General features: G+C 67.9%; 46 protein-coding genes and 1 riboswitch (1 of these 47 running past the window's edge). Of the genes, 24 read left to right on the plus strand and 22 right to left on the minus strand.

Features of this window, described 5'->3' with window-relative positions:
• Positions 1-165 precede the first annotated feature (165 nt).
• Positions 166-1,758 carry an inorganic phosphate transporter gene (locus SB771_RS31960; protein WP_175658693.1) on the minus strand — a complete coding sequence of 531 codons (1,593 nt, stop codon included), beginning with the start codon at positions 1,756-1,758 and terminating at the stop codon, positions 166-168.
• A 138-nt stretch (positions 1,759-1,896) separates the two neighbouring features.
• Positions 1,897-2,484, minus strand: a complete 588-nt coding sequence (locus tag SB771_RS31965; RefSeq protein ID WP_175658694.1) for a histidine phosphatase family protein — start codon at positions 2,482-2,484, stop codon at positions 1,897-1,899.
• A gap of 43 nt (positions 2,485-2,527) precedes the next feature.
• Positions 2,528-2,670: riboswitch (cobalamin riboswitch) on the plus strand.
• A gap of 33 nt (positions 2,671-2,703) precedes the next feature.
• Here SB771_RS31965 and SB771_RS31970 point away from each other — a divergent pair.
• Both SB771_RS31970 and SB771_RS31975 read left to right on the plus strand, forming a co-directional pair.
• On the plus strand, positions 2,704-2,913 hold the full coding sequence (locus SB771_RS31970) for a CbtB domain-containing protein (RefSeq protein WP_175658695.1): 210 nt from the start codon (positions 2,704-2,706) through the stop codon (positions 2,911-2,913).
• A gap of 13 nt (positions 2,914-2,926) precedes the next feature.
• Complete coding sequence (locus SB771_RS31975; protein ID WP_105830219.1) at positions 2,927-3,646, plus strand: CbtA family protein; 720 nt, start codon at positions 2,927-2,929, stop codon at positions 3,644-3,646.
• Between the two features lie 22 nt (positions 3,647-3,668).
• Here SB771_RS31975 and SB771_RS31980 read toward each other — a convergent pair whose 3' ends face one another.
• Entirely contained in the window at positions 3,669-4,577 is a 909-nt protein-coding gene (locus SB771_RS31980) for a LysR family transcriptional regulator (RefSeq protein ID WP_175658696.1), read from the minus strand.
• Positions 4,578-4,705: 128 nt separating this feature from the next.
• Here SB771_RS31980 and metE point away from each other — a divergent pair, with 128 nt between their 5' ends.
• Entirely contained in the window at positions 4,706-7,000 is a 2,295-nt protein-coding gene (gene metE / locus SB771_RS31985; protein WP_175658697.1) for a 5-methyltetrahydropteroyltriglutamate--homocysteine S-methyltransferase, read from the plus strand.
• A 79-nt stretch (positions 7,001-7,079) separates the two neighbouring features.
• Here the strand turns inward: metE and SB771_RS31990 are convergent, their stop codons facing one another.
• The 4 genes from SB771_RS31990 to speB form a co-directional block, all read right to left on the minus strand.
• The gene (locus tag SB771_RS31990) at positions 7,080-7,877 is read right to left on the minus strand and encodes a carbon-nitrogen hydrolase family protein (RefSeq protein WP_175658698.1); all 798 of its coding nucleotides are present in this window, start codon (positions 7,875-7,877) and stop codon (positions 7,080-7,082) included.
• Positions 7,874-9,373, minus strand: a complete 1,500-nt coding sequence (locus tag SB771_RS31995) for a purine-cytosine permease family protein (RefSeq protein WP_175658699.1) — start codon at positions 9,371-9,373, stop codon at positions 7,874-7,876. The genes SB771_RS31990 and SB771_RS31995 overlap by 4 nt, the downstream gene beginning before the upstream one ends.
• A 130-nt stretch (positions 9,374-9,503) precedes the next feature.
• Positions 9,504-10,820 (minus strand): MFS transporter, encoded by a 1,317-nt coding sequence (locus SB771_RS32000; RefSeq protein ID WP_175658700.1) that lies wholly within the window; start codon positions 10,818-10,820, stop codon positions 9,504-9,506.
• Between the two features lie 54 nt (positions 10,821-10,874).
• Complete coding sequence (speB, locus tag SB771_RS32005) at positions 10,875-11,831, minus strand: agmatinase (RefSeq protein ID WP_006752372.1); 957 nt, start codon at positions 11,829-11,831, stop codon at positions 10,875-10,877.
• Positions 11,832-11,967: 136 nt separating this feature from the next.
• On the opposite strand from speB, the gene SB771_RS32010 reads away from it, so the two are divergent.
• On the plus strand, positions 11,968-12,879 hold the full coding sequence (locus SB771_RS32010; RefSeq protein WP_175658701.1) for a LysR family transcriptional regulator: 912 nt from the start codon (positions 11,968-11,970) through the stop codon (positions 12,877-12,879).
• A 125-nt stretch (positions 12,880-13,004) separates the two neighbouring features.
• Here SB771_RS32010 and SB771_RS32015 read toward each other — a convergent pair whose 3' ends face one another.
• Positions 13,005-13,469, minus strand: a complete 465-nt coding sequence (locus SB771_RS32015; protein WP_006752374.1) for an Lrp/AsnC family transcriptional regulator — start codon at positions 13,467-13,469, stop codon at positions 13,005-13,007.
• Positions 13,470-13,603: 134 nt separating this feature from the next.
• Between SB771_RS32015 and SB771_RS32020 the strand changes: the two genes are divergently transcribed.
• From SB771_RS32020 to SB771_RS32030, 3 genes are all read left to right on the plus strand, one after another.
• The gene (locus SB771_RS32020; protein WP_175654217.1) at positions 13,604-14,227 is read left to right on the plus strand and encodes a LysE family translocator; all 624 of its coding nucleotides are present in this window, start codon (positions 13,604-13,606) and stop codon (positions 14,225-14,227) included.
• Positions 14,228-14,499: 272 nt separating this feature from the next.
• Complete coding sequence (locus SB771_RS32025; protein ID WP_175658702.1) at positions 14,500-16,089, plus strand: protease pro-enzyme activation domain-containing protein; 1,590 nt, start codon at positions 14,500-14,502, stop codon at positions 16,087-16,089.
• Positions 16,090-16,162: 73 nt separating this feature from the next.
• Positions 16,163-17,839: a S10 family peptidase gene (locus SB771_RS32030; RefSeq protein WP_175658703.1), complete on the plus strand. Its 1,677-nt coding sequence runs from the start codon at positions 16,163-16,165 to the stop codon at positions 17,837-17,839.
• Between the two features lie 72 nt (positions 17,840-17,911).
• Here the strand turns inward: SB771_RS32030 and nadE are convergent, their stop codons facing one another.
• The 3 genes from nadE to SB771_RS32045 form a co-directional block, all read right to left on the minus strand.
• Entirely contained in the window at positions 17,912-18,760 is an 849-nt protein-coding gene (nadE, locus tag SB771_RS32035) for an ammonia-dependent NAD(+) synthetase (RefSeq protein ID WP_175658704.1), read from the minus strand.
• Positions 18,761-19,000: 240 nt separating this feature from the next.
• A complete protein-coding gene (locus SB771_RS32040) occupies positions 19,001-19,852 on the minus strand; it encodes a DMT family transporter (protein WP_175658705.1) in 852 nt (283 codons plus the stop codon).
• Between the two features lie 447 nt (positions 19,853-20,299).
• The gene (locus tag SB771_RS32045; protein WP_006752380.1) at positions 20,300-20,485 is read right to left on the minus strand and encodes a hypothetical protein; all 186 of its coding nucleotides are present in this window, start codon (positions 20,483-20,485) and stop codon (positions 20,300-20,302) included.
• A 205-nt stretch (positions 20,486-20,690) separates the two neighbouring features.
• Between SB771_RS32045 and SB771_RS32050 the strand changes: the two genes are divergently transcribed.
• Together SB771_RS32050 and SB771_RS32055 are read left to right on the plus strand one after the other, a co-directional pair.
• A complete protein-coding gene (locus SB771_RS32050; protein ID WP_175658706.1) occupies positions 20,691-21,449 on the plus strand; it encodes a DeoR/GlpR family DNA-binding transcription regulator in 759 nt (252 codons plus the stop codon).
• A gap of 103 nt (positions 21,450-21,552) precedes the next feature.
• Positions 21,553-23,334, plus strand: a complete 1,782-nt coding sequence (locus SB771_RS32055; protein WP_175658707.1) for a phospholipase D-like domain-containing protein — start codon at positions 21,553-21,555, stop codon at positions 23,332-23,334.
• Between the two features lie 129 nt (positions 23,335-23,463).
• Here the strand turns inward: SB771_RS32055 and SB771_RS32060 are convergent, their stop codons facing one another.
• The 3 genes from SB771_RS32060 to SB771_RS32070 all read right to left on the minus strand — a co-directional run bounded on the left by SB771_RS32060 (position 23,464) and on the right by SB771_RS32070 (position 27,258).
• Positions 23,464-24,138, minus strand: a complete 675-nt coding sequence (locus SB771_RS32060) for a TetR family transcriptional regulator (RefSeq protein ID WP_012366853.1) — start codon at positions 24,136-24,138, stop codon at positions 23,464-23,466.
• Between the two features lie 118 nt (positions 24,139-24,256).
• On the minus strand, positions 24,257-25,525 hold the full coding sequence (locus tag SB771_RS32065; RefSeq protein WP_175658708.1) for an NAD(P)/FAD-dependent oxidoreductase: 1,269 nt from the start codon (positions 25,523-25,525) through the stop codon (positions 24,257-24,259).
• Positions 25,526-25,677: 152 nt separating this feature from the next.
• Positions 25,678-27,258, minus strand: a complete 1,581-nt coding sequence (locus SB771_RS32070; protein WP_175658709.1) for an amino acid permease — start codon at positions 27,256-27,258, stop codon at positions 25,678-25,680.
• A 634-nt stretch (positions 27,259-27,892) separates the two neighbouring features.
• Between SB771_RS32070 and SB771_RS32075 the strand changes: the two genes are divergently transcribed.
• Positions 27,893-29,404: an aldehyde dehydrogenase family protein gene (locus SB771_RS32075; protein WP_126226063.1), complete on the plus strand. Its 1,512-nt coding sequence runs from the start codon at positions 27,893-27,895 to the stop codon at positions 29,402-29,404.
• 97 nt (positions 29,405-29,501) lie between these two features.
• On the opposite strand, the gene SB771_RS32080 is transcribed toward SB771_RS32075, so the two are convergent.
• On the minus strand, positions 29,502-32,000 hold the full coding sequence (locus SB771_RS32080) for a DUF3772 domain-containing protein (protein WP_175658710.1): 2,499 nt from the start codon (positions 31,998-32,000) through the stop codon (positions 29,502-29,504).
• Positions 32,001-32,465: 465 nt separating this feature from the next.
• On the opposite strand from SB771_RS32080, the gene SB771_RS32085 reads away from it, so the two are divergent.
• The 4 genes from SB771_RS32085 (at position 32,466) to SB771_RS32100 (ending at position 38,017) form a co-directional block, all read left to right on the plus strand.
• Positions 32,466-33,893: an MFS transporter gene (locus SB771_RS32085; RefSeq protein WP_175658711.1), complete on the plus strand. Its 1,428-nt coding sequence runs from the start codon at positions 32,466-32,468 to the stop codon at positions 33,891-33,893.
• Positions 33,894-34,260: 367 nt separating this feature from the next.
• A complete protein-coding gene (locus SB771_RS32090) occupies positions 34,261-35,679 on the plus strand; it encodes a hypothetical protein (protein WP_410721239.1) in 1,419 nt (472 codons plus the stop codon).
• A 162-nt stretch (positions 35,680-35,841) separates the two neighbouring features.
• Positions 35,842-36,954 carry a porin gene (locus tag SB771_RS32095; protein WP_175658713.1) on the plus strand — a complete coding sequence of 371 codons (1,113 nt, stop codon included), beginning with the start codon at positions 35,842-35,844 and terminating at the stop codon, positions 36,952-36,954.
• 10 nt (positions 36,955-36,964) lie between these two features.
• On the plus strand, positions 36,965-38,017 hold the full coding sequence (locus SB771_RS32100) for a nucleoside hydrolase (RefSeq protein WP_175658714.1): 1,053 nt from the start codon (positions 36,965-36,967) through the stop codon (positions 38,015-38,017).
• Between the two features lie 42 nt (positions 38,018-38,059).
• Here SB771_RS32100 and SB771_RS32105 read toward each other — a convergent pair whose 3' ends face one another.
• Positions 38,060-38,971, minus strand: coding sequence for a LysR family transcriptional regulator (locus tag SB771_RS32105; RefSeq protein ID WP_011659585.1), 912 nt, complete (start codon positions 38,969-38,971; stop codon positions 38,060-38,062).
• A gap of 93 nt (positions 38,972-39,064) precedes the next feature.
• Here SB771_RS32105 and SB771_RS32110 point away from each other — a divergent pair, with 93 nt between their 5' ends.
• From SB771_RS32110 to SB771_RS32125, 4 genes are all read left to right on the plus strand, one after another.
• Entirely contained in the window at positions 39,065-40,414 is a 1,350-nt protein-coding gene (locus SB771_RS32110) for an NCS2 family permease (protein WP_175658715.1), read from the plus strand.
• A 46-nt stretch (positions 40,415-40,460) separates the two neighbouring features.
• Positions 40,461-41,561: an adenosine deaminase gene (add, locus tag SB771_RS32115; RefSeq protein WP_175658716.1), complete on the plus strand. Its 1,101-nt coding sequence runs from the start codon at positions 40,461-40,463 to the stop codon at positions 41,559-41,561.
• Positions 41,562-41,815: 254 nt separating this feature from the next.
• Positions 41,816-42,262: a hypothetical protein gene (locus SB771_RS32120; protein ID WP_244096876.1), complete on the plus strand. Its 447-nt coding sequence runs from the start codon at positions 41,816-41,818 to the stop codon at positions 42,260-42,262.
• An 80-nt stretch (positions 42,263-42,342) separates the two neighbouring features.
• Entirely contained in the window at positions 42,343-44,253 is a 1,911-nt protein-coding gene (locus SB771_RS32125; protein WP_175658717.1) for a WG repeat-containing protein, read from the plus strand.
• 21 nt (positions 44,254-44,274) lie between these two features.
• On the opposite strand, the gene SB771_RS32130 is transcribed toward SB771_RS32125, so the two are convergent.
• Both SB771_RS32130 and SB771_RS32135 read right to left on the minus strand, forming a co-directional pair.
• The gene (locus tag SB771_RS32130) at positions 44,275-46,473 is read right to left on the minus strand and encodes a penicillin-binding protein 1A (RefSeq protein ID WP_175658718.1); all 2,199 of its coding nucleotides are present in this window, start codon (positions 46,471-46,473) and stop codon (positions 44,275-44,277) included.
• 96 nt (positions 46,474-46,569) lie between these two features.
• On the minus strand, positions 46,570-48,120 hold the full coding sequence (locus SB771_RS32135) for a PLP-dependent aminotransferase family protein (protein WP_175658719.1): 1,551 nt from the start codon (positions 48,118-48,120) through the stop codon (positions 46,570-46,572).
• Between the two features lie 128 nt (positions 48,121-48,248).
• On the opposite strand from SB771_RS32135, the gene SB771_RS32140 reads away from it, so the two are divergent.
• Positions 48,249-48,887, plus strand: a complete 639-nt coding sequence (locus tag SB771_RS32140; protein ID WP_175658720.1) for an FMN-binding negative transcriptional regulator — start codon at positions 48,249-48,251, stop codon at positions 48,885-48,887.
• 49 nt (positions 48,888-48,936) lie between these two features.
• Here SB771_RS32140 and SB771_RS32145 read toward each other — a convergent pair whose 3' ends face one another.
• A complete protein-coding gene (locus SB771_RS32145; RefSeq protein WP_175658721.1) occupies positions 48,937-49,530 on the minus strand; it encodes a thioredoxin family protein in 594 nt (197 codons plus the stop codon).
• 228 nt (positions 49,531-49,758) lie between these two features.
• Here SB771_RS32145 and SB771_RS32150 point away from each other — a divergent pair, with 228 nt between their 5' ends.
• Positions 49,759-50,499, plus strand: a complete 741-nt coding sequence (locus SB771_RS32150) for a response regulator (RefSeq protein ID WP_175658722.1) — start codon at positions 49,759-49,761, stop codon at positions 50,497-50,499.
• The gene (locus SB771_RS32155; protein WP_012366834.1) at positions 50,496-51,818 is read left to right on the plus strand and encodes an ATP-binding protein; all 1,323 of its coding nucleotides are present in this window, start codon (positions 50,496-50,498) and stop codon (positions 51,816-51,818) included. The genes SB771_RS32150 and SB771_RS32155 overlap by 4 nt, the downstream gene beginning before the upstream one ends.
• A gap of 248 nt (positions 51,819-52,066) precedes the next feature.
• Here the strand turns inward: SB771_RS32155 and SB771_RS32160 are convergent, their stop codons facing one another.
• A complete protein-coding gene (locus SB771_RS32160; protein WP_175658723.1) occupies positions 52,067-52,801 on the minus strand; it encodes a metallophosphoesterase family protein in 735 nt (244 codons plus the stop codon).
• Between the two features lie 116 nt (positions 52,802-52,917).
• A complete protein-coding gene (locus SB771_RS32165; protein ID WP_175658724.1) occupies positions 52,918-53,454 on the minus strand; it encodes a GNAT family N-acetyltransferase in 537 nt (178 codons plus the stop codon).
• Between the two features lie 30 nt (positions 53,455-53,484).
• Here SB771_RS32165 and SB771_RS32170 point away from each other — a divergent pair, with 30 nt between their 5' ends.
• From SB771_RS32170 to SB771_RS32180, 3 genes are all read left to right on the plus strand, one after another.
• Complete coding sequence (locus SB771_RS32170) at positions 53,485-53,898, plus strand: hypothetical protein (RefSeq protein ID WP_175658725.1); 414 nt, start codon at positions 53,485-53,487, stop codon at positions 53,896-53,898.
• A 35-nt stretch (positions 53,899-53,933) separates the two neighbouring features.
• Positions 53,934-55,127, plus strand: a complete 1,194-nt coding sequence (locus SB771_RS32175) for a porin (RefSeq protein WP_175658726.1) — start codon at positions 53,934-53,936, stop codon at positions 55,125-55,127.
• A gap of 519 nt (positions 55,128-55,646) precedes the next feature.
• Positions 55,647-57,569 carry an SMP-30/gluconolactonase/LRE family protein gene (locus SB771_RS32180; protein WP_175658727.1) on the plus strand — a complete coding sequence of 641 codons (1,923 nt, stop codon included), beginning with the start codon at positions 55,647-55,649 and terminating at the stop codon, positions 57,567-57,569.
• Positions 57,570-57,594: 25 nt separating this feature from the next.
• Here the strand turns inward: SB771_RS32180 and SB771_RS32185 are convergent, their stop codons facing one another.
• Positions 57,595-57,671 carry the 3' portion of a c-type cytochrome gene (locus SB771_RS32185; protein ID WP_175658728.1) on the minus strand. 853 nt of this gene lie beyond the right edge of the window, so the window shows 77 of its 930 coding nt (coding positions 854-930); the start codon falls outside the window, past its right edge — the gene reads right to left on this strand; the stop codon is at positions 57,595-57,597.

The following is a 57,671-nucleotide window of genomic DNA, read 5'->3' on the forward strand; positions in this document are numbered from 1 at the left end:
CGCTGCTTTACCCGGAACGATTCAACATCGGAGTCTGAATCTCAACCCGCCTCACACACTAAATTCCGGATACCTCCAGAGTGTGAGGCGAACAGACGCAGCACCACCCGAACCAAATCCTCCCCGGCGAGCGACCAATTCCCCAGCCGCTCGCCGCCCGTCCGCTCAGGCGATCGACCTGAACAGCCAGTAAAGTCCAGCCGCGAGTGCGATCGACGCCGGCAGCGTCAGCACCCACGCGAGCACGAGGCTGCGCACCGTACTCCACTGCAATCCGGACCCGTTCGCCGCCATCGTGCCCGCGACGCCCGACGACAGCACGTGCGTCGTCGACACGGGCAGCCCGTACACGTCGGCCGCGCCGATCGTCAGCATCGCGACGAGTTCGGCCGACGCACCCTGTCCGTACGTCAGATGCTGCTTGCCAATTTTCTCGCCGACGGTCACGACGATCCGCTTCCAGCCGACCATCGTTCCGAGACCCAGCGCGATCGCAACGGCCACTTTCACCCAGGTCGGAATGAACTTGGTCGCGTGATCGAGCTGCTTGCGATAGTTGTCGATCGCGAGCTTGTCATCGACGGCGAACGCGGGCCGACCCGCCTTCTCGATCAGGCGAATCGCTTCGGATACCAGATACATCGTGTTGCGCACGTTGTCGACGTCGCCCTGCGGCACGGCCGCCATCGAGCCCGACGAGCCGACCGAGGCCGCGAGCGACGTGGACAGTTGCTGCACGGCCGGCAGCACGGCAGGCGTCATCTCGCGGTGCTGCACGAAGTGCTCGACGTCGGCGCGCGGATTCGCGGACGGCGCGACGCCATTCGAATATTTCGCGAAGGTCGCGGCAGCCTGGTTCGCGACGGCGACGAAGGTCTGCGATTCAGCCGCCGTGACCGCCTTGTTCAGCGCATACGCGGTCGGCATCGTGCCGATCAGGATCAGCATGATGAGGCCCATCCCCTTCTGCCCATCGTTCGACCCGTGCGCGAACGACACGCCGGTACACGTGAGGATCAGCAGGCAGCGGATCCAGAACGGAGGCGGCTGATCCTTCGGCGGCTCCTTGTACAGCTCCGGAATCCGCACGACGGCCTTCAGCACGAGCAGCAGCAGCGACGCGCACAGGAACCCGACGATCGGCGACAACAGCAGCGACTTGCCGACGCCGAGCGCCTGGCCCCAGTCCACGCCGCTCGTGCCCGACGGCCCGTGCATCAGCTGGTTCATCAGCCCGACGCCGATGATCGATCCGATCAGCGTATGCGAGCTCGACGACGGCAACCCGAAGTACCAGGTCGCCAGGTTCCAGACGATCGCGGCGATCAGCAGCGCGAACACCATCGCGAAACCCGACCCGCTGCCGACCTGCAGGATCAGCTCGACCGGCAGCAGCTGCAGGATGCCGAAGGCGACGGCCCCGCTGGAAACCATCACGCCGAGGAAGTTCCACATGCCGGACCAGATCACCGCGACGTTCGGCGTCAGCGAGTGGGTGTAGATCACGGTCGCGACCGCATTCGCGGTGTCGTGGAAACCGTTGACGAATTCGAAGCCGAGCGCGATCACCAGCGCGGCGCCGAGCATCAGGTACGGGAACAGCGACCCTTCGCGCACGGGCGACAGATCGGCGATCAGGTGGGTGGCGATATAGACGGCGCCGGCCGCGAGTACCAGCAGAAAAACGGCATAGCCGACCTGTCGGGTACGTTCGGTGGAGCCGGAGTGATTCGCGGCGGACGAAGCAGGCTGATTCATGGCGGCATCTCGTAGGTAACCGCAGCCGATCCTAGCTTTCGCTACCAGTCAGTTTGATGACAGTCGGGAGGACGAACCATTTTCTTACAGGGATGTAAGAAAATGCGCCGTCATTCTCCATATAGTGAGCAGGCGGGCTTACGCATCGGCATCGCGTCGAACGTCGTCCGTGATCGACGTCCAGCCATCTCGCGACGCGGCGAATATCGTGCACGACAGCGGCGCGACGTCGATGCGGGTCGCCGCCTTCGCGTCCATCCGGCGTACGTGCGCGATGGCCGCCCGCACGATCGCCGCATGCGTGATCGCGACGATATCGCGGTTACGTGGCAGTGCGTTCAACCATGCGCCGACGCGGCGTGCGACGTCTTCGAACGATTCACCGCCGTGCGGCGACGCGGACGGATCGTCAATCCAGGCGCCGAGTTCGTCCGGCAGGTCGCGGGCGAGGTCGTGCAGCCGCTTGCCGTGCCAGTGGCCGTAGTCGACATCGCGCAGCGCGTCGTCGATGCCCGCGCGCAGCCCGAGCGCGTCGGCGGTCTGCTGCGCACAACGTGCGGGGCTGCACAGCACGATCGCGCCGGGTGCGCCGGCGAACCGCTCGCGCAGCGCGGCAGCCTCGGCGAGCCCGGGTGCATCGAGCGGATCGTCGGCGGGAAACGCGCCGATGCGCATCGCGCGGGTCGGCGCATGCGCGATCAGGCGCAGCGAGGCAGGTTGGGTCATGTCGATGGCCGGAAAGTTCGGAACGGCCGCGCCCGTGATGCGTGGGCCTTTAACACGCGAACGTTCGCGCGTACAATTCGCCCGATACGAAGGGCGGAAGCCGGTGCAAGCCCGGCGCGGTCGCGCCACTGTAACTGCGGATCTTCAATCCCGGAAGCCAGACCTGCCTTCGTATTCCATCCAACATTTGTCGGGGCGCGATTCCCCTGAGGTGCATTCATGAGCGAAGCAGTGCTGAAGCCGGTCGTCGTGCCGGCGCCCATTCCCGTCCGCGAGCTGTTGCCGTGGGCCATCTTCGTCGGCCTGATCCTGTTGCTCGCGCTCTATTTCGTCGGTGCGGAACAGGGGGCGGCGTCGCTCGTGCCGGGCATGTACGTGCACGAGTTCGTTCACGACGGCCGCCATCTGCTCGGCTTTCCCTGCCACTGACGCGGAGTACACGATGGTCGGAAAGCTGCTCATGCGCGGGATGCTCGCAGGCATCGTCGCGGGCCTCCTCACGTTCGGTTTCGCCAGAATCGTCGGCGAACCGCAAGTCGATCAGGCGATCTCCTTCGGAGAAAAAGTCGACGCCGCCAACGGCGAAGCCCCGGAGCCCGAACTGGTCAGCCGCCACACGCAGGCCGGTGTCGGCCTGCTGACGGGCGTCGTGACTTACGGCGCGGCATTCGGCGGGCTGTTCTCGCTGGTCTTCGCGTTTGCATACGGGCGAGGCAGCCGCCTCCCGGCGCGGCCGCTCGCGGCATGGCTCGCGGCGGCGGCGTTCGTCGCGCTCGTGATCGTGCCGAGCATCAAATACCCGGCCAATCCGCCGGCGGTCGGCGACCACGACACGATCGGCTATCGCACGGGCCTGTTCTTCCTGATGATCGCGATCTCGGTCGCGACGATGGCGTTCTCGGTCAGCGTGCGTCGTCATCTGCTGGCGAAGCTCGGCCCGTGGAACGCATCGATCGTCGCGGGCCTCGCGTTCGTCGCGATCATCGCGGCCGTGCAGATCGGGCTGCCGTCGATCGATGAAGTGCCGGCCGAATTCCCGGCCGCGGTGCTGTGGAAGTTCCGCGTCGCCGCGATCGGCATGCAGGCGATCATGTGGACGACGATCGGCCTGCTGTTCGGCGCATGGGTCGAACGCGGCGAACGCACCATGCGCGCCGCCTGACGCGCATCGCATCGGGGCGCGCCTAGCGCAGCATGCGCGGCGCGCTCCACGTCGATTCGCGCGCGAGCGCGACGAATGCGGCCAGATAGTCGATCGACGCGTCCGCCTCGCGGATGCCCAGGAAGATCTGTTTCGCGATGCCCTTCTTGCCGAGCTTGACCGGCACGACCGGCATCCGGTCCGCGTATTCATCGGCAAGCCATCTCGGCAGCGCGGCCACGCCGCGCCCGCTCGCCACCATCTGCAGCATGATGTCGGTCGTCTCGATCGACTTGTGGCGCCGCGGCACGATGCCGGCCGGCGTCAGGAACTGGTTGTAGATGTCGAGCCGGTCGGTCTCGACCGGGTACGTGATCAGTACCTCGTCGGTCAGCTGCTCGGGCGTCACGTAGTCGGCGTTCGCGAACCGGTGCGCATCCGCGACCACCAGCACCTGCTCGTAATCGAACACGGGATCGAAGCGCAGCCCCGGCTTGTTCAGCGGGTCGGGCGTCACGAGCACGTCGATGTCATGGCCGAACAGCGCGCCGATGCCGCCGAACTGGAAGCGCTGCTTCACGTCCACGTCGACGTCCGGCCAGCGCGACAGGTACGCCGACACGACCTTCAGCAGCCACTGGTAGCACGGATGGCATTCCATCCCGATGCGCAGCGTGCCGCGCTCGCCCTTTGCATACTGCTTCATCCGCTCCTCGGCGAGCTCGAACTGCGGCAGCAGCCGGTTCGCCAGCTTCAGCAGATATTGCCCGCCCTGCGTCAGCCGCAGGCCGCGGCCCTCCCGATCCCAGATCGGCGTGCCGAGCTGCTGCTCGATTTTCCGGACGGTATGGCTGAGCGCCGATTGCGTGAGGTGCAGCGCATTGGCGGCGGCGGTCAGCGAGCCCTGGCGCTCGACTTCACGGATCACGACGAGATGGAATCGTTCCAGCATGGATATCGCTCACCCCACAAACACATGAACAAATTTAATGGATGAATGAAATAATGCCATTTTATTTCATGGGATGAAATCCCTATGATGGCTGCCGGATCTTCAATTTCTCTCTGGACGGCAGCTTCATGGTTACGACACACAACCTCGGTTTTCCGCGCATCGGCGCGCAGCGCGAACTCAAGTTCGGCCTCGAACGCTACTGGAAGGGCGAATCGTCGCGCGACGTGCTGAAGGCACTCGGCGCCGAGCTGCGCGCGCGTCACTGGAACGCCCAGCGCGACCTCGATCTCGCGCCGATCGGCGATTTCTCGTTCTACGACCAGGTGCTCGACATGAGCTTTACGCTCGGCAACCTGCCGAAGCGCGTGCAGGGCTACCACGGCGACGTGCTCGACAACTATTTCCGCGTCGCGCGCGGCCGTTCGGCGCAAGCGGTGGACGCGCATGCCGCGTGCTGCGGCGGCGTTTCCGCCGGCGAAATGACGAAGTGGTTCGACACGAACTACCACTACATCGTCCCGGAATTCCACGCGGACACGAACTTCTCGCTTGATCCGTCGTGCCTGCTTCAGCAACTGGCTGAAGCCCGGGCGCTGGGCGTCGCCGGGAAGCCGGTGATCCTCGGCCCCGTCACGTACCTGTGGCTCGGCAAGGCGAAGGACGATTCGGATCGCCTCGCGCTGCTGCCGAAGCTGCTGCCGGTGTACGGCGCGCTGCTCGACACGCTGACCGCGCAGGGCGTCGAATGGGTGCAGATCGACGAACCGATCCTCGTCACCGAGCTCGACGCCGAATGGCGTCAGGCATTGCGCACCGCGTACGCGGCGCTGGAAACGCGCCGTATCAAGCTGCTGCTCGCCACGTACTTCGGCACGCTTGGGGACAACCTGACGCTCGCGGCGTCGCTGTCGGTCGACGGCCTGCATGTCGACGCGATCAACGCCCGCGACGAAGTCGACGCGCTCGTGCGCGAACTGCCGGCCGACCGCGTGCTGTCGGTGGGCGCGATCAACGGCCGCAACATCTGGAAGACGGACCTGAACGCGACGCTCGGCTGGCTCGAGCCGCTCGCGAAGCAACTGGGCGATCGCCTGTGGATCGCGCCGTCGTGCTCGCTGCTGCACGTGCCGGTCGATCTCGCGAGCGAAGAGAAGCTCGACGCGGAGATCCGTTCGTGGCTCGCGTTCGCGCTGCAGAAGCTCGACGAACTAAAGGTGCTCGCGACGGCGCTGAATGAAGGCCGCGACAAGGTGGCCGACGCGCTTGCCGCCAACGCCGCCGCGATCGACTCGCGCCGCCGTTCGCCGCGCGTGAACAACCCGGCGGTGAAGGCCGCGCTCGCGCGCATCGACGCGCAGCTCGGCAACCGCGCGAGCCCCTATACGCAGCGCGCGCCGAAGCAGTTGGCACGCCTGAACCTGCCGGCCTTCCCGACGACGACGATCGGCTCGTTCCCGCAGACCGCCGAGATCCGCCACGCGCGCAGCCAGTTCAAGGCCGGCGCGCTGGATGAAGCCGGCTACCGCGCGGCGATGCAGGCCGAGATCGCGCGCAGCGTGCGCGAACAGGAATCGCTCGAACTCGACGTGCTCGTGCATGGCGAAGCCGAGCGCAACGACATGGTCGAATACTTCGGCGAGCAGCTCGACGGCTACGCATTCAGCCAGTTCGGCTGGGTGCAGTCGTACGGTTCGCGCTGCGTGAAGCCGCCGATCCTGTTCGGCGACATCAGCCGTCCGAAGGCGATGACGGTCGAATGGATCACGTACGCGCAGTCGCTGACGAACAAGCCGATGAAGGGCATGCTGACCGGCCCGGTGACGATCCTGAACTGGTCGTTCGTGCGCGACGACCAGCCGCGCTCGGTGTCGTGCTACCAGCTTGCGCTCGCGATCCGCGACGAAGTGCTCGATCTCGAGAAGGCCGGCGTGCGCGTGATCCAGATCGACGAGGCCGCGCTGCGTGAAGGGCTGCCGCTGCGCCGCGCGCAATGGGGCGAGTACCTGAAGTGGGCGGTCGAATCGTTCCGCATCACCGCGAACGGCGTGCAGGACGACACGCAGATCCACACGCACATGTGCTATTCGGAGTTCAACGACATCATCGCGTCGATTGCCGACATGGACGCGGACGTGATCACGATCGAGACGTCGCGCTCGGACATGGAACTGCTCGACGCGTTCGACAACTTCAGGTATCCGAACGAGATCGGGCCGGGCGTGTACGACATCCATTCGCCGAACATCCCGACGCAGGATCACATCGTCGGCCTGATGAGGAAGGCGGCCGAGCGGATTCCGGCGGAACGCCTGTGGGTGAACCCGGACTGCGGGCTGAAGACGCGCCAGTGGGCGGAAGTGATTCCGGCGCTGACGAACATGGTCGCCGCCGCGAAGACGCTGCGCAATCAGGTGCAGTGACGCGCAGCCCGCCGCGCGCCCGCCGTCGCCACGATGCGGGATCGTCGCGGGCCATTCCCCACCCGCCGGGCCGTTCGCGTCAATCGCGCCGCGTCGCCGCGCCGAGCGGCACCGCGGCGAGGTCGACGTAGCGGAACGCCGCGCGTGCATCGCGAATCGCCGCGGGATCGAGCGTGACGTCGACGATCGCCTCCCGATCGCCGGGCGCGACCGCGACGCACGTGCCGTCGGGGGCTGCGACGAGACTCGTGCCGCTGAACGTGTAGCGGTCGCCGGCGCCGACGCGGTTCGCCATCGCGACGTAGAGCTGGTTTTCCAGCGCGCGCACCGGGATCATCCGGCGATGCACGTCGCCGTACGGGTTCATCATGCCGTCGAGTATCACGATCAGTTCGGCCCCGGCATGCGCGAGCGCGCGCGCCGTTTCCGGAAACTCGAGATCGAAGCAGATCAGCAGGCCGACCTGTATCCCATGCCACGTGCAGACCGGAAACGCGTCGCCGGCCTCGAACACGCCGAGGTCGGATTCGTACAGATGTGTCTTCCGGTAGCGCAACAGCACGTCGCCGTTCGCATCGATCAGCAGCGCGGTGTTGAAGAAGCGCGAGCCGTCGCGTTCCGGGAAGCCGAACGCGACGGCGACCGCCGCATCGCGTGCGGCATCGCGTACCGCGGTGACGGACGGCCCGTCGAGCGGCTCGGCCAGCCGAGCGACGTCGTCGGGCGTCGGAAAGCCGCTGGAGTAAGTTTCGGAGAACACGAGGAGGTCGGTTGCGCCGCGTGCTGCGGTGATGATCGCGAGCGCTTTTGCGAGATTGCCGGCCACGTCGCCGTCGCGCAGTGCCGACTGGACGATGCGAATGCGCGGACCGTTCATCGTGCGTCTCCCTGCGCCGCGGTGGGGGCCGGCGCGTCGGGCGCGGGTGTTCGGGCGATCACGCGCCGCTCGTGGTCGAGGTCGAGCGAGCGCGACAGCAGCCCGTAGACGCCGCCGGCGACGACCAGCCCGACGAGCCACGCGAGATCGACGCCGCCGAGCATCCGCGCGAACGGGCCGACGAATACCTCGCGGTTCGCTTCGGCGTCGAACACGTAGAAGAACGGCACCATCGCCGCGAAGCCAATCAGGTACGACAGGATGCCGCGCGATTGCCACGCACCGTACAGGCCGCGCGGCGTGAAGAAGTGCGCGATCGCGTAGCGGCCGCGGCGCACGAAGAAATAGTCGACGAGGTTTACCGCGGTCCACGGCACGAGGAAGTAGAGCATCAGCGTGAGGAACGTCTGCAGCAGCGCGATGCCGTTGCCACGGATCGCGAACACGCAGCCGAGCACAAATGCGCTGATCGCGACGATCGACACGACGCGCGCGCGCCGGGTCGGCCTGATCGGCACGAGCGAATCGACGCCGGTGAGCACGGTCAGCATCGCGCTGTACGCATTGAGCGCGATGATCGGCAGGAAGCCGGCGATCGACACGATCGCGATCAGCTTGCCGAGGCCGGGTGCGAGCGACGTGCCGACGTCGTTCATCGCGACCAGCGCATCGGCCGCGTGCAGCGTCTGCGCGAGCCATGCGCCGAGCCCGATCATCCACGCGCCCGACAGCGACGCGCCGGCGAAGATCACCGCGATCAACTTCGCGCGGCTCGTGTGTTTCGGCAGGTAGCGCGAATAATCGGACACGTAGGGCGCATACGAGATGTTGTAGCTCGCGGCGATCGCGAACTGCGTCGCGAACGCGATCCAGCTGAAGCCCGGCGCGGCGGCGGTGCCCGCCTGCGCGGGCGCCGCGTGGCCGAACGCGAGCGCGAGCGTGACGAGTGCATAGAGCGGCAGCGTCGCGACCAGCGCCCACTTGAAGGTGCGGTGCATCAGGTCGTGGCCGTAGATCGCGAGCAGCGCGCCGATCGACACGGCCGCGACGGCGACGAATCCGCCGTCGATCCCGAACACGTTATGCACGCCGTCGACAATCAGCGACACGTTCACGACGTTGAAGCCGACGAACACGAACAACGTCGCGAGCAGCGCGACGATCACGCCGCGATACCCGAACTGCGCGCGCGACTGGATCATCTGCGGCAGGCCCATCTCCGGGCCCTGCGAACCGTGGAACGCCATGAAGAGCGTGCCGAACATGATGCCGAGCGCGCCGGCGAGCGTGGTCCAGCCGGCCGACAGCCCCATGCCGGGCCCGACGAAGCCGATCGAGATCGTGAAGAAATGGAAGTTGCCGAGGAACCAGAACGGGCCCTGGCTCGCGAGTTTCGCGTGGCGTTCGGTTTCGGGGATGTAGTCGATCGAGCGATGCTCGATCTTGAGACCGGCCGGTTCGGCGCGGTCGAGCGCGAGGGTGTCGGGGCGGTTCATGACGGGTGTCTCCTGGCGCACGGCTGCGAGGCCGGGGCGCGCGCAAGCCTGCCGCGACAGCGTCGCAGCAGGCCCTGAATGATCGTGTAGGGGGGAGGGCGGCCCGGGAGGCCGCCCGTCGGGTGGTGCGTCAGGCGGTGCGAGCGCCGCGCGGCAGCGCTTCACGCGGCGCGCCCGCATCGTCGATGCTGACGCGGCGCGAGATCAGCCACACGCACAGCGACGACAGCACGGCGGCACTCGTGTACTGGATCGCGAGCGGCCACCATTGCGGCGCGACGTTCTGCGCGATCAGCGTGGCGACGAGCGGTGTTAAACCGCCGGCGAGCGCGCCGCACACCTGGTACGCGATCGAGATCGCCGTGTAGCGGATGCGCGCGATGAAGATGCCGCTGACGAACCCGGCGACCACCGAGTAGTAGCCCGATTCCGCGAGCGTCGCGAGGCCGACGCCGACGGTGATCGACAGCGGCGTGCCCATGTGCACGAGCGGCAGCATCACGAACGGCACGATCGCGGCCCAGGCGCCGGTGATCAGCAGCACGCGCGTCGTGCCGAAGCGCTGCGCGAGGAACGCGGCGGCGAGCTGCACGACGAACTGCAGCACGGCGACGATGGTCATGCAATGCAGCACCATCGACCGGTCGAGCGACAGGAACTGCGTCGCGTAGCTGATCATGAAGATGTTGCTGAAATACACGCCGGCGATCCCGTATACGTTCGCGCCGATCGCGAGCAGCAGCAGCGGCCAGTACGTGAGCGCTTCGCGCACCGGGTTCTGCGCGGTGTTGCCGCTCTTCCTGACTTCCTCGAACTCGGGCGACTCCGACACGCTCGCGCGGATCACGAAGCCGACCACCAGCAGCACGGAACTCGCGAGGAACGGCACGCGCCAGCCCCAGCTCATCATGTCTTCCCTGGACAGCGTGCTGATCGCGCCGAACGCGAGCATCGACAGAATCAGGCCGCTCGCGCTGCCGAGCTGCGCGAACGACGCGAAGAACGTGCGCTTGCCTTCGGGCGCATGCTCGCCGGCGAGCAGTACCGCGCCGCCCCATTCGCCGCCGACCGCGATGCCTTGCAGCACGCGCATCAGCACGAGCAGGATCGGTGCGATCACGCCGGCCTGCGCATGGGTCGGCAGCAGGCCGATCGCGACCGTCGACACGGCCATCAGCATCAGCGTCGCGAGCAGCGAACGCTTGCGGCCGAAGCGGTCGCCGAGATAGCCGAACATCACGCCGCCGAGCGGCCGCGCGAAGAAGCCGACCGCGAACGAGCCGAATGACGCGAGCAGGCTGACGAAGCGGTTTTCACCGGGAAAGAACAGCGGCCCGAACACGATGGCGGCGGCGGTCGCGTAGCTGTAGAAGTCGTACCACTCGATCGTGGTGCCGACGAACGACGCGAGCGCCGCCCGCTTCGGTTGTTTGACGGAAGTCCCCATCTGTTTTTGTGCTCCTCTGGAATCCTCTGATTTGGAATCGGTCGCGCGGCCGGATCAGTCGCGGTATGCGACGCCGGGCAGCACGCACAGCAGCTCGTAGGCGAGGTTCGCGCCGAGCAGCGCCGTGGTGCCGAACGGGTCGTACGGCGGCGCGACTTCGACGAGATCGCAGCCGACGATGTTCAGCCCCTTCGCGCCGCGGATGATCTCGAGCGCCTGCGGCACCGTGAGGCCGGCGATTTCCGGCGTGCCGGTGCCGGGCGCGTAGGCCGGATCGATGCCGTCGATGTCGAAGCTGATGTAGACGGGCGTGTCGCCGACGCGCGCGCGCACTTCTTCCATCAGCGGCGCGAGCGACTTGTTCCAGCACTCCTCGGCCTGGACCACGCGGAAGCCCTGCTCGCGGCACCAGTCGAAATCCTCCGCCGCGTAGCCGGTGCCGCGCAGGCCGATCTGCGTGACCTTGTCGCCGTGCAGCAGGCCTTCCTCGACCGCGCGGCGGAACGGCGTGCCGTGCGCGATCTTTTCGCCCATCATCGTATCGTTCACGTCGGCGTGCGCATCGACGTGGATCAATGCAACCTTGCCATGCTTGCGGTGGATCGCGCGCAGGATCGGCAACGCGATCGTATGGTCGCCGCCGAGCGTGATCGGTTTGCAGTCGTGCTCGAGGATCGCGTCGTATGCAGCCTCGATGCGCGCGATGGAATCGTGCAGGTTGTACGGGTTGATCGCGACGTCGCCGATATCGGCGATCTGCAGCGAATCGAACGGCGCGGCGCGTGTGGCCATGTTGTACGGGCGCAGCAGCACGGATTCGGTGCGGATCTGGCGCGGGCCGAAGCGTGCGCCGGTGCGGTTGGAGGTGCCGAGATCGAACGGAACGCCGACGAAGCATGCGTCGAGGCCTGCGGCGCTCGCCACGTGCGGCAGGCGCATCATCGTCGCGATGCCGCCGCAGCGCGGCATTTCATTGCCGCCGAGCGGCTGGAAATGGGTGTGGTCGTTCATGGTGTCTCTTCCGATGTGGGGTTGCCGTATCATGCGACGCGGCTTGGCGCATAGTCTTACGCGTCCGACCGCAAAGAAGAATGCGAAGATATCGACGTAAACATCGATTTTCATCGATGTATGGAAGGGGAATAGCGTGCTGGGGAATCTGTCGACCCTCGATCTGCGGTTGATCCGCGTGTTTCTCGCGGTCACGGACGCGGGCGGCGTGTCGGCCGCGCAGGCGATGCTGAACGTCGGCCAGTCGACGATCAGCGCGCAGCTGTCGTCGCTCGAGACACGGCTTGGCTACCGGCTCTGCGAGCGCGGCCGCAGCGGCTTCCGGCTCACGCCGAAGGGCGAGCGGTTCCATGCGATGAGCCGCAAGCTGCTCGCGGCGCTCGACGAATTCGGGATGGCGGCGCGGCACATGGACCGCCAGCTGGTCGGCACGCTGAACATCGGCCTGATCGGCCATACGCCGATCAGCCAGAACGCGCGGATCGCCGAGGCGATCGCCGCGTTCCGCGTGCGCGACCAGGCCGTTCGCTTCTCGATCTCGGTGCGCGCGCCGGGCGATCTCGAGGAGAAGCTGCTGAGCGACGAGATCCAGATTGCCGTCGGCTATTTCTGGCATCGCGTGCCGTCGCTGCATTACACGCCGCTGTTCATCGAGCGGCAGATCGCGTATTGCGGGCGCGGCCATCCGCTGTTCGACGCGGCCGGCGCGCTGACGCCGGCCGATGTCGCGGAATTCGAGTGGGCGTGGCGCTCGTATCCGCTGCCGGAGGCGCAGATGTCGACGACGCCCGACCGCGTGACCGCGACCGCCGACAACATGGAGGCCGTCGCGCTGCTGATCCTGTCGGGCCATCACCTCGGCTACCTGCCGCAGCACTTCGCGGCGCCGTACGTCGCGCAGGGGCTGCTCGCGCCGCTCAATCCGGAGCAGCTGCGCTACGACGTCACGTTCCACATGGTCGTCGCGCGCGACGGGCGCGGCAATCCGCTCGTGGAGGCGTTTCTCGAGGACCTCGAGCACGCGCACCAGGCGCCCGACGCCGTGTGACGGCCGGTGGCGTCAAACAGGTGAACAAGTGTTACGAAGCGGGCGGCCAACCGCCCACATCGATGGGTGTCGAAGTGACGGGGCGCGTGCGGTAACGTGCCGATTTCCGCCGTTGGCCCGCCGCATCATGGCACCGGCAACCCCGCGTCGTGCTTCACCTCCCGCAACGACAGCGCGGATTCGATCGACGTCACGCCGGGCAGCATCCGCAGCGAATCACGGATGAACGTGCCGTAGTCGTCGAGATCGCGCGCGACCACCTGCAGCAGGTAGTCGGCCGTGCCCGCGACGTTGTGGCACGCGAGGATCCGCTCGATGGCGAGCACTTCCCGTTCGAACCGGTCGGCGACCTTGCGGTCGTGCGTCGCGAATCGCACGAGCACGAACGCGACGACGCCGTAGCCGAGCGCCTGGCGCGACAGCTGCGCGCGGTAGCGCTCGATGTAGCCGTCGTTTTCGAGACGTTTCAGGCGCCGTGCGCACGGCGTCTCGGACAGGCCGACGGAATCGGCGAGGCGCGCGATCGGCAGGCGGCCGTCGCGCTGCACCGCGGCGAGAATCGCGCGATCGGTTTTGTCGAGTTCGGTCATCTTGGCGGAATCCGTGTTGTAGTTTCGGAATTGTGGCGGATTCCGCTATGGATCGCCAATTTCGAGCCTCACATGGCCAATAATCCCTCCACCTTCAGCGGCAACATATCGTCATTGAAGGACGGGGGCAGACCATGATTTCCACGCATTTGCTGTTGATTTATCTCGCCGCGCTCGCGGCCATCTACGCGGTGCCGGGCCCCGACATGGCGCTCGTGCTGCAGACCAGCATCGGTCGCGGCGTGCGGCCGGGAATGGCGGCGGCGGCCGGCCTGTCGTTGTCGCGCACCGCGCATGTGACGCTGTCCGCCTGCGGCGTCGCGGCGTTGATCCGCAGCGCGCCGTGGCTGTATGAAGCGATCCGCTACGGTGGCGCGCTGTATCTCGCGTATGTCGCGATCCAGGTGTTCCGCTCGCCGGTGTTCGCGCTCGGCGACGGCGACGCGGCCGCCGCGGGCGAGCTGCGTCAGTCGTTCTTCAAGGGGTTGCTGACCAACCTGCTGAACCCGAAGGCGCTGCTGTTCTGCTCGGTATTGCTGCCGCAATTCGTGCGGCCCGAGGCCGGGCCCGTCGTGTTGCAGATGTTCGAGCTCGGCGCGATGCTCGTCGCGGCCGGCGTGTGTTTCGACCTCGCATGCGTGTTCGGCGCGTCGCGCATCGCGGCGTGGATGCGCGCGCATCCGCTCGCGCAGACGGTGCAGCGCTGGACCTTCTCGGCGGCGCTGATCGGCTTCGCGCTGCGCCTGTCGATGGACTGATCTGCAACATCGCACTGCACCGCGCGGGTCGACAGCCACGCGGTGCAGTGCAGCAACGAACGCCGCGCGCAATGCCGGCCTTCGCGCACGCGCCCGACACGCCCAGGGGCGCGCGCAAATCATCTGACTGTTCTAAACTTCCTTTGACTTCGCGCTGCCGCGAACCGGCGACCGGACGGAACCGTCTGCCGCCGGCCCTGTCCGATTTCCTGGCTGTTCCGTGCAACGCGTGTGCAACGCCTGTGCAACGCGGTACCAAGGAGGGTCTGAACATGGCAAGGCATCTTCAAGCCGACCGTGAACCCCGTATCGTCGCCGAGTCCAAGTGCCTCGGTCAGTGCGATCCGGCGGAACGCATCCACGTCACGATGATGTTGCGGCGGCCGGAAGAAGGGCAACTCGACGCATTGGTCAATCAGCTCGCCGCTGGCGACACCGACGCAACACCGCTGTCGCGCGACGCCTTCGCGCAGCGTTTCTCCGCCAATCCCGACGACATTCGCAAGACCGAGGACTTCGCGCACCGTCACCAGCTGACGGTCGATCGCGTCGATCCGGTGGAAAGCGTCGTCGTGCTGTCGGGCACGATCCAGCAGTTCGAGGCGGCATTCAGCGTGAAGCTCGAGCGTTTCGAGCATCGCTCGATCGGCCAGTACCGCGGCCGCTCGGGCCCGATCGCGCTGCCGGACGAGCTCGGCGACGTCGTCACGGCCGTGCTCGGCCTCGACAGCCGGCCACAGGCGCGGCCGCACTTCCGGTTGCGTCCGCCGTTCAAGCCCGCGCGCGGCGCCACCTCGGTCACGTTCACGCCGCCCCAGCTCGCGTCGCTGTACGGCTTTCCGGCCGGCGACGGCGCCGGGCAATGCATCGCGATCGTCGAACTCGGCGGCGGCTATCGCGCGACCGATATCCAGCAGTATTTCCGCGGGCTCGGGATCGACAAGCCGCCGACGGTCGTCGACGTGAACGTCGGCACCGGCCGCAACACGCCGACCGGCGACGCGAGCGGCCCGGACGGCGAAGTCGCGCTCGACATCGAGATCGCCGGGGCGATCGCGCCGGCCGCGAAGATCGCCGTCTACTTCGCGCCGAACAGCGACGCGGGCTTCATTCAGGCCGTCAACGCGGCGGTCACCGACAAGACCAACCGGCCGTCCGTGATCTCGATCAGCTGGGGCGGCCCGGAAGCGATCTGGCAGGCGCAGTCGGCCCATGCGTTCAACCGCGTGCTGCAGGCGGCGGCCGCGCAGGGGATCACGGTGTGCGCGGCGTCGGGCGACAGCGGCTCGGGCGACGGGCTGCAGGACGGCGCCGATCACGTCGACTTCCCGGCGTCGAGCCCGTACGTGCTCGGGTGCGGCGGCACGCAGCTCGATGCGCTGCCGGGGCAGGGCATTCGCAGCGAGGTCACGTGGAACGACGAGGCGGCCGGGGGCGGCGCGGGTGGCGGCGGCGTCAGCACGATGTTCGACGTGCCGGCCTGGCAGAAGGGGCTGACCGTCGCGCTCGCCGACGGCAGCAGCAGGCCGCTCGCGAAGCGCGGCGTGCCGGACGTCGCCGGCGATGCGTCGCCGCAAACGGGCTACGAAGTGTCGATCGCCGGAACGCCCGCGGTGATGGGCGGCACGAGCGCGGTCGCGCCGCTGTGGGCCGCGCTGATCGCGCGGATCAACGCGGCGGCCGGCGCATCGGCCGGCTGGATCAATCCCGTGCTGTACAAGCATCCGGGCGCGCTGCGCGACATCACGAAAGGCTCGAACGGCACGTATGCGGCCGCGTCCGGCTGGGACGCGTGCACGGGCCTCGGCAGCCCCGACGGCGCGAAACTCGCGGCGATCCTCGCGCGCAAGCCATCGCGCTGACGCGCCGGCACAAGTCTTTCCATGTGACGCGGGTTCCTTGCCCGCGTCTTTTTTCACCTCCAGGAGCAGCACGATGGGCATCGATTCCGCATCTTCCGGCGGCGTGTATCCGCTGCATCACGGCGACCACAATTCGCATAGCGTGCCGCCGACCATCAATCCCGTCGCGCTGAGCCACGGCCGCGACCAGCCGTTCTTCGATCCGGTCGCGTACGGCAACGGCCCCGACGACTCGGTGACCGACACGACCGAAGCGGCCGCGATCACGCACCACACGATCCTGATCGGCGGCAAGCGGCTTGCGTACACGGCGACGGTCGGCCATCTCGTGACGGTCGACCCGAGCAGTTCGCAGCCGGCCGCGAAGATCTTCTACGTCGCCTTCACGGCCGACGGCGCGAAGGAGGAAACGCGGCCCGTCACGTTCTTCTACAACGGCGGGCCCGGTTCGTCGTCGGTGTTCGTGCTGCTCGGCTCGTTCGCGCCGAAGCGCATCAAGACGTCGATGCCAGGGTTCACGCCGCCCGCGCCGTACCAGATCGAGGACAACCCGGACAGCATGATCGACCACAGCGACCTGGTGTTCATCAATCCGGTCGGCACCGGCTATTCGGCGGCCGTCGCGCCGAACAAGAACCGCAATTTCTGGGGCGTCGACCAGGATGCGGATTCGCTGAAGCAGTTCATCAAGCGCTACCTGACGAAGAACAATCGCTGGAATTCGCCGAAATACCTGTTCGGCGAGTCGTATGGCACCGCGCGCAGCTGCGTGCTCGCGTACAAGCTGCACGAGGACGGCGTCGACCTGAACGGCGTCACGCTGCAGTCGTCGATTCTCGACTACCGGCAGGCTGGCAACCCGGTCGGCGCGCTGCCGACCGCCGCGGCCGACGCGTGGTATCACAAGAAGCTCGGCGTCAAGCCGGCGCCGGCCGATCTTGGCGCGTTCATCGAGGAGGTCGCGCAGTTCGCGCGCACCGATTACCTGAAGGCACTGCGCAACGTGCCGCATGCCGACCCGGCCGCCGTGCGGAAGCTGTCGGACTACACGGGCATCGACACGGCCACGTTGCAGACATGGGGGCTCGACATCGCCGGTTACAACGCGCGCGGCAATTCGCTGTTCCTGACGACGCTGCTGCAGGCGCAGGGGTTGGCGCTCGGTTCGTACGACGGCCGCGTGACGGCGATCTCGACCGGTATCGCCGGCAAGATCGATCCGAACTCGGGCGGCAACGATCCGACGATGACGGCCGTGACGGGCGTCTACACGGCGATGTGGAACAGCTACCTGAACGAGCAGCTGAAGTTCACGTCGAACTCCGCGTTCACGGACCTGAACGACCAGGCGTTCCAGAACTGGGACTTCAGCCATATCGACCCGACCGGCGAGCAGCAGGGCATCGACGCGAAGGGGAACGTGATTCTCTACACGGCGGGCGACCTCGCCGCGGTGATGGCGCTGAACGTCGACCTGAAGGTGCTGTCGGCGAACGGCTTGTACGATTTCGTCACACCGTTCTACCAGACCGTGATCGACCTGCAGCAGATGCCGCTCGAGGATCAGAAAGTGCGGCAGAACTTGTCTGCACGCTTCTATCCGTCGGGACACATGGTGTATCTCGACGGCGGTTCGCGCACCGCGCTCAAGCGCGATCTCGCGACGATGTACGACGCGACGGTCAGCGATACGGGCGCGCGACTGCGGATTCGCGCGCTGCAGGCGAAGAAGACGGGCGGGCACGCGTAGCGTCGCCCGTCGTGCACGTGCCGCGCGTGACCGCTAGGGTTCGCGCGGCGCTGTTTGACTTACGTGGCCGACTTAAGCGGTCGGCCAGTCGAACGGCGTATACGGCAGCGCGCGCTTGTGGCGCGAACCGTCGTAGAAGCGCAGCACCGTTTCGTACACCGTGTCGGCGACGGTCTTGCCTTCGAGGAAATCGTCGATCTCGTCGTAGGTGACGCCGTATGCGTGCTCGTCGGGGCGCAGCGGACGCAGTTCCTCGAGGTCGGCCGTGGGCACCTTCATCACGATCAGTTCGTCGCCGCCGAGCGCGCGCGCGACCGCACGCACGCGGCGCTTGCTCAGGCCGGCAAGCGGCAGCACGTCCGCGCCGCCGTCGCCGAATTTCGTGAAGAAGCCCATCAGCGATTCGGCCGCGTGGTCGGTGCCGATCACGATGCCGCGCCGCGCGCCGGCGACCGCGTACTGCGCGATCATGCGCTCGCGCGCCTTGATGTTGCCGTGCACGAAGTCCTGCTGCGCCGGGGTTTCGAACGCGTGGCCCGATGCGACCAGCGACGCGAGCATCGCGTCGGCCGCGGGCTTCACGTCGACCGTGAACGTCTCGTCCGCGCGCACGAACGCGAGCGCGCGCTGCGCATCGGCTTCGTCGTTCTGCACGCCGTTCGGCAAGCGCATCGCGATGAAGCGTGCATCGTAGCCGCCGGCGCGCAACTGTTCGACCGCCAGTTGCGCGAGCCGCCCGGCCGTCGACGAATCGACGCCGCCGCTGATGCCGAGCACGTAGGTCCGCAGGCCGCTCGAACGAAGGTACTGCGCGAGGAAATCGACGCGCCGGGCGATCTCGGCGTCGACGTCGAAGTGCGGGGCGACGTTCAGTTCGGCAATGATCGCGCGTTGGCGGCTGGCGTAATCGGCGGATGTCATGGGGGTGGTTCCGGAACGAAATGCGAGGCGCCCATCATAAGCGCAATCGCGGCGCGGCGCCGCGCCGGGCATGCGATCCGGCCGCTTCGCGTTGCATCGGCGAGACGCGGTGCATCGTCATGGTGCAGAGTGCGCGGCGGCGCACCCGGGCGTGCGCGCGGATGCTTTGTTTCGATGCGGGGTGGGGGCGGTGACGGGTGCTTCCTATCGCCCGACCGCCCGACCGCCCGACCGCGTGCGTCAGCGCCGCGCGAGCACGACACCCACGAGCGCAAGCGCGAAGCCGGCGAGCTGGACGGTCGCGAGGGTTTCGCCGAACAGCAGATAGCCCTGCAGCGCGGCGAGCGGCGGCGCGAGGAACAGCAGCGACGTCGCGCGCGCCGCGTTGCCCCGCCGCAGCATCCACATCAGCATCGTGACCGCGCCGCCCGACAGGAACACGACGCCCCACACGAGCGAGATCCACAGCGCCGGCGCGCCGATCCAGCGCGTTTCATGCAGCAGCACGACGAAAACGGCCGCGACGATCGCCGCGCCGAGGTTCTGCACGGCGACGGCCGTGCGCAGGTCGTTCTGCGCGAGCTTGCCCTTCTGGTACAGCGAGCCGGCGGTGATCGAGCCGACCGCCAGGATCGATACGGTCACGACGAACCACGCGGGCGCGACGCCGCCCGCGACCTTCGGCGCGAGCACGAGCGCCACGCCGGCCAGCCCGAGCGCCATCCCGAGCCAGCCGCGCGCGGGCAGTCGTTCGTTGAACAGCGGCACGGCGAGCACGGCGGTGGCGAGCGGCTGCAGCGCGCCGAGCAGCGCCATCACGCCCGCGTTCAGCCCTTGCGCGACGGCCCAGTAGCTGGCGCCGAGATAGACGCCCTGCAGCAGCGCGCCGGCGATCAGGTGGCGCGGCCATTCGCGGCGGGCCGGCCACGGCGCGCGCGCGACGAGTGCGACCGCGCCGAACAGCACGGCCGTGCCTGCGAAACGCGCGAGCAGGAACAGGTTCGGATCGGCGTAGGGCTTGATTGCCCGGGCGACGATGAAGCCGGTGGACCACAGCGCGACGAAGGCCGCGGCGACGAGCGAGGTAAACATGCGTGGCGGGCCGCGATACGGCCGGACGAATCGTGAAGTCGGTCAGTATCGGATGAAGCGGTGCCGCCGTCTTGTCGGATTCTGCACTCGGGCGTCGCGCGTGCGGGATGCGTGCAGAGGCCATGGGCTCGCGCTGCTGCTGCGGGTGCAAGCGGCGACCGTGGTGCGATACGTCGCAAGCGCGTCAGCGCGCCAGCATGCCGGCCGTTCGGCGGATGAAAGGGCCGAGCCGTGAAAGCGCGCCGTGGCGCGGGCAAAGGAGCGGAGATCAGTCGACCCAGCCGTCCGGTTATCACGCGGCCGGGCGAAAGGGCCCGCCGCATGAAGGCGCGCCGTGGCGCGGGCAAAGAAACGGAGATCAGTCGAGCCAGCCGTCCGGTTATCACCCGGCCGGGCGAAAGGGCCGCGCCACGAAGGCGTGCCATCGAGCGGGCGAAGAAACGAAGATCAATCGAGCGAGAACGTGTCGAGCGGCTGGTTCGCACGCGCGTCGGTCGCGAAGCGCGCGGCGAGTTGTTCGTACAGCCGGCGCGCTTCGTCGAGCGTCAGGTCGATCCAGTACGGATCGCCGGCCCCGTCGTTGAGTCGTTCCGGCGAAAACTGGATTTCGAGCACACTGCCTTTGCGATACATTGCGCAAGCCCCTTGATGGTCTGTCGTTAGGCGAAGCGCAAAGTGTAGCAACCGCTTGCCGCGCCGATTCGCGCGCATCCGGCAATACAGAATTTCGCTGGCGTGAAACGCGGCCGCCGCCGGACGCAGCGCCGTCAAATGACAGTCAAACGACCGTAATACAATGGCTGGCTTACCCATTACCAGTCGCCTCGGGCGCATTGCGATGCTGGCGGAACAACGTCATCAATACATTCTGTCGGAGCTCGGCCGATCGGGCGCGCTGTCGGTTGCCGAACTCGTGCGCTCGCTCGACGTGTCGCGCGAGACCGTGCGGCGCGACCTGAACGCGCTCGCGGCGCGCGGCCTGCTCGTGATGACGCACGGCGGCGCGCTGGCGGCGGACCGCCGCGAGCCGAGCCTGTCCGAGCGCGAAGCGGCGAACGCCGAAGCGAAGCGCACGATCGGCCGACGCGCGGCCGAATTCGTGCCCGACGATGCCTCGGTGCTGATCGACTCGGGCAGCACGCCGCATGCGGTGGCGCTCGCCCTGGCCGACCGGCACCGGCTGTCGATCTACACGAACGACTGGCGCACCGCGTTCGTGCTCGCGCGCCGCAACGGCAATCGCGTGACGCTGCTCGGCGGCGAGCTGTCCGACGACGAGGACGCGACGTTCGGGCTCGATACGATCCAGCAGCTCGCGCAATACCACGTCGATTTCGCGTTCGTCGGCGCGGGCGGCATCACGGTGGACGGCGATTGCACCGACTACTCGCGGCTCGCCGCCGAAGTGCGCAGCCGGATGATCGCGGCGGCCGGCACGGCGATCATCGTCGCCGATCATTCGAAGTTCGGCCGCGTGACGCCGGTGCGGATCAACGGCACGGCGGCCGCGCGCTACCTCGTCACCGAGCGCATGCCCGACAAGGCCGTGCGCCGCGCGCTGGCCGCACGCGGCATCGAGCTGCTCGTGTGCGACTGACGCGGCTCCGACATACAAGGTTCATCGAACGGTCATCGCCCGGGAAGAACCGCCGTCAACACTGACTCATTCCTCTCTTTCGGCCGAAACGCCAGGAGCACGAATGACCGTCAGCGTACGCAGCTATCTTTCCCCCACCCTGGTCCTGCTGGCCTTCGACTGGTCCGACGCGACATCGCGCACCGATTTCCTCGGCTTCGCGATCCGGCGCACGCCGGGCTTCTGGTCGGTCGACGGCAAGACGCGGGCGCCGAACAGCTGGCTGCCGAACCGGCTGACGTTCGACGGCCCCGCCGCCGACACGCAGGGCGACGCGCCGACCGACCAGGCGCCGATCCAGAAATTCATGTGGTGGGATGCGCGCATCGATCCGCCGGATCGCGATGCGTCGTTCCGCTATGACGTCTTTCCCGTCGTCGGCACGCCGGCGAACCTGCAGGTGCTCGATGCGGAGGCCGGCGTGTGCGATGTCGTGCTGCCCGCACATAGCGTCGACGGCATCGGTACCTGGTTCAACCGCGCGGTGGTGAGCTCGCAGGCGTTCGCGAAGCAGGTCGCGGCGCTGGGTCTCGCGCCGGGCGCCGCGCCGAGTGACGCGCAGGCGCTGAAGTTGCGCACGTGGCTCGCGAACGACATGGAGCAGGTGTTCGCGGAGATGCTCGATCCCGCGTCGCGCGCGGTGTCGGCCGTCTATCACCTGACGGACCCGCTGTGGGCGCTGCCGGCATTCGAGGCGTTCGGACGCCGGCACGGCGAAACGTCGCTCGCGATCGTCTACGACGCGCACACGACCGCGCGCAAGGGCAAGCCGGCGCTGCCGTCGCCGAACCAGCCGGCCGTCGACGCGCTGCAGGGCCTCGCGACGCTGGCGCCGCGCGACCGCACGCACATCATGCACGACAAGTTCATCGTGACCGACGCGCCGGGGAATGCGACGCCCGCGCGCGTGCTGACCGGCTCCGCGAACTTCACGACCGAAGGGCTGACGGAACAGGCCAATGTGCTGCATGCGTTCGATTCGCCGGCGCTCGCCGCGCTGTACAACGCGCGGGCGCATGCGCTGGCCGCGAATCCGTCGATCGCGGAGACGGCGCGGCTGTCGTCGGGCTGGTCCGCGCCGTTGACGGTTGGCAGCGCGCAGGTGCGCGTCGCGTTTTCGCCGGAGCCGGCGGGGCAGCGCACCGAGATCGATACGATCGTCGCCGCGATCGCGGCCGCGAAGCATTCGGTGTCGTTCTGCCTGTTCATGCCGACCGACGCGGCGCTGCGCGACGCATGCTTCGCGGCCGGCGACCGCGGCCTGATGATGTTCGGCCTGGTGAACCGCATCAGCGCCGGCAGCGCGACGAAGGCCGATGCCGCGCAGCACGACGGCCAGTCGCTCGATGCGGCGACACTCGCGAACCTCGAGCTTTACCATCGCCAGCGCGATCGTCGCGACGTGATCGATGCCGCGTATTTTTCGCCGGCAACGGTGCCGCAAGGTTTCGAGCCGGAGCTGCGCCTCTTTCCGGGCGAACCGGCGCCCGCCTATCCGCCGGTCGTGATCCACCACAAATTCATCGTGATCGATGCGGAAGGCACGAACCCGATCGTCTATACGGGCTCGGCGAACATGAGCCGCAATTCCGAGCAGTACAACGACGAGAACCTGCTCGAGATTCGCGACACGCGGATCGCCGCGATCTATCTCGCGGAATTCCTGCGGCTCTACGAGCACTATCGCGCGCGGGCGCTGGCGATCGAGACGAAACGGCACGGCGCCGGTTCGCATCGGCAACTCGCGCTCGCGCCGGATTCGAGCTGGGCGAAGAAGTATTACGTGGCGGGGAGCCCGGAAGAGAAGGCGCGGATCGCGCTGGCGTCGACTGCGCCGACGGACTGACGCGCGATGCGTGGGGCATGACGCATGCGCTCGGCCGGAAGCGCGACGTGCTTCCGGCTCATGCCGGTTGCACGCGTCGTGATGTCGTTCGGCTTTCGGGCGGAATCGCGCAGAAGCGCGCGGTGCGAACTACGCGGCGACGTAGCGCAGCACCGAGTCGGCGATCGTCTCGCGATGCCGCGCGCGCAGCCGCGGCGCCGACGGATCGCGGCCGAACGCGGCGCCGAACGTATAGCGGTTCGACACGCGGTGGAAGCAGAACGAGCTGATCAGCAGGTGCAGGTCGAACGCGTCGATATCCTTGCGGAACGCGCCGCTCGCGGCGCCGCGCTCGAGCAGTTCCTCGAGCGTCTTGATGATGCTGACGTTGCGGTTCTTGAACGACTTCAGCTGTTCGAGATACTTCGCGCCGTGGATGTTCTCGATCGACACGAGGCGCACGAAATCGCGATGCTTGTCGTGATAGTCGAACGTGAATTCGACGAGCCGGCGCATGCCTTCGCGCGGCTCCATGTCGCCGACATGAAGCTCCTGCTCGAGCGCGCGGATGTCGCCGTACACCTTCTCCAGCACGGCCTCGTACAGGCCTTCCTTGCTTTCGAAGTAGTAGTAGAGCATGCGCTTCGTCGTGTTCGTACGCTCGGCGATCGCGTCGACGCGCGCACCGGCGAGGCCCATCGCGGAGAACTCCTGCGTGGCGACGTCGAGGATGTTGCGCTTGGTTTGCTCGGGATCGTATTTGCGCCGCGCATCGGTCGCAAGCGCGCGGCTTTCGGACGTGGCGGCCTTGCTTGCAGCTTTCATGTGACTTTGTTGTGCGTTCGCGGCGGCATGAAAAAATCATTCTAGCATGCAGGAAATCGCCATCCTGCCGACTCGCTGCTCTAATCGGCGGCGCGGTTTCGGCCGCCGCCGCGGCGGTTCAGCGCCGGCACGACGCGAGTGCGTCGCGGGCCTGGTACGCGGTGTACGTGAGCTGCGCGGCGGCGAGGCCCGCGAGCCCGAACGTGCGCGTGAGGCCGAACGCGGCGAAGCCTTCCGGCACCGGCCGCTCGCCGGCCAGCGCGGCGGCGAGCGCTTCGCCGGCGACGGTGGTGGGCGCCATCCCGTGGCCGCCGAACGCGATCGCGTGCCACACGCCGTCCGCATCGCGCCCGATCTGCGGCATCTTGTGCCGCGCGTAGCTCATCAGCCCGCCCCACGCGTATTCGACCTTCACGCCGTCGAGCTGCGGATACACGCGCAGCAGGTCGCGCCGCAGCAGCCGCGCGATCGCGTCGGGGCCGCGGTCGAGCACCGAGATCCGGCCGCCCCACAGAATCCGCGTGTCCTTCAGCGGACGGTAGTAGTCGAATGCGAAACGCGTGTCGTAGATCGCGTATGGCGCATCGATCGCGTCCGGCAGCCGCGTGCCGAGCGGTTCGGTCGCGATCACGTAGGTCGCGATCGGCAGTACCGCGCGCTCGATACGCGGCGACACGCCGCGCGCATAACCGCCGCCGGCGAACACGACATCCTTCGCGCGTACCGTGCCGTGCGCCGTGCGCACGACGTAGCCGGCGCCTTCGCGCGCGATGCGGAGCGCGGCCGAGCGTTCGTACACGCGGGCGCCGCCGCGCGACGCGGCCGCCGCGACGCCGAGCACGTACTTGAGCGGATGGAAGTGGAACGCGTTCGGCTCGAACAGGCCGCCGTGATAGCGCTGCGTCTTCAGCCGCGCGCGCAGCGCGTCCGTCGCGACGGGTTCCCAGTCGACGTTGAATTCCTGCTTCATCAGCGTGCGCACGCTGTCGAGCCGCGACGGATCGTCGAACCAGTTCGCGAGCATCACGCCCTCGTCGACGATGTCGCAGTCGATGCCGTAGCGGGCGATCCGCGCGCGGATCAGCTCGACCGCATCGACGGTGAGCCGGTACAGGCGACGGCCTTCGTCGCGGCCGAGCGCGCGCAGCAGGTCCGCGTTGTCGAGGCTGTAGCCGCCGAACACGAATCCGCCGTTGCGGCCCGACGCGCCGAAGCCGACCCGTTCGCCGTCGAGCACGACGACATCCTGCACGCCGCGCTCGACGAGACCGAGCGCGGTGCACAGGCCGGCGAGGCCGCCGCCGACGATGCAGACCTGCGTATCGATCGGGCCGGTCAGTTGCGGGTAGGGCTGGCGGGTAACGGTGGCTTCGTAGAAGTTCTGCATGCGGTTTCGGTGACTCGTAACGGCGGAAAAACAGGCGCGCGCGTCGATCTTGCCTGAACGCGCGCGCCGCGTCGAATGGGGTTTTCAGCGGAGCGGCCGTCGCGCGCGTGCGGCGGCCGCTGCTTTACCGGAATGATCGGGCTTACCGGACGTCAGGCGCCCGGCGTCGGGTTGGCCGGGCTGGCGACGAAAGCCGGATAGCAGGCGTCGGCCTTCTCCGTCGCGTCGGGCGTCGCGTTGCGCTCGATCCACGGCGCGATCTCCATGTCCTCGTAGCGCACGAGGCGGCATTTGCGCACCAGCGCGTAACCGAGCCAGATCGCGAGGAAGAACGGCACGCCGATATAGGTCGCGGCCACGCCCGCCCAGTCGATCTTGCTGCCCATGAACGCCTGGTAGTCCTGGCCCAGCGCGACGACCGCGCACAGCACGAACGCGAAGATCGGGCCGAACGGGAACCACTTCGAGCGATACGGCAGCTGGTCGAGGCGATAGCCCTGCTTGAGCAGGCCCTTGCGGAAGCGGTAGTGGCTGATCGCGATGCCGAGCCACGTGATGAAGCCGGCCATGCCCGACGTGTTCAGCAGCCACAGGTACACAGTCTTGTCGCCGTACAGCGACGTGAGGAAGCAGAGCGCGCCGACGGCGGTGGTCGCGTACAGCGCATTGCGCGGCACGCCGCCCGGCGACAGCTTCGCGAACAGCCTCGGCGCGCGGCCTTCGACCGCGAGGTTGTAGAGCATCCGCGTCGACGCGTACATGCCCGAGTTGCCGGCCGACAGCACGGCCGTGAGGATCACCGCGTTCATCACGCCGGCCGCCACAGCGAGGCCTGCGTGGCGGAACACCAGCGTGAACGGGCTCACGCCGATGTCGGTCACGTCGCTCTTCAGCAGGCTCGGGTCGGTGTACGGAATCAGCACGCCGATCACGATGATCGCGAGCACGTAGAACAGCAGGATGCGCCAGAAGATCTGGCTCACCGCGCGCGGGATCGTCGTGCGCGGGTTCTCCGATTCGCCGGCCGCGACGCCGATCATTTCGGTGCCCTGGAACGAGAAGCCCGCGATCATCGCGACGCCCATCAGCGCCGGGAGGCCACCGGCGAACGGCGCGTCGCCGATCGTGAGGTTGGCCCAGCCCGCGCTCGGGCCGCCCTGCAGAATGCCGAAGATCATCATCACGCCGACAGCGAGGAACGCGACGACCGTCAGCACCTTGATCAGCGCGAACCAGTATTCGGCTTCGCCAAAGCCGCGCACCGACAGCGCATTGAGCGCGAAGATCAGCGTGAGAAACAGCGCGCTCCACCAGATGCCCGGCACATGCGGAAACCAGTAATGCATCACGAGCTGAGCGGCGACGAGTTCGACCGCGAGCGTGACGGCCCAGCTATACCAGTAGTTCCAGCCGATCGCGAAGCCGAAGCCTTCGTCGACGAACTTCGAGCCGTAGGTCGCGAACGAGCCCGACACCGGCATGAACGCGGCCATTTCGCCGAGGCTCGTCATCAGGAAGTAGACCATCAGGCCGATCAGCATGTACGCGACGATCGCGCCGCCGGGGCCGGCCTGCGAAATCGATGCGCCGGACGCGACGAACAGGCCCGTGCCGATCGAGCCGCCGATCGCGATCATCCGCAGATGGCGCGCCTGCAGGCTGCGGTGGAGGGACGGTTTCGCGGGACGCGAGCCGGACGGGGAAGGGGAATCGGGGCGGGCATCTGAATGCATGGGCGGTGCTGGGCGCTGTCTCCGGAATTGTTTTTGGCCACGAAGCGCCACCCGTCGCCGGCCGCCGGCCGGACAGCGGCGGTTCCGCGCGGCCCGGTTCTGGCGAACCGCGGGGCGCGATGCGCGTCGCGTTCGTCTGTCGTCCGGCCGCGTGTCGGGCGGCCGTCGTCGCGCCGGGTGCGGAGCACTTCGACGCGATCCGATTGTGTGGGGCCGGAGCACGCGCGGCAAACGATATTTCCGCACAGGGTAATGCCGGATAGTCATCAAGTCGGGGTGGCCGGCAACGCGGCGGCTGCCCCGGTCACGGGCCTCGGACAAGTCTCATGCCGTTACGGAAAGTGGGGGATTCGTCCCGCCGGGGTGTTGCGCTTTCGGAATGAAGTCGTGAGTTAATATCAATAGCGGGCCGACTTGTGGCCACCGACAATGTGTCTCATGGATCGTGCGTCGCGAGGCGACGGCGTGCCGGTCGGCCGGGGTTGCGGCGACGGCGCGCGGGCGATGCGCCGGGCGGCGCGTCGGGCCGGCCGGGGCGCGCATCCGCTTGCACAAGGCGCGCGAACGCGCTCCAATCGAATCACGCGGGCGGCGTCGCCGCCGCACCGATCAATCTGTCCCTGAAGAGGAAGTGATGCAATTCAACGACATTCTTGCTGCGCTCGACATCGATCTCGCCCGGTGGAAAGGCACCGCGCTGACCGCGCGTTCGCCGCTCGACGGCGCGACGCTCGCGACGCTGGCGGTCGACTCGCCCGCCGACGCCGAGCGCAAGATCGACGCCGCGCACGACGCATTCCTCAAGTGGCGCACGGTGCCGGCGCCGGTGCGCGGCGAGTTCGTGCGCGTGTTCGGCAACGTGCTGCGCGAGCACAAGGCCGAGCTGGGCCGCCTCGTCACGCTCGAAGCCGGCAAGATCACGTCGGAAGGCCTCGGCGAAGTGCAGGAAATGATCGATATCTGCGATTTCGCGGTCGGCCTGTCGCGTCAGCTGTACGGCCTGACGATCGCGTCGGAGCGCCCGGGCCACCGGATGATGGAAACGTGGCACCCGATCGGCGTGTGCGGCGTGATCTCGGCGTTCAACTTCCCGGTCGCGGTGTGGGCGTGGAATGCGGCGCTCGCGTTCGTGTGCGGTGATTCGGTCGTGTGGAAGCCGTCGGAGAAGACGCCGCTCACCGCGATTGCATGCCACGTGCTGCTCGAGAAGGCGATCCGCGAATTCGAGAAGACCCACCCGGGCGTCGCGCCGCAGGGCCTGAGCCAGCTGGTGCTCGGCATGCGCGATGTCGGCGAGGTGCTGACGTCGTCGAAGAAGGTGCCGGTCGTCAGCGCGACGGGCAGCGTGCGGATGGGCCAGGAAGTCGCGAAGGTGCTGAGCCAGCGTCTCGCGCGCGGCATCCTCGAGCTCGGCGGCAACAACGGGATGATCGTCGCGCCGAGCGCCGATCTCGACCTCGTGGTGCGCGCGGTCACGTTCGCGGCGGTCGGCACGGCCGGCCAGCGCTGCACGACGCTGCGCCGCCTGATCGTGCATCGCAGCCTGGTCGAGCAACTGCTGCCGCGCATCGAGAAGGCCTATGCGTCGGTGAAGGTCGGCAACCCGCTCGAGGAAGGCACGCTCGTCGGCCCGCTGGTCGACCGCGCGTCGTTCGACGCGATGCAGAAGGCGCTGGCCGATGCACGCGAGCAGGGCGGCGAAGTGAAGGGCGGCGAGCGCGTCGACATCGGTCATGCGGATGCGTACTACGTGCGTCCGGCCATCGTGCGGATGCCGAAGCAATCGGCGGTGGTCGAGCGCGAAACGTTCGCGCCGATCCTGTACGTGATGATCTACGACAACTTCGACGATGCGATCGAGCTGCACAACGCGGTGCCGCAAGGCCTGTCGTCGGCGATCTTCACGAACGACATGCGCGAGGCCGAGCAGTTCATGTCGGCAGCGGGCAGCGATTGCGGGATCGTCAACGTGAACATCGGCACGAGCGGCGCGGAGATCGGCGGCGCGTTCGGCGGCGAGAAGGAAACGGGCGGTGGCCGCGAGTCGGGTTCGGATGCGTGGAAGGCGTATATGCGCCGTGCGACGAACACGATCAACTACAGCCGTCAGCTGCCGCTCGCGCAGGGCGTGAAGTTCGACGTGTGAGGCGCGGCGCCCGGCAGGGCGCCTTAACCGTCGAATGAAGAGGGCCGGTTGCCGCGGAAGCGGTAACCGGCCCTTGTCGTTTCCGATGAGGCGTGCGTTACGAGGATCGACCAGCGTGCACCCGCGGGTTCGCTTCCGGCTCGTGCTGCGGGGAACTCTCGAGCGCCGGCATGTTCTGCACGACCAGCATCTGCGGCGTCGACAGCGTGATCTGCGCCGCGCGCAACTGCTTCAGGATCTCGAACAGCAGGTCGCTTTTGGTCGAGGCCGCGATGCGCGGGCTCGCCACGTAGCCGGTCACGCTCAGCGTGATCCCGTCCGGCGCCAGCTGGCTGAACGTGACCGACGGCGCCGGCTTGTCGAGAATCGCCGGGTGTTCGCGATACGCATCGAGCAGCAGGTCGCGCACCTGCACGGGATCGGTGTTCAGCGGGAACGTCAGCGTCAGCGTCGCGACGCCTTGCGTGCTATTGCCCATCGTCACGTTGCGCACGTTCTGCGAGATCAGCTGCGAGTTCGGCACGATCACGGTCGAACGATCGCTGAGCTGGATCTCGGTCGCGCGCACGTTGATGCGGCGGATGTCGCCTTCGACGCCCGCGATGCTGACCATGTCGCCGACCTTCACCGGCCGCTCGGTCAGCAGGATCAGCCCCGACACGAAGTTCTTCACAATCTCTTGCAGGCCGAAACCGATACCGACCGACAGCGCGCTGACGATCCACGCGAGGTTGCTCCACCTGACACCGAGCAGCCCCAGCGTCATCAGCACGAGCAACACGTAGCCGACGTTGGTGAACAGCGTGACCAGCGACACGCGCATGCCCGCGTCCATGCCGAGCGCCGGCATGAATTCGTTGTCGAGCCAGCGGCGCACCGAGCGCAGCAGGTAGAAGCCGATCGCGAACCCGATGACGGCGTTCAGGATCCGGTCGGGCATGATGTTCAGGCTCTGCAGCCGCTGACCGCCGATCATCGCTATCGCGCTGTCGAGCAGGTCGCTCGGCGTCGTGCCGAAGCCGCCCGTCACCAGCGCGATGGCCGCGACCAGCATCAGCAGGCTCGTGCCGAGCCCGGACACGACGGTGTGCGCCTGCTCGAGATGCCGGTCGTCGAGCGCGAACAGGTGCTTGATCTGCTTGCCGCTCGACAGGTTCGCGGAGAACAGGCTTTCGCTCGCGTCGCGCGTGAGCTGCGTCAGGATGTAGACGCTGCACAGCACGATCTCGAACCATACGAGCTCGTACGTGATGAAGCGCGCGACCGTGATGTAGCCGATCAGCAGCGCAACGAGCGACACGACGATCGCCAGCGTGACGCCCGCATGAATCAGCCCCGCGAGCGTCGAACGTTCCTCGGGCGCCTCGCCGGATGCCGCGAGCGCGGTGCGTACGCGGTTCGCGCGCAGGATCGACGCGCCGACGGTCAGCGCGACGACGAGCGATACGATGCCGCGGCCGAGCAGCGTGACGGACAGGCTGGTATCGACGATCCGGTTGATCGATTCGAGCGTGCCGGACATCAACAGCAGCGCGGCCAGCACGCCGGGGAACGGCCGCATCGCGAGCGCGACGGGATCGGCCAGCGCCGGCAGCCGCCACGACGGATGCTTGGTGCAGAGCAGCGCGCGGCCGAGGCCGGCGATCAGCGCGCAGGTCACGGCGAGCTTCGCGAACTGGTCCCACAGATCGCTCATCGACGGCGTGAGCTCGTAGTGGCGCGCGAGCGCGAGATAGAGCACCTGCACGGCGACCGCGGTCGCCAGCAGCGTCGAGAAGGCCGTCGCCAGCGCCAGTGCGCTGCGGCGCAGCCGGGTGGGCGGCAGACGGTTCAGGCAGAACCACGCGAGCCCGCGCTCGAGGAGGCGGCGGCCGCCGAGCCACACCGCGAGCGCGGCGATCAGCAGCAGCGTGGTGATGGCGCGCTGGCCGGGTGTCCACGACGAGCGCAGCATGTCGCGCAGTTCGTCGTTGAAGTCGTCGAGGCGCTGGACATCGTCCGGCGACAGATGGAACAGCGGCAGCCAGAATTGCGCGCCGAAGATGCTGCCCGAACGGAACGCGAGCTGATTCCTCAGCAGGCTGCGGTGCAGTTTCGCGAACTGGTCGTTCAGGTTCGCCAGGTTGGCCTTCTGGTCGGCCGCCTGCTTCAGCGCTGCTTCGATTTGCGTCTTGCGCGCGTTCAGCGTCGCCCGCTGCTGCGCGACCGCGGGTGTTTCGGGCGACGCGCCCGGCGCCGGCGGCGGGCCGAGCACGTCGAGCTGGGCCTGGATCTGCGTGCGCTGCGGCGCGAGCTCGCTCTGCAGCTTCTCGACATCGGCGCTCAGTTCCTGCGTCGCTTCGCCGAGCCCGTCGAGCTCCTTGCTGTTGGTCGCGTTCGACGTCTGCTGCTTGATACGGTCCTGTTGCACCTGCATCTGCTTGAGCTGCGCAACGGCGTCGCTCAGCGAGATGGTCGGCACGGGGACGCCGACGCCGCTCGCGCTCGGCGCGGATGCGGCGCCCGGAAATGCCGACGCGGTCGCGAGCGCAGCGAACTGCAGCAACGCGAACAGCGCGATCCGGCGTGCGTAGGTGGAGAGTCGTTGTATGGACATGGAATGCTTACGTTTTGCCGACAATGTCGGACGCCGAAAAGGCGCCCGGAAGCCGGGAGTTTGGCCCGGTAGCATGTTACCGGGGTGTGGGTCGAACGAAATTCGAACAGATATGCGCGAATTCGGCCGGCGGGGCGTCGGCGGCGGCGCCGGAAATCGCCGCTCGCGCCCGTGCCAACAGGGCGAACGCCGATTTTGCCGAAGCCGGAAAGCCGTGTTTCGACGATGCTGCGCGCGCGATCAGCCGGATCGATGGTTACGAAAGTTACATACTCCAGCGCGCGGATGGCGTGCATAAACGGGGATCGAGTGCGTGGGGCGATTGTCGATTCCGGCGCGTTGTCGCCAGCGACCGTGCTTCAACGATTGATGTGCTCGGTCGCTCGCGTCGCTAAAATGCGCAAAGCCGCTTGCCAATGCCCTCTGGTAGCGCCAAGACAATCAATAATCCGGAGACTCGCCACCATGGCATCGACCGTGCCTGATCCCGCTTCCGTAGCGGACACCATTCGAACTGCCCCCATCGACGCCGGCTCGATTTCAGCCCGCCTCGACCGCCTGCCGCCGACCCGCAGCGTCTGGAAGCTCGTCGTGCTGCTGAGCCTCGGCTTCTTCTTCGAACTCTACGACCTGCTGTACAGCGGCTACATCGCGCCGGGCCTCGTGAAAAGCGGAATCCTGTCCGCGACGACGCACGGCCTGTTCGGCACCACGGGCGTCGCGAGCTTCATCGCCGCGCTGTTCTCCGGCCTCTTCATCGGCACGATCGCATGCGGCTTCCTCGCGGACCGCTTCGGCCGCCGGGCGATCTTCACGTGGTCGCTGCTGTGGTACACGGCCGCCAACGTCGTGATGGCGTTCCAGGACACCGCGGGCGGATTGAACTTCTGGCGCTTCGTCGTCGGTCTCGGCTTGGGCGTCGAGATGGTCACGATCGGCACGTACATCTCCGAACTCGTGCCGAAGCAGATCCGCGGCCGCGCATTCGCATGCGAGCAGGCGGTCGGGTTCGTCGCGGTGCCGGTGGTCGCGTTCCTCGCGTACCTGCTCGTGCCGCATGCGCCGTTCGGTCTCGACGGCTGGCGCTGGGTCGTGCTGATCGGCGCGCACGGCGCGCTGTTCGTGTGGTGGATTCGCCGCGCGTTGCCGGAAAGCCCGCGCTGGCTCGCACAGCAGGGCCGCGTCGACGAAGCCGACCGCATCATGCGCGCGCTCGAGGCGAAGGTCGAAGCCGAATACGGCCGGCCGCTGCCGCCGCCCGCGCCGGCCGAGCCGGTGCCGCCGCGCGGCAGCTTCCGCGACATGTGGGTGCCGCCGTATCGCAGCCGCACGATCATGATGACGATCTTCAACGTGTTCCAGACGGTCGGTTTCTACGGCTTCGCGAACTGGGTGCCGACGCTGCTGATCAAGCAGGGCATCACGATCACGTCGAGCCTCATGTATTCGAGTGTGATCGCGCTCGCGGCGCCGCTCGGTCCGCTGATCGGCCTCTTGATCGCCGACCGTTTCGAGCGCAAGTCGGTGATCGTCGCGATGGCGGCGGCGATCGTCGTCTGCGGGCTGATGTTCAGCCAGACGACGGTGGGCGCGTTCCTGATCGTGCTCGGTATCGGCCTCACGCTCGCGAGCAACATCATGTCGTACAGCTTCCATGCGTATCAGGCCGAACTGTTCCCGACGTCGATCCGCGCACGCGCGGTGGGCTTCGTCTACTCGTGGAGCCGCTTCTCGGCGATCTTCTCGTCGTTCGTGATCGCGGCCGTGCTGAAAGGCTTCGGCACGTTCGGCGTGTTCGCGTTCATCGCCGGCGCGATGATGATCGTGATGGCCGCGATCGGGCTCATGGGGCCGCGCACCAAAGGCATCGCCCTTGAAGCGATTTCGAAGTAGGGAGGGCGGGTGGGGCGCTCGTGTGTTGGGTACAGCACGCGAGCGCGGCGTTGCTGAAAACGCGCAACGTAACAGCCTGCCATGCGGCCGCGACGCAATCGGCAACGAGTTGAAACAAAGCGTGACGAAGCGCAAAACCGCCGTCAAACCAGGGGTTCGGCCCTGCGGATCGTCATTCGCGCGGGTAGAATGAAAGACCTGACGACTCATTAGCCGCCATCGTGCCGAACGCGCTGTACTGCGAACGGCCCACCGCGAAGAGGCGTCGGCGCCGAGGCATGCGATGCCTGCGGCGTGTCGATGGCTCGCGCGGAAGACGCGCCGTTCGCCCTATGCGGCGGCCGGATCGGCCGATGGCCTCGATCGTATGATGCTTTCCGACCTGACGCGGTTGCTGCCCAAGCCGCGTTGCCGTACCCTCGCCGTCGCCGCGTCCATGTGGCTCGCGGCCGCGCTCCCGATCTCCGTGCTTGTCGAGCGGTCAGCCTTTGCCGCGTCCGACGTGCCGTCGTCTGGTGCTACGTCATCCTCATCAACTGCGTCGCCCACGCATCCGGCTTCGGGGGCGTCTGCATCGTCGGGGGCAATGCCGTCGTCTGCTGCATCTGCCGTGCATCGTGCTTCGTCGGCCAACGGGGCGTCTGCGGCATCGGCCGTGCATCATGCTTCGCCGGCCAGCGGGTCGTCCGGGGCATCCGCGGTGAATCACGCTGCGCCGACCAACGCGTCGTCCGCGGCGTCCGCCGTGAATCATGCTGCGCCGGCGAGCGGGGCATCGGCAGCATCCGCCGTGAATCATGCTGCGCCGGCGAGCGGGGCATCCGCAGCATCCGCCGTGAATCATGCTGCACCGGCCAGCGCGGCATCAGCAGCATCCGCCGCGTCCACCGCATCGCCGGCGTCCGCGGCATCGCCCGCATCGGCTGCTTCCGGCACGCCCGCGAGCGAAGCCGAGGCTCCCGCGCCCACGCCGCCGCGCCGGCACCCGCCGCTGTCGGCCGACGAAGCAAAGAACGCCACCGCGCGAGCGGTCGACATGCACAAGGACTTCACGCAGGAAGTCACGCGGCGCCTGAACGTGCCCGCGAGCGAGCAGCGCGCGTACGGCGTGCGCCTTCAGAAAGCCCTCGCCGATGCGAACCTCGGCGACCTCGCCGGCGAGTACATCGTGATGGTCGACCGCGCGCCGAACGTGCAGGCGCTGTTCATCTACTTCCGCGCGACGCCGACCAATGCGTGGCTGATGATCGGCGCGTCGCCGGTCGGCACCGGCTGGCCCGGCAAGTACGATCACTTCCTGACGCCGCTCGGCGTGTTCCATCACTCACCCGACAACATGGACTTCCGCGCGGAAGGCACGACGAACGACAACGGCATTCGCGGCTACGGCCACCGCGACATGCGCATCTATGACTTCGGCTGGGTGGATGGCGAGCGCGGTTGGGGCAAGGGCGGCAAGTCGCCGATGCGTTTCCAGATGCACGCGACCGACCCCGACCGTCTCGAGGCACTGCTGGGCATCCGCCACTCGAAAGGCTGTGTGCGGATTCCCGCGTCGCTGAACACGTTCCTCGACCGGCACGGCATTCTCGACGACGACTATCAGGCGCGCGTCGAAGCCGGCAAGTCGCTTTGGGTGCTGCGCCACGATCGCGACATCACGCCGATCGCCGGCCGCTACCTCGTCGTGATCGACAGCGCGCGCAAGACGCGTCCGGCATGGTCGCCGGCGGCGGGGCGCAACGCATGGTCGAAGTTGCCGAAGAACGGCGACACGGCGGACTGACGGCAGCCGGTCCGCCGCGGGAGGTGGTCGGATAAGAATAAATCCGTTTTATGGATACATAAGAAAAGCAAACTTTTATTATCGCGATCGCGATTCGTATAGTCGAGTCCGGTTTCGCGGAAAACCTGCCGCGCCCGGACTCTCACCGACCATACGACCCGCATGAAAACTCTCTACAAGCTCGCTCCGCTCGCGATGCTCGGCGCCTTCGCGACCCATGCCGGTGCGCAAAGCAGCATCACGCTGTACGGTCTCATCTCGGCCGGCGTCGGGTACGCAACCAATCAGGGCGGCAAGAACGCGTGGCAGGCGCTGTCCGGCACGAACCAGAATCCGCGCTGGGGGCTGAAGGGCAAGGAGGATCTCGGGCAGGGGCTGTCCGCGATTTTCCAGCTCGAGAACGGCTTCAACGTGATGACGGGCACGGCCGCGCAGAACGGCCGCGAGTTCGGGCGCATGGCCTACGTGGGCCTCGCCGACCGCACCTCCGGGTCGCTGACGTTCGGCCGCCAGTACGACGCGATCCACGACTACATCGGGCCCGTGATCATCGCGAGCAACGGCGTGAACATCGGCGACAACGACAACGGCTACAACGACATCCGCGTGCAGAACTCGGTGAAGTACGTGAGCCCCGTCTACTACGGCCTGAAGTTCACCGCGCTGTACGGCTTCAGCAACGCGACCGGCTTCGCGAACAACAGCGCATACAGCTTCGGGCTCGGCTACGAGCGCGGCCCGCTGCGCTGGAGCGTGGTCTACGCGCAGTACAACCATCCCTATAGCAGCACGAATCCGGACGGCGCGATCGCGAACGACTATGGTTCGCCGCTGCTGATCTTCGCGAAGAGCGCGATGTCACCGGCGGTATTCGCGAGCCGGCAGCGCATCGCGGGCACGGGCGGCTTCTACACGATCGGCCGCGCGCAGTTCGCGGCGCTGTTTACCGACGTGCGCTACGATTACCTCGACAATTCGCATCTGCACCTGCAGAACATCGGCGTGAACGTCGTCTATACGATGACGCCGCAGCTCTTTCTCGGTGCCGCGTATGCGTTCACGAACGGCAAGTACGACGTGATCGACAAGCGGCCGAAATGGCATCAGGTGAACCTGCAGGCCGACTACTTCCTGTCGAAACGCACCGACGTCGCGCTGACGGTGATCGCGCAGCAGGCGGCCGGCGACGCGCAGCACGCGCAAATCTTCGCGTACGCACGCTCGACCGGCACGCGCCAGATGATGGCGACGCTCGGCGTGCGGCACGTATTCTGAGAGCCCGACCATGACCCATCCGATCGCATCCCGCCGCACCTTCCTGAAACTGTCCGCCGCGCTGGCCGGCACCGCGCTGCTGCCCGAAACGGGCGCGTTCGCGGCCGGCGGTGACGCCGCGCGCCGCACGGTGATCATCGATACCGACCCGGGGCAGGACGACGCCATCGCGATCCTGTTCGCGCTGGGCGCGCAGGACCGCCTCGACGTGCGCGCGCTGACCGCCGTGGCCGGCAACGTGCCGCTCGAGCTGACCGAACGCAATGCGCGGATCATCCGCGACTGGGCCGGCCGCACGCAGACACTGCCGATCTTCGCGGGTTGCCCGCGCCCGCTCGTGCGCGAACTCGTGACGGCCGCGAACGTGCACGGCAAGACCGGCCTCGAAGGTGTCGCGCTGCACGAACCTCGCGCGCCGCTCGCGGCCGGGCATGCGGTGTCTTACCTCGTCGATACGCTGAGCCGCGCGGCGCCGAACAGCGTGACGCTGTGCGCGCTCGGCCCGCTGACGAACATCGCGACCGCGCTGGTCGAAGCGCCGCAGATCCGCGGCGCGTTGCGCGAGATCGTGCTGATGGGCGGCGCGTTTTTCGAGCGCGGCAACATCACGCCGGCCGCGGAGTTCAACATCTACGTCGATCCGCAGGCGGCCGAAATCGTATTCGGCAGCGGTGTGCCGATCGTCGTGCTGCCGCGCGACGTCGCGGTGAAGGCGCCGATCACGCCGGCGCGCGTCGCGCCGTTCCGAGCGCTCGGCAATCGCTGCGGCGCGATCGTCGCGGACATCATGGACGCCGAGCTGGCGTACAACAGGAAGCGGCGCGGCGTCGACGACGGCCCGATGTACGACCCGACGGCGGTCGGCTATCTCGTCGATCCGACGCTGTTCAACGGACGCAAGGTGAACGTCGTCGTCGAGACGACCGGGCAGTGGACGCTCGGCGAGACGGTGATCGACTGGAACGGGCGCAGCGGCCGCGCGCCGAACGCGACGTGGATCAACGAGGTCGACGCGGACCGCTTCTACGCGACGCTCGCCGAGCGCATCGCGAAGCTTCCTTGAACGCAACGTGTCGCAACGAGACGTGCCACGCACCGAACCGGATCAGATGTGCTTCGCAATCCACTCACGGCAGGTGCGCACGTGCGGGCCGCGATCGTCGGCGGCGAGCGAGATCAGCGAGATCGCGCGCGTGACGCGCGGTTTCTCCACGCGCAGCGCGACGAGTTCGGGATCGTGCAGATGCATCGTGTAGAGGCTCGGCAGCACGGCGGTCGCGAGGCCGTTGCGCGCGAGCGCGTACAGCGGCTCCGTGTATTCCATCCGGTACGCGACGTTCAGGCGCAGCTTCGCGGCGCCGCCGGTGCGATGCAGCGACTCGCTGACGCTGCCGCGCACGAACACGGCCAGCTCGCGGTCGACGAGCTTCGCCCACGTGACGCTCTTCGCGCCCGCGAGCGGATCGTCGTGCCGCACGACGATCACGATCTCGTCCTCGAAGAGCTGCCGATAGTGCAGCGTGCCGTCGTCGCTGTCGGGTTCGCGCACGCCGATGCCGAGATCCGCGACGCCGTCGCGCACGGCTTCGACGAGGGCGCTGTTCGGCAGGTCGGTGAGCGTGAAGCGCAGCGCCGGATGCGTGCCGCGCAGTGCGTTGAGCGCGGGCAGCAGGCGGCCGGCGACCGACGGGATGAACGCGATCCGCACCGTCTGGATGCGTTCGCCGATGAGCCGCGTCATGTCGTCGAAGGTGCCGCGCGCCTGGTTCAGCAGGCGTTCGGCGAGCGGCAGCACGGCCTCGCCGGCGGAGGTCAGCGTGAGCCGATGGGCGGTGCGCGCGAACAGGCGCCCGCCGAGCAGGAACTCGATCTGGCGGATCGACGCGGTGAGCGCGGGCTGCGTGAGCGACAGCGCCTGCGCGGCCTGCGTGAAGCTGCGCGCATGCGCAAGGACGACGAAGTGCTGGACCTGCCGCAGCGTGAGTGCGGGTAACAGCGACGAGCGGTCGGACGACATCGGGCAATAACGGTCGGGTGCGGTACGCGGCAGTATAGGGCCGCGCCGTGCGAACCGACACAGGACAATAATCGGAATCACAGGAGAACCACCATGTCAGCGACTGACACGATGCCGGCGCGTACGCCGGCCAATTGGCTCGAACGACGCTTCGCGCTCGCGGCGCGCGGCACGAGCGTGCGCACCGAGACGCTCGCCGGCATCACGTCGTTTCTCGCGGCCGCGTATCTGCTTGTCGTGATCCCGTCGCTGCTCGCGACCGGCGGGATGGAGCGCGGTGCGGCGACGACCGCGACGATCATCGTGTTCGTGCTGTTCACGACGCTGATGGGCTTCTACGCGAACCTGCCGTTCCTCGTCGGCCCCGGCATCGGCGGCTCGGTGATCATCGGCGTGACGCTCGCGACGACGGAACACGTCGGCTGGCAGACGGGCCTCGGCATCGCGTGCGTATCGGGCGTGCTGTTCTTCCTGCTGACGATCTTCGGCGCGCGCGGCGTCGTGATGCGGCTGATTCCGGTGCAGATCAAGCTCGGGCTCGGCGCATCGATCGGCCTGTTCGTGACGATGCTCGGGCTGCGCAATGCAGGGATGGTCGTCGCGAACGCGAAGACCAACGCGTTCGCGCTCGGCGACTTCTCGCGGCCGGGTGCGCTCGTTGCGCTGATCGGTCTCGCGGTCGCGATCGTGCTGCAGGCGCGCAAGGTGCCCGGCGCGATCCTGATCGCGATTCTCGTCGCGGCCGCGGCCGGCGTGCCGCTCGGCGTCACGCATCTGCCGGCGTCGTTCGTGTCGCTGCCGCACAGCATCGCGCCGATCGCGTTCAAGCTCGATCTCCGCGGCGCGTTGACGCTGGCGGCCGCGCCGTACCTGTTCGCGTTTTTCGCGGCGGAATTCTTCTCGACGCTCGGCACCGCGCTCGCGGTCGGCGCGAAGGCGAACCTGCTCGACGGGCACGGGAACCTGCCGAACATCAACCGGCCGTTCCTGGTCGACTCGCTCGCCGCGACGTTCGGCCCCGTGTTCGGCATTCCCGCGCTGACCGCGCTGATCGAATCGGCGGCGGGCGTCGAGGCCGGCGGCCGCAGCGGGCTGTCGTCGCTGGCGGCGGCCGTGCTGTTCGCCGCGATGCTGCTGTTCGTGCCGGTCGCGCTCGCGATCCCGAAGGAGGCGACCGCGCCGGCGCTGATCCTGATCGGGCTGTCGATGTTCGCGACGATCCGCCATACGCACTTCGATGACTTCACCGATGCACTGCCCGTGATGTCGATGGTGCTGCTCACGCTGATGTCGAACAGCTTCGGCACCGGCATCGCGGGCGGGCTGCTGTGCTACGTGCTCGTCAAGCTGCTGGCCGGCCGCTGGCGCGACGTGTCGTGGGGGCTCGTCGTGCTCGCGCTGCCGCTCGGCTACTACTTCTGGACCGTCGTGAAGCCGCACTGAGAGACGGTGTTCACGACGCATCGGCACTACCGTAAAAGAGACACACATGAAGGGAACACCAGGCAACGTCCCGGCCGCGCGCACGGGCATCGAGATCACGGCCGCTCATCGGGCCTTCTTCCACGCGCTGCCGAAGGTCGAGCTGCATTGCCACCTGCTCGGCGCGGTGCGGCACGACACGTTCGTCGCGCTCGCGCAGCGCAGCGGCGCACCGATCGAGCGCGCGGAGATCGACGCGTTCTATGCGCGCGGCGAGAAGCCGGTCGGCGTGCTGCACGTGCTGCGCGCGCTCGACCGATACCTGCTCACGCGGCCCGACGACCTGCGGCGGATCGCATACGAGTATCTCGAGGATGCGGCCGCGCACAACGTCCGGCATGCGGAATTCTTCTGGAATCCGACGGGTACGGTGCGCGTGTCGGGCATTCCGTATGCGGACGCGCAGGCCGCGATCGTGACGGGGATGCGCGATGCCGCGCGCGATTTCGGGATCGGCGCGCGCCTGATTCCGAGCATCGACCGCGAGCAGGACCCGGACGAAGCGGTCGCGATCGTCGACTGGATGAAGGCGAATCGCGCGGACGAAGTCGCGGGGCTCGGGATCGACTATCGCGAGAACGACCGGCCGCCGGAATTGTTCTGGAAGGCGTATCGCGACGCGCGTGCGGCCGGCTTCCGCACGACCGCGCATGCGGGCGAGTTCGGGATGCCGTGGCGCAACGTCGAGACGGCCGTCGATCTGCTGCACGTCGACCGCATCGATCACGGCTATACGATCGTCGACAACCCCGAGCTCTGCGCGCGCTATGCGGAACGTGGGATCGTCTTCACGGTCGTGCCGACCAACTCGTACTACTTGCGCACGCTGCCGCCGGACCAATGGGCGGAGCGGCATCCGATGCGCAAGATGCCGGGCCTCGGGCTGAAGATCCATCCGAACACCGACGACCCGACGCTGCACAAGGTGAATCCGTCCGAGGCGTGGGAGCTGATGTTCAGCCATTTCGGCTTCGCGATCGCCGACCTGAAGCAGTTCATGCTGAACGGGATCGACGGCGCGTGGGTCGACGATGACACGAAGGCAGCATGGCGCGCGGCGTGGGCGCCGGAATTCGACATGCTGGCTGATACGCTCGCGGCGGACTGAGCGCGCCCGGGCATGCTTTCCGGCCGGTCGCTCGACCGGTCGGCACTTCTTCCAGACGGCCCCGGGCCGTGCACGGGCGGAGCAGGATGCCGCGCACGCGTCCTGTCGTCTCTCCGCGCCGCGCTATGCGTGTCAGGCTGGCATACCTCGATCGCATTCGCTATATTGGCGTCCGGCAGCGCCCGAGCGTGTCGCTGCCGCCGCGCGCGCCCGCGCCGGCATTCCGACAATAATTCGATTCCGAGAGGCTCCACGTGCGTATCCCCGTCTTCTGTCTGATGTTGTTCGTCTCGCTGTCCGCGCGAGCCGGCAGTGCTTGCGATGGGCTGCTGGGCGATTACGCGCCGGCCGCCGGCAAGCCCGCGACCCTGCGGGTGGAGAAGACGGGCGACGGCTTCGTGCTGCGTGCGCGTGATGCCGGCCGCTGGAGCGCCGAAACGGCCCCGGCACGCGTGGCGGAGCTCGATATGGACGGTCCGGAGAAGCCGCCTGCCGACGCGTGCGTGCTCGACGTGCCGGGCGGCGAACTGATCAGGATGCCGATCGGCTCGCCCTATCAGGTCACGTCGATCACGGGCAGCAACTTCACGACGAAGCATTCGACCACGGGTGTCCTGCTGCTGATGGTGCAAGGCTTTCAGGTCGACGGCATCGAGCTCCATCCGGTCGCGCGCAGCGGCGATTCGCCGCCGGCGCCGTGAAGACGGTTGCCGCGCGCTGATGGCGAGCGGACCGGCAGGTTGCTGCACACGACGACATAACAACGAGGCGACTCCTTCCGATGGGCAATCGAGCATGGCTGTATCTGCAGGCCGATGACGGCGACGTCGCGCGAACGATCGAGTTCGCGGAATCCAATAACCACTTCCCGCTGCTGTGGCGCGTGCTGCTCGCCGACGGCGGCGCGGGCGACGCGATTGCCGATCAGCGTGTGTTCGGCGACGCGGGCACGCCGAATCTCGTGAGCGATGCACGCGCCGCGCTTGCACGCATCAGCCGGCTCGCGGCGTTCGTCACCGCGTATCTGCTGCCGGGCGACGATCCGGCGCTTGCGCGCCAGTTCGATGCGGTCGTGCGCCATCTCGGCGAATCGATCGATGCGCTCGGCGATGCGCACGGCGCGCCGCAACTATCCGCGAACCTCGACGAACTGTCATGGTTCGACGACGGCGATCCGAACGACTACATCGACGAGGAACGCGATGCCTGCACGCGCCTGTGGTGGCGCGTCGCGAACTGCATGGACTTCCGCGACGTGCGCGGTGTGCGCGACATACTCGAGATCGACACGCCCGCCGACTGGCGCGACTGGGCGTGGGGCTTTGGGTTCGGCGGCGTGTCGCATCATTATTTCCAGCGCCAGAACCCGCCGCGCCGCGTGACGTTCGCCGAGATGTTCGACGCCGGCGAACTGCACGGCAACTGGCTCGATCACGACACGTTCAGCTTTCGCGGACGCAACGGCCTCTGGGGCGTGCGGCGCGAAACCGACGACGCGTGGGACGTGATCGTGCCGCCCGAATGGACGAACCTGTGGGCCAGTGGCGCGCGCGACGACCGGTTGTTGTGGGCCGCACGCGACGGCAAGGTCGGCCTGCTGCTTGCCGATGGGGACGGTGAGGGCGACGGTGCCAGGATCGTGCGCGAACCAGCGTTCGATGCGGTGTGGGATTTCAGCGGCGACGTCGCCTGCGTGCGCGTCGGCGAGCGGTTCGGGCTCGTGCGCACGGACGGTGCGTGGGCGCTCGAGCCGTCGCTCGACGATTTCGGCGAGTTCACCGGCGGCGTCGCGTCGGCGAGCCTGAATGGCCGCTGGGGCTTCGTCGATGCGCGTGGCGCGTGGGCGATTCCGCCGCGCTTCGACGACGCGCACGAATTCGTGAACGGCGCCGTCGCGGCGGTAGCCGAAGGCGAGCAGTGGGGGCTGATCGGGCGCGACGGGCAATGGCACGCACGGCCCGAGTGGACGGCGCTCGAATGGTCGTCAGCGTGCGGCGCGTTCGTCGCACGGCGCGACGGTCGCGTCGGTCTCGTCGATGCGAAAGGTCGGGTGATTGTCGAACCGCATTACGCGGAAGTCGCTCCGCTGACCGACGGTGAGCGGGCGGAGATGCTCGACGCGCTCGGCGCGATCCGCCATATCGTGCGGCGCGACGACGGGCGTTGCGCGATCGTCGACGGGCAGGGCCGCGTGCTGACGCCGTTCGACTTCGTCAACATGGGGGCGCTGACGTGGTTGCCCGACGACGAACCCGTGCCGGGCGAGCTGTTCACGCGTTATGCGATCGGCGTCCTGCCGGGCGAGCCGGGGCAACTCGCGATCTGCGATCTCGAGACAGGCGGGACGGTCGCGCAGGGGCGCTACGACGACGTGGCCGGCCTGTTCTGGGGGGCCGATCACGGCTGGCTGGCCTGCGTGCAGGACGAGGGCGGCAACGACGTGCGGGCGACGGTGCTGCGCGCGGACGGCACCGTGCTGCATCCGGCGCGTTACACGCGGATCGGCGACGATGCGCTGTTCGACGACGATCGCGACGACAATGCACGGCATGTGACGCTGATGCCGTGGTTCGTTCGCCTTGTCGAGATCGCGCGGCGCTGGAGCATGGACGAACCGGTCGCCGCATTGCGCGACGACGGCGTGCCCGTGTGGCTGTACGCAGACGGGCACGCGACGACGACGCCTCGGTAGCCCGGCGCGCAGCTATCCCGATCAGCGAAAGAACCTCAACCAGTCGAACAGGCCCGAATGCTGCGGCGCGCGCCGCTTCGGCGCCGGTGCGCTGCGCGGCCGGAAGTCGGGCGAGAACTGCTCATGCGGGTCGATCGCCCGCGCTCGCAGCGCTGCGTCGTAGAACGAACCGACGATCGGCAATGCACTGTGCGCGCCCGCGCCCCAGTAGTCGCTGCGCAGCGTCACGCTGCCGTCATCGAAGCCGACCCACGCGCCGGCCACCAGTTGCGGATGCATCAGGATGAACCAGCCGTCCGTGTTGTCCTGCGTCGTGCCGGTCTTGCCCGCGACGTCGATGCGAATCCCGTAGCGTGAGCGAATGTCGGCACCGGTCCCGTAATCGACGACGCCGCGCATCACGTCGACGAGCGTCTGCGCGGCGGCCACCGGCAGCGCGCGTTCGGGCGGCGCGCTGCCGAATGCGGCGAGCACCTTGCCGTCGCGATCCTCGATGCGCGTGATCATCTGCGGCGCGACGTACACGCCGCGGTTCGCGATCGTCCCGTACGCGGACACCATCTCCTTCAGCGTGACGGGGCTCGTGCCTAGCGCGAGCGAGGGCACCGCGTCGAGCGGGCTGTCGCGCACGCCCATCGCACGCGCGAGCTGCGCGACCTTGGCTGCGCCTTCGCGCTGCATCACCTGCGCGGTGATGCGATTGCGCGACAGCGCGAGCGCGTCGCGCAGCGTCATCGGCGCGTCGGTCGGCGGCTCCGCATCGGTCGGATGCCACACCGTGTGCGCGTCGATCGGGATCGCGACGGGGCGGTCGACGAACGTATCGCCCGGCCGCATCCCGTCCGCGAACGCGGCGCCATAGACGAACGGCTTGAATGTCGAGCCCGGCTGGCGCCGCGCCTGCATGACGTGATCGAACGGCTCGCTGCCGAAATCGGGGCTGCCGACCCACGCGCGGATCGCGCCGTTGCGCGGATCGATCGCGACGAAGCCGGCCTGCACCTGCGTCTTGCGTTCGCACAACGCCTGCATGAACGCGCGATTCGCGCCGAGCTGCTTCAGCGCCGCTGCATCGGCGAGCCCTGCATCGCGCGCGTCGCGGTAGTCCGATGTCTGCCGGATGAAGCCGCGGAACAAGTCGTTGCGCAGCCCGCAGCCGGACGGCCCGCGCCACGCGCCGTCGGCGACCGCCTGCAGCCGTTCGGTCTGCCGGGTCAGCGCCTGCGTCGCCATGTCCTGCAGCCGTGCATCGAGCGTCGTGCGCACGACGAGGCCGTCCGAGTAGAGGTCGTAGTTGTTCCGGTCGGCCCATGCGATCAGCCACTTGCGCAGCTGCACCGCGAAGTGCGGAGCCGGGCCGGGCTGTGCCGTCTGCGGCTCGAAGTCGACGCGCAGCGGCCGGCGCTGCAATCGCGCGAGCTGCTGCGGCGACAGCATGCCCATCGCCGCCATCCGCGCGAGCACGATGTTGCGGCGCTGGACGGCCCGCTCCGGATTCAGCACCGGGTTGTAGTAGCTGTTGCCCTTCAGCATCCCGACGAGCGTCGCGCTTTCGACGATGTCGAGCTGGTTCGCCGATTTGCCGAAATAGGTGCGCGCGGCCATTTCGACGCCGAACGCGTTGTACAGGAACGGCACGGTGTTCAGGTAGGTCTCGAGAATCTCGTCCTTGCTGTACACCGTCTCGATCTTGAACGCGGTGATCAGCTCCTTCATCTTGCGCGTGAGCGTCGGCGCGCGGCCGACTTCATCCGGGTACAGGTTGCGCGCGAGCTGTTGGGTGATCGTCGAGCCGCCCTGGCGGCTGCCCGAGAACGTGTGCAGGCCGGCCGCGAGCGTGCGGCGCCAGTCGATGCCGTGATGCGCGTAGAAGCGGTGGTCCTCGGTCGCGATCAGCGCGTCGACCATGTGCGGCGAGATCTGCTTGAGCGGCACCCATTCGCGGTTGACGGGCCGGAACTCGGCGATCAGCTGCCCGTCGGCCGACAGCACGCGCGCGGGACGGTCGATGCGCGCCTTGCGGATATCGCCGATGCTCGGCGTGAACGGCACGAACGCGAGCAGGACCAGCAGGCCGAGCACAGGTATCGCGGCGAGCGTCAGCGCGACGCCGCGGCGCGTCGGATGGCGCAGGCGTTGCCACGCGCCGGCGCCCAGCGCGCGGGCGCCGTCACGGCAGCGAAGCCAAAGGTTGCGGAGAAACGGCACGAAGCGATTCACGGCGGCAGGAGCGCGGTCGGAAAGGCGCGATCCTAGCAAACCGCGCAACGTTGGCTGTGGCCAAAATGCCGGTTTTCTCGCAGGATTTACAGACGATTACGTTTGTTGCCCGCGGACAACCTTTGGTCGCGTGCGGCGTCGCGATTCATCCGATGAATCGGCGCCGGCCGCGTCGCCCACCACATCCGCGAGACGCTGGGCGGCCGCTTCCATCCGCGCGCGATCGAACCCGCCGAAACCGAGCACGAGGCCCGGACGCTCGGTGCCCGGCGCGAACATCGGCGACACCGCACGCACCGCGACGCCCGCCTGCGCGGCGCGCGCCACCACGTCGAGATCGTCGATCCCTTTCGCGAGCCACAGCACCACGTGCATGCCCTGATCGCCCGGCTGCACCCATGCGCGCTCGCGCGGCAGCCGCGCGCCGAGCGTGTCGATCAGCAGCGCGCGCTGTTCCGCGTAGACGCCGCGCACGCGGCGAATGTGGCGGTCGAGATGGCCTTCCGCGATGAAGGCGGCGAGCACGTGCTGATCGGCGGTCGGCGCATGGCGATCCATCAGCACGCGCGCGCCGCAGAAGGCCGGCACGAGATCGTCGGGCGCGATCACGTAGCCGAGCCGCAGCGACGGAAACAGGATCTTGCTGAAGGTGCCGAGATAGACCACGCGATCGGGGTCGAGCCCCTGCAGCGACGGAAACGGATAGCCTTCGTAGCGCAGCTCGCTGTCGTAGTCGTCCTCGACCACCCATGCTTGATGCGTGCGCGCCCAGCCCAGCAGCGCGTTGCGCCGCGCCATGCTCATCGGCATCCCGAGCGGGTACTGGTGCGACGGCGTGACGAATGCCGCGCGTGCGTCCGGTGCGACGCGGATGCCGGCCTCGACGTCGATGCCGTCCGCGTCGACCGGCACGCGCACCATCGCGTCGCGTCGCCCGGTGCTCTCGAGCAGCGCGGTGATGCCGCGATAGGCGGGATTCTCGACCCACGCGCGATCGTGCGCGCCGAGCAGCACCTGGCTCGCGAGATGCAGCCCCTGTTGCGTGCCGCTCGTGATCACGACCTGATCGGCGCTGCAGCGCACCGAGCGCGAGCGGCGCACGTAATCGGCGATCGCTTCACGCAGCGGCAACGCGCCTTGGGGATCCGCATAGCCGGACGGCGCACCGGCGCCGCGTGCGCGCAGCCGGTTGCCGAGCCGGCGCCAGATGTCGTCGGGCGCGGTGAGCCCGACCGGCACCGAGATCGCGAACGGCGCGGCCGGCAGCGGCCGGAATTCGCGGGCGATCCGCGCGAACGTCGCGGCCGGCTCGGGCAGGCCAGCGTGCGCGGCGCGCGGGCGGGCGGCCGGTGGTTCGCCGGCCGCCGGCGGCTCGGCCAGCGCGTTCGCGACCCGCGTGCCGGCGCCGCCGCGCGACTCCAGGAAGCCTTCGGCGACGAGCTGCGCATACGCGTCGACGACGGTGCCGCGCGCAACCTCGAGCGATGCCGCGAGCAGCCGCGTGGACGGCAACGTGTCGCCGGGCCGCACGTCGCCGCGGCGCACCGCGTCCCGCAACGCCTGCGCGAGCTGACGGCTCAGGTCGCCGGCCGCGCGGTCGAGCGCGCCGAGCGACGGGATTTCGACGATCCGGGCGGTTCTGGCCATGATTCTGGTCTGCTGAAATTGTTCGAAACCGGCTCTACAGCATAAACCAGTTAGCGCTCACAATCGGGGCATGACGCGCCTGTTTCGGGCGCGTTCCTTCCTGAACCTTGTCCGACCGTGGAGCCGCCATGTATGTCCCCGCCGATTTCGCCGAATCCCGCCCCGACGCGCTGCGCGAGCTGATCGTCCAGCATCCGTTCGGCAGCCTGGTCACGCATGGCAGGAGCGGGCTCGACGCGAACCACATTCCGTTCGAACTGCTGCCGGGCGACGGCGGCCTCGGCGAGCTGCATGCGCACGTCGCGCGCGCGAATCCGGTCTGGCAGGAGGTCGCGAACGGCGACGAGGTGCTCGTGATCTTCCGTGCCGGCGATGCGTACATCTCGCCGAACTGGTACCCGAGCAAGCATGTCGCGCACCGGCAGGTGCCGACGTGGAACTATGTGGTCGTGCACGCGCACGGCCGCATCACGGTGCGCGACGACGAGAAGTTCGTGCGCGGCGTGGTCGCGCGGCTGACCCGCACGCACGAGGCGTCGCAGCCGGCGCCGTGGAAGATGGCCGACGCGCCGAAGGACTATCTCGACACGATGCTGCAGTCGATCGTCGGGCTGCAGATCGAGATCACGCGGCTCGTCGGCAAGCGCAAGCTCGGGCAGAACAAGGCGGTCGACGATATCCGCGGCGCGGGCGACGCGCTGATCGCCGGCGGGCAGCTCGCGATCGGGGAGGCGATGCTGGCGGAGGCGGACGCGAAGCTCAAGTGAGCGGCGGCGAATCGCCCGGGGCGCCTGCCGCGCCTCCGGCCGGCGCCCGTTACTGCGTACGCATCGCGCCCTTCGTGCCTTCGCCCGCCTGGGCCTGCGCCTGCACCAGCGCCTCGCGAATCGCCGCCTCCGTCTTGTCGTACCCGCCCTCGCCATAGCGCGTATAGACGATCTTCCCGTTCGCGTCGATCAGGTACAGCGCGGGCCAGTACTGGTTGCCGTACGCGCGCCACGTGTCATAGCGGTTGTCCTGCGCGACCGGATACTGGATGTCGAAGCGCTTGAGCGCGTCGGCGACGTTCTTCGGATCGCGTTCGAACGGATACTCGGGCGTATGCACGCCGACCACGACCAGCCCCTGGTCGCGATACTTCCGGTACCAGTCGTTCACGTACGGAATCGTATGAATGCAGTTGATGCACGAGTAGGTCCAGAAATCGACCAGCACGACCTTGCCGCGCAGCTGCGCGAGCTTGAGCGGCGGGCTGTTCTGCCAGCGCTCGATGCCGGTGAAGTCGGGCGCCGGCGTGCCGGCGAGCGAGGCCGTCATGCCCGCGTCGTCGCGGGTGCCGGCGAACGCGGCGAGCCCGGCCGTGGCGGCGAGCGCGATCACGAGGGCGGCAGTCTTGAGTCTGGGCAGCATGGCGGTTCTCCGGTTCGGCCGGCCGCCGCGCGATCGCGTCGGCCGGACTGGTTTCGACAGCCCTCATTGGGCCGCGCCGACGTATCTGCGATGTGTCCGGCGAGCCGCGTGCGTGCAATGTTGTGTGTCGTCGCGGCGGCGCGATACATTGGGATACAAATGCGTGCCCGCGGTGCGGTATAAAGGCGGACATCGCCAGCCGCAACCTCACGACCCCGACCCTGACTCATGGACAAGATCGACCACGTACTGATCGTCGACGACGATCGCGCGATCCGCGAACTGATCGCCGACTACCTCGAGAAGAACGGCATGCGCGTGTCGCTCGCCGCGAACGGCCGCGAGATGCGCAACGTGCTCGAGGACGGCGCGCCCGACCTGGTCGTGCTCGATCTGATGCTGCCCGGCGAGGACGGCCTCACGCTGTGCCGCGATCTGCGCGCCGGCAAGTTCCGCACGGTGCCGGTGCTGATGCTGACCGCGCGCGGCGAGGAAACCGACCGCATCATCGGCCTCGAGATGGGCGCCGACGACTATCTCGCGAAGCCGTTCGCGGTGCGCGAGCTGCTGGCGCGGATCCGCTCGGTGCTGCGCCGCGCGCGCATGCTGCCGCCCGGCATGCAGGTGACGGAGACGGCCGAGATGCTCGCGTTCGGCGAATGGCGGCTCGACACGACGGGGCGTCATCTGCTCGACGCCGAAGGCACGCTGGTCGCGCTGAGCGGCGCCGAATACCGGCTGCTGCGCGTGTTCCTCGACAATCCGCAGCGCGTGCTCACGCGCGATCAACTGCTCAACCTCACGCAGGGCCGCCAGTCCGATCCGTTCGACCGGTCGATCGACCTGCTCGTGAGCCGGCTGCGTCAGCGGCTGCGTGACGGCGCGCGCGAGCCGCGCTACATCAAGACGCTGCGCAACGAGGGCTACGTGTTCTCGTCGGCGGTGACCACGGTCGAAGGCGACGCATGAGCGCGCGCACCCTGCGGCACTGGCCGCGCTCGCTGTTCGCGCGGCTCGCGCTGATCCTGTGCGTGGGCCTCGCGCTCGCGCAGACGCTGTCGTTCTGGCTCACGATGACGGAGCGCGACCAGGCGACCACCAACCTGATGATGGGCTACATCGAGCGCGAGGTCGCGAGCTCGGTCGCGCTGCTCGACCACCTGCCGGCCGCCGAGCGCGCCGCGTGGCTGCCGCGTCTCGCGCGGCGCAGCTACGCGTTCATCCTCGGGCCCGGCGAGACGGGCACGCCGTCCGAGGCGCGGCTGTCGGCGCGCGTCGAGCGGTCGATCTCGGACGGCATCGGCGGCGACTATCCGCTGACCGCGAACGCGATTCCCGGCGATCGCGAGCATCTGCAGGTGCATCTGCGCCTGACCGACGGCTCGCCGCTGACGATCGACATCCACCCGATGTCGACGGTGCCGCTGTCGGGCTGGCTGCCGGTGGTGCTCGCGCTGCAGCTCGCGGTGCTGGCCGCGTGCTGCTGGCTCGCGGTGCGGCTCGCGACGCGGCCGCTGAACCAGCTCGCGCGGGCGGCCGACGCGCTCGGCCCCGACCTGAAGGGCGAACGCCTGAACGAGAGCGGGCCGTCCGAAGTCGCGCGTGCCGCGCGGGCGTTCAACGCGATGCAGGACCGCATCGCGCAGTACATGGCCGAACGCATGCAGATCCTCGCGTCGATCTCGCACGACCTGCAGACGCCGATCACGCGCATGCGATTGCGTGTCGACGTGATGGACGACGACGCGCAGGGCGCGAAGCTGCGCCAGGACCTGATCGAGATGGAGCATCTGGTGAAGGAGGGCGTCGCGTATGCGCGCACGCTGCACGGCACGGATGAAGCCGCGCGCCGCATCGATCTCGATGCGCTGCTCGACAGCATCGTGTGCGACTACACGGATGCGGGGCAGGACGTCGCGCTGCACAGCGGCGGCCCGCTCGCGCTCGTCACGCGGCCGAAGGCGCTGCGCCGGATCGTCGGCAACCTCGTCGACAACGCGCTGAAGTTCGCGGGCGCGGCCGAGATCGACGTGCAGGCGGCGTCGGGCGGCGGCGCGGTCATTGCGGTGCGCGATCGCGGGCCCGGCATTCCGGACGATCAGCTCGACGCGGTGTTCGAACCGTTCCGGCGCGTGGAGACGTCGCGCAATCGCGAGACGGGCGGCACGGGGCTTGGTCTCGCGATCGCGCGGCAGCTTGCGCTCGCGATGGGCGGCACGCTGACGTTGCGCAACCGGACGGATGGCGGCGGGCTCGAAGCGCGGCTGACGCTGGCGAATGCTGCGTGATGCGATGCCCGTCTGGAGCGTCGCGGGCGTCGTGTTGAGGCGGGCGGCGTCACACGCGCTGCAAATGCGTGTCGACGGCGGATCGCGCGGCGTGTCGCCGAAGCACGGACAGCCGACGATCCGTCGCGCCACCGGATGCGCGAGACGGCTCGCGAGCGGTTGCCAGAACGCTTGGTGCGGCCTGACGCCGGCAGGCACGGCAGCTCGGTTTGCCGGTGAACGAAGCGGGATGGAACGGCGACGATCCGTCAGCACCGACCGGTGCGCAGCGCGACGGTCCAGTCGTCGCGGCCGCGCGCTGCCGCGGTGTCGGCGGCCGTGTGCCAGTCGTATTCGACCGCGTGGAACTCGGCGTGCCAGCCGGCCGGCGTGCGCGACACCATCGCGTAGCGCGCATGCGGCGAGCCCGTTTCGATCCAGTGCGGATGCGGGTGATCGTCCGCGTAGGCCTGCAGCCCGACGCTGCCCGGATTGACGATCAGCCGGCCGTCGTCGAGCTTCGCGATGCGCGGGACATGCGTGTGGCCGCACAGGATCAGCGACGCCGGCGCGTCGCCCGCGCGCTGCGCGATTTCATCGGGCGTCGCCGCGCGGCAGCCGTCGGGCGTCACCGTTTCGAGGAAATAGACGAGGTCGCTGGCGGGCGTGCCGTGCACCATCAGCACGTCGTCGTCGAGCATCAGGCGTGCGGGCAAGGCGGCGATCCACGCGCGATGGTCATCGCGCAGCGTGTCGTGCGCCCAGCGATCGGACAGCCCCATCGTTTCGCGATCGCCGCTCAGCAGTTGCCGTTCGTGATTGCCCTTGATGGTCGGCAGGTCGAGCGCGATCAGGCGATCGGCCGTCTCGGCCGGATGGAGCGCGCCCGACACGATGTCGCCGAGGTTGACGATCAGGTCGGCGCCACGGCGGCGCACGTCGTCGAGCACCGCGTCGAGCGCGGCGAGGTTGCCGTGGATGTCGGACAGCGCGGCGATTTTCATGGCGAAGAGGTCGATGCGGGGAGCAGCGATTGTCGCCAATTCGGCGTGGCGCGTCCAATCGCGCCCGCGGCGAGTGGGCCCGCCCATCGAGCGTCGGCCATCGGTCGGCCGGCGCGTCAGTCGGTCGCGATGCGCGCGTACATCGCGAAGTCGCCCGCCACGCCGCGCACCATCCGGTAGGCGCGCAGCAATCCCTCGTACCGGTAGCCGCATTTCTGCAGCACGCGCGCGGAGCCGGCGTTGCCGGTCAGCACGACACCCTGGATGCGCATGAAGCCGCCTTCGGCGAACGCCCATGCGGTGACGCTCGCGCACACCGCGCTCGCGATGCCGCGCCCCCAGTGCGACGGCGCGAGGTCGTACGCGATCTCGGCCGAGCGGTTCGCGGTGGACACCGTATGCAGCCCGATCGTCCCGGCGAGCGCGCCCGATGCATCATCGACGATCGCGAGCCGGCGGATCGAATCCGGTTGGGCCGAATCGATGCCGTCGAACAGCGGCAGCAGATCGTCGCGCGAATGCAGGTTCCAGCTCGTGTGTCGGACAACGTCGGGGTTCGACAGGTACGCGTACCACGCGTCGAGATTCGTGCGGTCGAGTTGCCGGAGCGACAGGCCGGGAAAGCCGGAGCGGGGCGGCGCGTCGATTCTCATCGCGCGTTCGTCGCGAACGATGCGGTGCGCGTGCCGACGCCCCTGCGCAGCATGACGCCGATACAGCGCGAGCGAACGGCCAATGCGAGCCGCACGCTCGGGCCGGTTGCCCCGATCCCGGCGCATGCGAAGGCGGCCAAGATCAGCAGAGTCGTTTCAGGCATGACAGAGGCTCCCAATCGCAGCGGTGCGCTCGATTATCCGGCGCCCGCCCCCGCGCCGTACAGCGACGTTGCCCGCGCAACCAATTATCTCGATCTCGGCAAGAAGCTGTTTTCATTATTGCGCTATCGAGCGAAACCGGTTCCAACTACCATGACGGCCTCGGCGGGCATGCTCGCCGCGACGTGCCGCGCGCGTATCGCACGCGCGCGTTCCCGCGTGCGAACGCCGTCGGCCTCGCATGCAGGCGTATCTCGCCGGCCGCACGCGTTACTCGCATAGAACAACGGGTAGACCACCCGGAGACGCTAAAAACCATGAACAAGCAACTGATCGCAGCACCGCTGCTGCTCTCGCTCGCGGGCATCGCCTCCGCGCAAAGCTCCGTCACGCTGTACGGCATCGTCGACGCGGGCGTGACCTATCGCAGCAACGAACGGGTCGGCTCGCCGGGCGCCTACACCGGGCATTCGGAGGTCGGCCTGACCACCGGCAACCTGTCGGGCAGCCGCTGGGGCATCAAGGGTTCCGAGGATCTCGGCGGCGGAATGCGCGCGCTGTTCGTGCTCGAGAACGGTTTCGACGTGACCAACGGCACGTCGGGGCAGGGTGGCCGCCAGTTCGGCCGCCAGGCGTTCGTCGGCGTCGGCAGCACCCGCTACGGAACGGTCACGCTCGGCCGCCAGTACACGTCGCTCAACGACTTCGTGAGCCCGGTCGCCCCGTCGTCGTTCATCGGCGGGTTCGGCGCGCACCCGGGCGACATCGACGATCTCGACCAGACCGCGCGCGTGGACAGCTCGATCAAGTACACGAGCGCGAACTACGCGGGCTTCACGTTCGGCGCGCTGTACGGCTTCGGCAGCCAGCCGGGCAGCATGAAGCAGCGCAACACGTGGAGCGTCGGCGCCGCATACGCGGCAGGGCCGCTGCGCGTGGGCGTCGGCTACGAGCGCTCGGACAACAGCAAGACGGGCGCGACCGATCCGACGGCCGGCAAATGGCAGAGCACCGACGACGGGTTGTTCAACTCGTCAATCAACGAAGGCTATGCGAGCGCGCAGTCGCAGCAGGTGATTGCGACCGGCGCGACGTACAACTTCGGCCCGGCCGTCGTCGGCGTGAACTACAGCAACATTCAGTATCGCAGCGGCGCGCAGTCGCTGTTCAGCGGTCATGCGACGTTCAACGTCGCGGGCGTGTTCACGCGCTGGAACGTACAGCCGCAGACGCAACTGTTCGCCGGCTACAGCTACACGCGCGGCAGCGACGTCGACGGCATCGACGACCGCGCGCAGTATCACAACGTCACGCTCGGCGCGGTCTACGACTTGTCCAAGCGCACCAGCGTGTACCTGCTCGGCGCGTACCAGCGTGCGTCCGGCACGACGCTCGACGCACTCGGTCGGCCGGTGGCCGCGACCGCGGCGGTGTCGGACAAGGCGAACGGCCACTCGTCCGATTCGCGTTCGCAGGCGATCGTCAGCCTCGGCCTGCGTCAGAAGTTCTGACGGCACCCGCGGGACCGGCGGTCCGCGCGCAATGCGGGCCGCCGGTCGCACGCCGGGCCGGCGTACGGCCTTCTCCATTCAACACGGCCCGCATCACGCTTCGCCGCACGTGCGGCGCACCTTCGTTTCCCTCTCCGTCTTCATCGGCAACCGCAGTCCGCCGCGCCCCGCCTTATTTCACTTCTTCACGATTTACCGGCAATGCGGCATGCAGCCGGATAATATTTTTTCTCTTTCATTTTAATTTCGATTTGTAATCATCGAGTCGATTTGCCGGCAATGGAAATTCAATGCGCGTGTATCAGAAAAAATGACGCATCCGCAGCGGGAAATTCGGAACAAAGTGCCGGTAATGACGAGTCGCCACAGCGCTATCTGGCGGGGAACCACGGGCCGATCCCGGGTAAAAAACGTGATGAGTAATTCGTGGTGGAAATGACCGGATTTTTGCAGAAATCACCAATATTTCATACGCGCCGAACTAGAGTATCGAGTAGCGATCGTCCGGGAGCATCGTTCATGTTATCGAAACAAATTCGCGCGGCATTGCTTGGATTGTGCATGGTAATGCTGGCGCCGCTCAGTCACGCACAAGCGCAATACACGACGGACTGGCTCGCAAATACGTTCGGCACGCTGGCCGCGCACGTCGGCAACGGCGCGCGCTCGCTGTGGGTCGCGCCCGAAGGCGTGATCTATACGGCGTCGCGCTGGGACGAGAACGCCGGCGGCGTCGCGATCTACCAGAACGGGCAGACGCTCGGCACGATCGGCATCCACGACGAATTCCAGGGCGGCGCGATCACCGGCAACGCGAACTCGCTGTTCGTCGCGCTCGGCTACAACCGCACGTTCGGCAGCGGCTCGGTCGGCCGCTACAACCGCAGCACGAACCAGCGCGACCTGCGCATCCCGGTCAGCACGTGGACGGGCATCCAGTACGCGGACGTGATCACCGGCCTCGCGACGACCGGCAACCTGCTGTACGTGAGCGACTTCTACGGCAACCGCGTGCGTGTGTATACGACGGATGGCGTGTGGCAGCGCGACATCAGCGTCTCGGGGCCCGGCGCGCTGGCGCTCGACGCGGGCGGCAACCTGTGGGTCGCGCGCAAGAGCGCGGGCGTCGTCGCGCAGTTCAGCCCGACCGGCACGGCGATGAACACGATCCAGATGGCGGCACGCGCGCGGCCCGCGTCGCTGTATTTCGATGCGCCGAGCGGGCAGATGCTGGTGGGCGACGAAGGCCCCGACATGAACATCAAGGTCTACACGCTCGCCGGCCTGCCGTTGCAGATCGGCACGTTCGGCGTGCTGGGCGGCTATCTCGACACGACGTCGGGCATCAAGGGGCAGGTCGGCGACAAGCGCTTCACGCGCGTCGCGGGCATCGGCAAGGACGCGGCCGGCAACCTGTACGTGCTGAACAACGCATGGGGCGGCGGCTGGGATCTCGGGCGCAACGGCAGCACCGACCTCCATTCGTACAGCCCGACTGGCGTGCTGCAATGGAAGCTGCAGGCGCTGAACTTCGAGGGCGCCGCCGCGCCCGATCCGGCGACCGACGGCGCGTTCTTCTACAGCGGCAACAACGTCTATACCGGTACGGCGGGCGGCACGTTCGTCGCGAACACGATCGATCCGTTCACCTATCCGAAGGACCCGCGCCTCGACATGAAGGACTACCAGCGCGGCCAGCATTTCGGCCAGCTCGCGCTGGTGAAGGGCACCCGGATGCTCGTCGCGACCGGGCAGAACCCGGGCAACTACAACATCTATCACTTCAACAGCGCGAGCGGCTACATCGCGATTCCGGACGGCTCGATCCCCGGCAAGCCGTTCAACACGACCCTGCAGGTGACGGCCGGTTTCTCGCTCGACGACAACGGCGACGTATGGGCCGGGCTCGATCGCACCAACAACATCTCGCACTATCCGATGACGGGCTTCGACGCGACCGGCAAGCCGACCTGGGGCACGCCGGTGCAGATCCAGATTCCGCGCACGGTGCTGCCGCTCACGCGGATCATCTACCAGGCCGACAGCGACACGATGATCCTCGCGCAGGGCCTCTCGGGCAGCTGGGACTGGACCGCGATGAACGGGCACATCGAGGTCTATCGCGGCTGGAAGGCTGGCAACACGACCACGCCGAACGTGGCGATCGACCTGACGAGCGCGAACCCGAAATCGATGGCGGCGGCCGGCCACTACCTGTTCGTCGGCTACGTGCACACGGTGCCGAACGTCGACGTGTTCGACCTGAACACCGGCAGCCTCGTCACCACGCTGACGAACTCGAACACGTCCGCGATGGACGTCGGCAACGACGTCGACTCGATGTACGGCATCCGCGCGTACCGGCGCTCGACCGGCGAATACGTGATCACGAAGGACAACTACAACGGGTCGAGCCTCGTCGTGTATCGCTGGCGTCCGTGATCACGCAGGCCGCAGCGCGCGCATGTCACGGCGCGCCGAGCACGCGGCCGTTCACGTCGCGCCCGTACATCGAGTCGGGCGTGTCGTGGAATTTCGCGCGCG

The organism is Burkholderia sp. SIMBA_051, assembly GCF_046534915.1.
In the GTDB taxonomy this organism is placed as follows: Bacteria; Pseudomonadota; Gammaproteobacteria; order Burkholderiales; family Burkholderiaceae; genus Burkholderia; species Burkholderia ambifaria.

What these genes read in the sequence shown, in the direction of transcription:
- SB771_RS31960 (WP_175658693.1), bottom strand. Translation starts at nt 1,758, where the DNA reads ATGAATCAGCCTGCTTCGTCCGCCGCGAATCACTCCGGCTCCACCGAA.
- SB771_RS31965 (WP_175658694.1), bottom strand. Translation starts at nt 2,484, where the DNA reads ATGACCCAACCTGCCTCGCTGCGCCTGATCGCGCATGCGCCGACCCGC.
- SB771_RS31970 (WP_175658695.1), top strand. Translation starts at nt 2,704, where the DNA reads ATGAGCGAAGCAGTGCTGAAGCCGGTCGTCGTGCCGGCGCCCATTCCC.
- SB771_RS31975 (WP_105830219.1), top strand. Translation starts at nt 2,927, where the DNA reads ATGGTCGGAAAGCTGCTCATGCGCGGGATGCTCGCAGGCATCGTCGCG.
- SB771_RS31980 (WP_175658696.1), bottom strand. Translation starts at nt 4,577, where the DNA reads ATGCTGGAACGATTCCATCTCGTCGTGATCCGTGAAGTCGAGCGCCAG.
- metE (WP_175658697.1), top strand. Translation starts at nt 4,706, where the DNA reads ATGGTTACGACACACAACCTCGGTTTTCCGCGCATCGGCGCGCAGCGC.
- SB771_RS31990 (WP_175658698.1), bottom strand. Translation starts at nt 7,877, where the DNA reads ATGAACGGTCCGCGCATTCGCATCGTCCAGTCGGCACTGCGCGACGGC.
- SB771_RS31995 (WP_175658699.1), bottom strand. Translation starts at nt 9,373, where the DNA reads ATGAACCGCCCCGACACCCTCGCGCTCGACCGCGCCGAACCGGCCGGT.
- SB771_RS32000 (WP_175658700.1), bottom strand. Translation starts at nt 10,820, where the DNA reads ATGGGGACTTCCGTCAAACAACCGAAGCGGGCGGCGCTCGCGTCGTTC.
- speB (WP_006752372.1), bottom strand. Translation starts at nt 11,831, where the DNA reads ATGAACGACCACACCCATTTCCAGCCGCTCGGCGGCAATGAAATGCCG.
- SB771_RS32015 (WP_006752374.1), bottom strand. Translation starts at nt 13,469, where the DNA reads ATGACCGAACTCGACAAAACCGATCGCGCGATTCTCGCCGCGGTGCAG.
- SB771_RS32020 (WP_175654217.1), top strand. Translation starts at nt 13,604, where the DNA reads ATGATTTCCACGCATTTGCTGTTGATTTATCTCGCCGCGCTCGCGGCC.
- SB771_RS32025 (WP_175658702.1), top strand. Translation starts at nt 14,500, where the DNA reads ATGGCAAGGCATCTTCAAGCCGACCGTGAACCCCGTATCGTCGCCGAG.
- SB771_RS32030 (WP_175658703.1), top strand. Translation starts at nt 16,163, where the DNA reads ATGGGCATCGATTCCGCATCTTCCGGCGGCGTGTATCCGCTGCATCAC.
- nadE (WP_175658704.1), bottom strand. Translation starts at nt 18,760, where the DNA reads ATGACATCCGCCGATTACGCCAGCCGCCAACGCGCGATCATTGCCGAA.
- SB771_RS32040 (WP_175658705.1), bottom strand. Translation starts at nt 19,852, where the DNA reads ATGTTTACCTCGCTCGTCGCCGCGGCCTTCGTCGCGCTGTGGTCCACC.
- SB771_RS32045 (WP_006752380.1), bottom strand. Translation starts at nt 20,485, where the DNA reads ATGTATCGCAAAGGCAGTGTGCTCGAAATCCAGTTTTCGCCGGAACGA.
- SB771_RS32050 (WP_175658706.1), top strand. Translation starts at nt 20,691, where the DNA reads ATGCTGGCGGAACAACGTCATCAATACATTCTGTCGGAGCTCGGCCGA.
- SB771_RS32055 (WP_175658707.1), top strand. Translation starts at nt 21,553, where the DNA reads ATGACCGTCAGCGTACGCAGCTATCTTTCCCCCACCCTGGTCCTGCTG.
- SB771_RS32060 (WP_012366853.1), bottom strand. Translation starts at nt 24,138, where the DNA reads ATGAAAGCTGCAAGCAAGGCCGCCACGTCCGAAAGCCGCGCGCTTGCG.
- SB771_RS32065 (WP_175658708.1), bottom strand. Translation starts at nt 25,525, where the DNA reads ATGCAGAACTTCTACGAAGCCACCGTTACCCGCCAGCCCTACCCGCAA.
- SB771_RS32070 (WP_175658709.1), bottom strand. Translation starts at nt 27,258, where the DNA reads ATGCATTCAGATGCCCGCCCCGATTCCCCTTCCCCGTCCGGCTCGCGT.
- SB771_RS32075 (WP_126226063.1), top strand. Translation starts at nt 27,893, where the DNA reads ATGCAATTCAACGACATTCTTGCTGCGCTCGACATCGATCTCGCCCGG.
- SB771_RS32080 (WP_175658710.1), bottom strand. Translation starts at nt 32,000, where the DNA reads ATGTCCATACAACGACTCTCCACCTACGCACGCCGGATCGCGCTGTTC.
- SB771_RS32085 (WP_175658711.1), top strand. Translation starts at nt 32,466, where the DNA reads ATGGCATCGACCGTGCCTGATCCCGCTTCCGTAGCGGACACCATTCGA.
- SB771_RS32090 (WP_410721239.1), top strand. Translation starts at nt 34,261, where the DNA reads ATGATGCTTTCCGACCTGACGCGGTTGCTGCCCAAGCCGCGTTGCCGT.
- SB771_RS32095 (WP_175658713.1), top strand. Translation starts at nt 35,842, where the DNA reads ATGAAAACTCTCTACAAGCTCGCTCCGCTCGCGATGCTCGGCGCCTTC.
- SB771_RS32100 (WP_175658714.1), top strand. Translation starts at nt 36,965, where the DNA reads ATGACCCATCCGATCGCATCCCGCCGCACCTTCCTGAAACTGTCCGCC.
- SB771_RS32105 (WP_011659585.1), bottom strand. Translation starts at nt 38,971, where the DNA reads ATGTCGTCCGACCGCTCGTCGCTGTTACCCGCACTCACGCTGCGGCAG.
- SB771_RS32110 (WP_175658715.1), top strand. Translation starts at nt 39,065, where the DNA reads ATGTCAGCGACTGACACGATGCCGGCGCGTACGCCGGCCAATTGGCTC.
- add (WP_175658716.1), top strand. Translation starts at nt 40,461, where the DNA reads ATGAAGGGAACACCAGGCAACGTCCCGGCCGCGCGCACGGGCATCGAG.
- SB771_RS32125 (WP_175658717.1), top strand. Translation starts at nt 42,343, where the DNA reads ATGGGCAATCGAGCATGGCTGTATCTGCAGGCCGATGACGGCGACGTC.
- SB771_RS32135 (WP_175658719.1), bottom strand. Translation starts at nt 48,120, where the DNA reads ATGGCCAGAACCGCCCGGATCGTCGAAATCCCGTCGCTCGGCGCGCTC.
- SB771_RS32140 (WP_175658720.1), top strand. Translation starts at nt 48,249, where the DNA reads ATGTATGTCCCCGCCGATTTCGCCGAATCCCGCCCCGACGCGCTGCGC.
- SB771_RS32145 (WP_175658721.1), bottom strand. Translation starts at nt 49,530, where the DNA reads ATGCTGCCCAGACTCAAGACTGCCGCCCTCGTGATCGCGCTCGCCGCC.
- SB771_RS32150 (WP_175658722.1), top strand. Translation starts at nt 49,759, where the DNA reads ATGGACAAGATCGACCACGTACTGATCGTCGACGACGATCGCGCGATC.
- SB771_RS32155 (WP_012366834.1), top strand. Translation starts at nt 50,496, where the DNA reads ATGAGCGCGCGCACCCTGCGGCACTGGCCGCGCTCGCTGTTCGCGCGG.
- SB771_RS32160 (WP_175658723.1), bottom strand. Translation starts at nt 52,801, where the DNA reads ATGAAAATCGCCGCGCTGTCCGACATCCACGGCAACCTCGCCGCGCTC.
- SB771_RS32165 (WP_175658724.1), bottom strand. Translation starts at nt 53,454, where the DNA reads ATGAGAATCGACGCGCCGCCCCGCTCCGGCTTTCCCGGCCTGTCGCTC.
- SB771_RS32175 (WP_175658726.1), top strand. Translation starts at nt 53,934, where the DNA reads ATGAACAAGCAACTGATCGCAGCACCGCTGCTGCTCTCGCTCGCGGGC.
- SB771_RS32180 (WP_175658727.1), top strand. Translation starts at nt 55,647, where the DNA reads ATGTTATCGAAACAAATTCGCGCGGCATTGCTTGGATTGTGCATGGTA.